General features: G+C 64.6%; 51 protein-coding genes and 1 tRNA gene (1 of these 52 running past the window's edge). 21 read left to right on the top strand and 31 right to left on the bottom strand.

All coding sequences use genetic code 11. The annotated features are described in order from the left end of the window. Positions 1–514, top strand: partial view of a M13 family metallopeptidase gene (locus tag IQ458_RS00260; protein ID WP_203321554.1) — the end only. 1,574 nt of this gene lie to the left of the window's left edge; 514 of the gene's 2,088 nt are visible here — the last part of the coding sequence; its start codon lies beyond the left edge, outside the window; it ends in the stop codon at positions 512–514. A 148-nt stretch (positions 515–662) separates the two neighbouring features. After that, complete coding sequence (locus IQ458_RS00255) at positions 663–2,669, top strand: M13 family metallopeptidase (protein WP_203321553.1); 2,007 nt, start codon at positions 663–665, stop codon at positions 2,667–2,669. Positions 2,670–2,768: 99 nt separating this feature from the next. On the opposite strand, the gene IQ458_RS00250 is transcribed toward IQ458_RS00255, so the two are convergent. After that, positions 2,769–3,431, bottom strand: a complete 663-nt coding sequence (locus tag IQ458_RS00250) for a rhomboid family intramembrane serine protease (RefSeq protein WP_203321552.1) — start codon at positions 3,429–3,431, stop codon at positions 2,769–2,771. A gap of 43 nt (positions 3,432–3,474) precedes the next feature. Beyond that, positions 3,475–3,813: an MGMT family protein gene (locus IQ458_RS00245; protein WP_183643315.1), complete on the bottom strand. Its 339-nt coding sequence runs from the start codon at positions 3,811–3,813 to the stop codon at positions 3,475–3,477. Between the two features lie 118 nt (positions 3,814–3,931). Here IQ458_RS00245 and IQ458_RS00240 point away from each other — a divergent pair, with 118 nt between their 5' ends. Then, a complete protein-coding gene (locus tag IQ458_RS00240; protein ID WP_141453614.1) occupies positions 3,932–4,342 on the top strand; it encodes a hypothetical protein in 411 nt (136 codons plus the stop codon). 173 nt (positions 4,343–4,515) lie between these two features. Here the strand turns inward: IQ458_RS00240 and IQ458_RS00235 are convergent, their stop codons facing one another. Together IQ458_RS00235 and IQ458_RS00230 are read right to left on the bottom strand one after the other, a co-directional pair. Continuing rightward, positions 4,516–5,637 (bottom strand): inorganic phosphate transporter, encoded by a 1,122-nt coding sequence (locus tag IQ458_RS00235; protein WP_183643318.1) that lies wholly within the window; start codon positions 5,635–5,637, stop codon positions 4,516–4,518. 10 nt (positions 5,638–5,647) lie between these two features. After that, a complete protein-coding gene (locus IQ458_RS00230; protein ID WP_183643321.1) occupies positions 5,648–6,274 on the bottom strand; it encodes a DUF47 domain-containing protein in 627 nt (208 codons plus the stop codon). Positions 6,275–6,527: 253 nt separating this feature from the next. On the opposite strand from IQ458_RS00230, the gene IQ458_RS00225 reads away from it, so the two are divergent. Further along, on the top strand, positions 6,528–7,832 hold the full coding sequence (locus tag IQ458_RS00225) for a hemolysin family protein (protein ID WP_203321551.1): 1,305 nt from the start codon (positions 6,528–6,530) through the stop codon (positions 7,830–7,832). Positions 7,833–7,836: 4 nt separating this feature from the next. Further along, a complete protein-coding gene (locus tag IQ458_RS00220) occupies positions 7,837–8,469 on the top strand; it encodes an exopolysaccharide biosynthesis protein (protein WP_183643327.1) in 633 nt (210 codons plus the stop codon). Positions 8,470–8,614: 145 nt separating this feature from the next. Here IQ458_RS00220 and IQ458_RS00215 read toward each other — a convergent pair whose 3' ends face one another. The 3 genes from IQ458_RS00215 to IQ458_RS00205 form a co-directional block, all read right to left on the bottom strand. Next, a complete protein-coding gene (locus IQ458_RS00215) occupies positions 8,615–10,738 on the bottom strand; it encodes a putative bifunctional diguanylate cyclase/phosphodiesterase (protein ID WP_192197502.1) in 2,124 nt (707 codons plus the stop codon). Then, positions 10,735–11,667, bottom strand: a complete 933-nt coding sequence (locus IQ458_RS00210) for a phosphate/phosphite/phosphonate ABC transporter substrate-binding protein (protein WP_425504619.1) — start codon at positions 11,665–11,667, stop codon at positions 10,735–10,737. Before IQ458_RS00210 ends, IQ458_RS00215 begins: the two co-directional genes overlap by 4 nt. Before the next feature lie 63 nt (positions 11,668–11,730). After that, positions 11,731–12,504 (bottom strand): RNA methyltransferase, encoded by a 774-nt coding sequence (locus IQ458_RS00205; RefSeq protein WP_203321550.1) that lies wholly within the window; start codon positions 12,502–12,504, stop codon positions 11,731–11,733. Positions 12,505–12,599: 95 nt separating this feature from the next. On the opposite strand from IQ458_RS00205, the gene IQ458_RS00200 reads away from it, so the two are divergent. Next, positions 12,600–13,430: an inositol monophosphatase family protein gene (locus tag IQ458_RS00200; protein ID WP_183643337.1), complete on the top strand. Its 831-nt coding sequence runs from the start codon at positions 12,600–12,602 to the stop codon at positions 13,428–13,430. 179 nt (positions 13,431–13,609) lie between these two features. Here the strand turns inward: IQ458_RS00200 and secF are convergent, their stop codons facing one another. From secF to IQ458_RS00170, 6 genes are all read right to left on the bottom strand, one after another. Further along, positions 13,610–14,575, bottom strand: a complete 966-nt coding sequence (gene secF, locus IQ458_RS00195; protein WP_183643340.1) for a protein translocase subunit SecF — start codon at positions 14,573–14,575, stop codon at positions 13,610–13,612. A gap of 16 nt (positions 14,576–14,591) precedes the next feature. After that, positions 14,592–16,496 (bottom strand): protein translocase subunit SecD, encoded by a 1,905-nt coding sequence (gene secD, locus IQ458_RS00190; RefSeq protein WP_183643343.1) that lies wholly within the window; start codon positions 16,494–16,496, stop codon positions 14,592–14,594. 59 nt (positions 16,497–16,555) lie between these two features. Beyond that, complete coding sequence (yajC, locus tag IQ458_RS00185; protein WP_183643346.1) at positions 16,556–16,897, bottom strand: preprotein translocase subunit YajC; 342 nt, start codon at positions 16,895–16,897, stop codon at positions 16,556–16,558. Between the two features lie 346 nt (positions 16,898–17,243). Further along, a complete protein-coding gene (tgt, locus tag IQ458_RS00180; protein WP_192197500.1) occupies positions 17,244–18,365 on the bottom strand; it encodes a tRNA guanosine(34) transglycosylase Tgt in 1,122 nt (373 codons plus the stop codon). 123 nt (positions 18,366–18,488) lie between these two features. Then, positions 18,489–19,517 carry a tRNA preQ1(34) S-adenosylmethionine ribosyltransferase-isomerase QueA gene (queA, locus tag IQ458_RS00175; protein WP_183643353.1) on the bottom strand — a complete coding sequence of 343 codons (1,029 nt, stop codon included), beginning with the start codon at positions 19,515–19,517 and terminating at the stop codon, positions 18,489–18,491. Positions 19,518–19,602: 85 nt separating this feature from the next. Next, a complete protein-coding gene (locus tag IQ458_RS00170; protein ID WP_141453627.1) occupies positions 19,603–20,034 on the bottom strand; it encodes an Lrp/AsnC family transcriptional regulator in 432 nt (143 codons plus the stop codon). A gap of 118 nt (positions 20,035–20,152) precedes the next feature. Between IQ458_RS00170 and IQ458_RS00165 the strand changes: the two genes are divergently transcribed. After that, positions 20,153–21,649: an aminotransferase class III-fold pyridoxal phosphate-dependent enzyme gene (locus IQ458_RS00165; RefSeq protein ID WP_203321549.1), complete on the top strand. Its 1,497-nt coding sequence runs from the start codon at positions 20,153–20,155 to the stop codon at positions 21,647–21,649. A 133-nt stretch (positions 21,650–21,782) separates the two neighbouring features. Here IQ458_RS00165 and IQ458_RS00160 read toward each other — a convergent pair whose 3' ends face one another. Continuing rightward, positions 21,783–22,391, bottom strand: coding sequence for an inorganic diphosphatase (locus IQ458_RS00160; RefSeq protein ID WP_203321548.1), 609 nt, complete (start codon positions 22,389–22,391; stop codon positions 21,783–21,785). Next, on the bottom strand, positions 22,388–23,518 hold the full coding sequence (locus IQ458_RS00155; protein ID WP_225562204.1) for an NHL repeat-containing protein: 1,131 nt from the start codon (positions 23,516–23,518) through the stop codon (positions 22,388–22,390). The genes IQ458_RS00160 and IQ458_RS00155 overlap by 4 nt, the downstream gene beginning before the upstream one ends. Before the next feature lie 172 nt (positions 23,519–23,690). Between IQ458_RS00155 and IQ458_RS00150 the strand changes: the two genes are divergently transcribed. Together IQ458_RS00150 and upp are read left to right on the top strand one after the other, a co-directional pair. Then, positions 23,691–26,033, top strand: a complete 2,343-nt coding sequence (locus IQ458_RS00150; RefSeq protein WP_203321547.1) for a TonB-dependent receptor plug domain-containing protein — start codon at positions 23,691–23,693, stop codon at positions 26,031–26,033. A 109-nt stretch (positions 26,034–26,142) separates the two neighbouring features. Further along, positions 26,143–26,775, top strand: a complete 633-nt coding sequence (gene upp, locus IQ458_RS00145) for a uracil phosphoribosyltransferase (RefSeq protein WP_183643367.1) — start codon at positions 26,143–26,145, stop codon at positions 26,773–26,775. 217 nt (positions 26,776–26,992) lie between these two features. Here upp and IQ458_RS00140 read toward each other — a convergent pair whose 3' ends face one another. The 7 genes from IQ458_RS00140 to rsmD form a co-directional block, all read right to left on the bottom strand. Further along, entirely contained in the window at positions 26,993–27,589 is a 597-nt protein-coding gene (locus IQ458_RS00140; RefSeq protein WP_203321546.1) for an REP-associated tyrosine transposase, read from the bottom strand. A gap of 41 nt (positions 27,590–27,630) precedes the next feature. Then, complete coding sequence (locus tag IQ458_RS00135) at positions 27,631–28,521, bottom strand: MBL fold metallo-hydrolase (protein ID WP_203321545.1); 891 nt, start codon at positions 28,519–28,521, stop codon at positions 27,631–27,633. A 107-nt stretch (positions 28,522–28,628) separates the two neighbouring features. Further along, on the bottom strand, positions 28,629–30,338 hold the full coding sequence (gene ggt, locus IQ458_RS00130; protein ID WP_235996561.1) for a gamma-glutamyltransferase: 1,710 nt from the start codon (positions 30,336–30,338) through the stop codon (positions 28,629–28,631). Positions 30,339–30,434: 96 nt separating this feature from the next. Beyond that, entirely contained in the window at positions 30,435–30,683 is a 249-nt protein-coding gene (locus tag IQ458_RS00125) for a YfhL family 4Fe-4S dicluster ferredoxin (RefSeq protein WP_141453636.1), read from the bottom strand. A 95-nt stretch (positions 30,684–30,778) separates the two neighbouring features. Continuing rightward, positions 30,779–31,273: a hypothetical protein gene (locus IQ458_RS00120; protein ID WP_183643375.1), complete on the bottom strand. Its 495-nt coding sequence runs from the start codon at positions 31,271–31,273 to the stop codon at positions 30,779–30,781. Between the two features lie 57 nt (positions 31,274–31,330). After that, positions 31,331–31,828, bottom strand: a complete 498-nt coding sequence (coaD, locus tag IQ458_RS00115) for a pantetheine-phosphate adenylyltransferase (RefSeq protein WP_183643378.1) — start codon at positions 31,826–31,828, stop codon at positions 31,331–31,333. Then, positions 31,825–32,475 (bottom strand): 16S rRNA (guanine(966)-N(2))-methyltransferase RsmD, encoded by a 651-nt coding sequence (gene rsmD, locus IQ458_RS19490; RefSeq protein WP_235996551.1) that lies wholly within the window; start codon positions 32,473–32,475, stop codon positions 31,825–31,827. The genes coaD and rsmD overlap by 4 nt, the downstream gene beginning before the upstream one ends. On the opposite strand from rsmD, the gene ftsY reads away from it, so the two are divergent. The 4 genes from ftsY to IQ458_RS00090 all read left to right on the top strand — a co-directional run bounded on the left by ftsY (position 32,405) and on the right by IQ458_RS00090 (position 36,330). Continuing rightward, on the top strand, positions 32,405–33,685 hold the full coding sequence (ftsY, locus tag IQ458_RS00105; protein ID WP_235996550.1) for a signal recognition particle-docking protein FtsY: 1,281 nt from the start codon (positions 32,405–32,407) through the stop codon (positions 33,683–33,685). The genes rsmD and ftsY overlap by 71 nt on opposite strands. Further along, positions 33,682–34,932: an AsmA family protein gene (locus IQ458_RS00100; RefSeq protein WP_203321541.1), complete on the top strand. Its 1,251-nt coding sequence runs from the start codon at positions 33,682–33,684 to the stop codon at positions 34,930–34,932. Before ftsY ends, IQ458_RS00100 begins: the two co-directional genes overlap by 4 nt. Then, on the top strand, positions 34,929–35,981 hold the full coding sequence (mutY, locus tag IQ458_RS00095) for an A/G-specific adenine glycosylase (protein WP_203321540.1): 1,053 nt from the start codon (positions 34,929–34,931) through the stop codon (positions 35,979–35,981). Before IQ458_RS00100 ends, mutY begins: the two co-directional genes overlap by 4 nt. 79 nt (positions 35,982–36,060) lie before the next feature. Continuing rightward, positions 36,061–36,330 carry an oxidative damage protection protein gene (locus tag IQ458_RS00090; protein WP_192197492.1) on the top strand — a complete coding sequence of 90 codons (270 nt, stop codon included), beginning with the start codon at positions 36,061–36,063 and terminating at the stop codon, positions 36,328–36,330. Between the two features lie 50 nt (positions 36,331–36,380). On the opposite strand, the gene IQ458_RS00085 is transcribed toward IQ458_RS00090, so the two are convergent. After that, a complete protein-coding gene (locus IQ458_RS00085; protein ID WP_203321539.1) occupies positions 36,381–36,830 on the bottom strand; it encodes a DUF6491 family protein in 450 nt (149 codons plus the stop codon). Between the two features lie 182 nt (positions 36,831–37,012). On the opposite strand from IQ458_RS00085, the gene IQ458_RS00080 reads away from it, so the two are divergent. Further along, a tRNA-Phe gene (locus IQ458_RS00080) sits at positions 37,013–37,088 on the top strand. Positions 37,089–37,601: 513 nt separating this feature from the next. Here the strand turns inward: IQ458_RS00080 and IQ458_RS19940 are convergent. Further along, positions 37,602–37,943, bottom strand: coding sequence for a DUF3024 domain-containing protein (locus IQ458_RS19940; RefSeq protein WP_203321538.1), 342 nt, complete (start codon positions 37,941–37,943; stop codon positions 37,602–37,604). 333 nt (positions 37,944–38,276) lie between these two features. Between IQ458_RS19940 and IQ458_RS00070 the strand changes: the two genes are divergently transcribed. Both IQ458_RS00070 and IQ458_RS19935 read left to right on the top strand, forming a co-directional pair. Then, a complete protein-coding gene (locus tag IQ458_RS00070) occupies positions 38,277–39,464 on the top strand; it encodes a serine hydrolase domain-containing protein (protein WP_203321537.1) in 1,188 nt (395 codons plus the stop codon). 189 nt (positions 39,465–39,653) lie between these two features. Then, complete coding sequence (locus tag IQ458_RS19935; protein WP_425504618.1) at positions 39,654–39,878, top strand: helix-turn-helix transcriptional regulator; 225 nt, start codon at positions 39,654–39,656, stop codon at positions 39,876–39,878. A gap of 945 nt (positions 39,879–40,823) precedes the next feature. On the opposite strand, the gene IQ458_RS00060 is transcribed toward IQ458_RS19935, so the two are convergent. The 3 genes from IQ458_RS00060 to IQ458_RS00050 all read right to left on the bottom strand — a co-directional run bounded on the left by IQ458_RS00060 (position 40,824) and on the right by IQ458_RS00050 (position 46,777). Next, positions 40,824–43,946, bottom strand: a complete 3,123-nt coding sequence (locus tag IQ458_RS00060; RefSeq protein ID WP_203321535.1) for an RHS repeat domain-containing protein — start codon at positions 43,944–43,946, stop codon at positions 40,824–40,826. An 82-nt stretch (positions 43,947–44,028) separates the two neighbouring features. Next, on the bottom strand, positions 44,029–45,876 hold the full coding sequence (locus IQ458_RS00055) for a hypothetical protein (RefSeq protein ID WP_203321534.1): 1,848 nt from the start codon (positions 45,874–45,876) through the stop codon (positions 44,029–44,031). A 667-nt stretch (positions 45,877–46,543) separates the two neighbouring features. Continuing rightward, positions 46,544–46,777: a glycine zipper domain-containing protein gene (locus tag IQ458_RS00050; RefSeq protein WP_203321533.1), complete on the bottom strand. Its 234-nt coding sequence runs from the start codon at positions 46,775–46,777 to the stop codon at positions 46,544–46,546. 561 nt (positions 46,778–47,338) lie between these two features. Here IQ458_RS00050 and IQ458_RS19485 point away from each other — a divergent pair. Both IQ458_RS19485 and IQ458_RS00040 read left to right on the top strand, forming a co-directional pair. After that, positions 47,339–47,488: a hypothetical protein gene (locus IQ458_RS19485; protein ID WP_235996549.1), complete on the top strand. Its 150-nt coding sequence runs from the start codon at positions 47,339–47,341 to the stop codon at positions 47,486–47,488. Beyond that, complete coding sequence (locus tag IQ458_RS00040) at positions 47,485–48,354, top strand: IS3 family transposase (RefSeq protein ID WP_203321531.1); 870 nt, start codon at positions 47,485–47,487, stop codon at positions 48,352–48,354. Before IQ458_RS19485 ends, IQ458_RS00040 begins: the two co-directional genes overlap by 4 nt. 70 nt (positions 48,355–48,424) lie before the next feature. Here IQ458_RS00040 and IQ458_RS00035 read toward each other — a convergent pair whose 3' ends face one another. The 3 genes from IQ458_RS00035 to IQ458_RS00025 form a co-directional block, all read right to left on the bottom strand. Beyond that, positions 48,425–48,730, bottom strand: a complete 306-nt coding sequence (locus tag IQ458_RS00035; RefSeq protein ID WP_203321530.1) for a hypothetical protein — start codon at positions 48,728–48,730, stop codon at positions 48,425–48,427. Next, positions 48,720–51,917 (bottom strand): RHS repeat domain-containing protein, encoded by a 3,198-nt coding sequence (locus tag IQ458_RS00030; protein WP_203321529.1) that lies wholly within the window; start codon positions 51,915–51,917, stop codon positions 48,720–48,722. The genes IQ458_RS00035 and IQ458_RS00030 overlap by 11 nt, the downstream gene beginning before the upstream one ends. Before the next feature lie 62 nt (positions 51,918–51,979). Continuing rightward, positions 51,980–53,731 carry an RHS repeat protein gene (locus IQ458_RS00025; protein ID WP_203321528.1) on the bottom strand — a complete coding sequence of 584 codons (1,752 nt, stop codon included), beginning with the start codon at positions 53,729–53,731 and terminating at the stop codon, positions 51,980–51,982. Between the two features lie 259 nt (positions 53,732–53,990). Between IQ458_RS00025 and IQ458_RS00020 the strand changes: the two genes are divergently transcribed. Next, positions 53,991–54,215: a hypothetical protein gene (locus IQ458_RS00020; protein WP_203321527.1), complete on the top strand. Its 225-nt coding sequence runs from the start codon at positions 53,991–53,993 to the stop codon at positions 54,213–54,215. 327 nt (positions 54,216–54,542) lie between these two features. Here the strand turns inward: IQ458_RS00020 and IQ458_RS00015 are convergent, their stop codons facing one another. Beyond that, the gene (locus IQ458_RS00015) at positions 54,543–54,878 is read right to left on the bottom strand and encodes a hypothetical protein (protein WP_203321526.1); all 336 of its coding nucleotides are present in this window, start codon (positions 54,876–54,878) and stop codon (positions 54,543–54,545) included. A 648-nt stretch (positions 54,879–55,526) separates the two neighbouring features. On the opposite strand from IQ458_RS00015, the gene IQ458_RS00010 reads away from it, so the two are divergent. Together IQ458_RS00010 and IQ458_RS00005 are read left to right on the top strand one after the other, a co-directional pair. Beyond that, positions 55,527–55,979: a fasciclin domain-containing protein gene (locus IQ458_RS00010; protein WP_203321525.1), complete on the top strand. Its 453-nt coding sequence runs from the start codon at positions 55,527–55,529 to the stop codon at positions 55,977–55,979. Positions 55,980–56,544: 565 nt separating this feature from the next. Continuing rightward, the gene (locus tag IQ458_RS00005; RefSeq protein WP_203321524.1) at positions 56,545–56,697 is read left to right on the top strand and encodes a hypothetical protein; all 153 of its coding nucleotides are present in this window, start codon (positions 56,545–56,547) and stop codon (positions 56,695–56,697) included. Positions 56,698–56,909 lie beyond the last annotated feature (212 nt).

The following is a 56,909-nucleotide window of genomic DNA, read 5'->3' as shown; positions in this document are numbered from 1 at the left end:
CATCGGCGCGGTGATCGGCCACGAGATGATCCACGGCTACGACGATCAGGGCTCGCGCTTCGGGCCGACCGGCAACATGGAAGTGTGGTGGACCGACGGCGACGCCAAGGCGTTCTCCGGCCTCACCGGCAAGCTGGTCAACCAGTTCAACGGCTACACCACCGAAGGCGGCGGCAAGGTCAACGGCAGCCTGACCCTGGGCGAGAACATCGCCGACCTGGGCGGCCTGGCGACCGCGTACGAAGCGATGAAGAAGGCCACCGAGGCCACCCCGGATCCGAAGACCGACGGGCTGACCCGCGACCAGCGCTTCTTCCTGAACTGGGCCACGGTGTGGCGTCGCAATTTCACCCCGGAAGAACTGACCGTGCGCCTGAAGACCGACCCGCACGCGCCGGCCAACTTCCGCGCCATCGGTGCCCCGTCCAACCTGCCGGCGTTCGCCGCGGCGTTCCAGTGCAAGGCCGGCGACGCCATGGTCCGCGACGGCGACAAGCAGGTGGTGATCTGGTAATCCGGACTACGTCCGGCGGTACCCTCGAAGGCCCGGGAATTCCCGGGCCTTCCTCGTTTCCGGACCTGCCCTGGAAGTGTGCGCCGCGTTCAGGGAGTGCCAGCCCTGCTTGCTAGAATCCGCCAACTCCAACACCCCGGATTCCCTGATGTCGAAGACCCGCGCCGCCCTTGGCCATCCCTCCCTGCTCGCCTTCGCCCTGGTCGCCGCGCTGGGCATCCCGCAGGCCGAAGCCGCCAAGAAGAAGGCGCCGCGCGCTCCCGCCGTCAGCCCCGCCTGCAGCGATTTCTATGCCCATGCCAATGCCGACTGGCTGAAGGCCAACGCCACGCCGGGCACCAGCGCGTTGGGCCAGCTGCGCGAGCGCGCGGAACAGCAGCAGCGCGACCTGCTGCAGGCGGCGATGCAGTCGCCGCAGGGACACGTGCAGAAGCTGCTCGGCGACTTCTGGGCCAGTGGCCTGGACGAAGCCGCGGTGGAAGCCGACGGCGCCAAGCCGATCGCGCCGCTGCTGGATCGCATCAACGCCATCAAGAAGGCCAAGGACGTCGCGCCGGCGATCGCGGCGCTGCACCAGGTCGGCATTCCGGTCGCCTTCAATTTCAGCCCCGACGTGGACCTGCGTGCGCTGGATCGCCACATCGGCTACTTCATGCAGGGTGGCCTGGGCCTGCCGGATCCCGCCTACTACACCCGCAATGACGCCGACACCAAACAGGTGATGGATCGCTATCGCGCCTACGTGAAGCAGATCCTCGCCCTCACCGGCACCGCGCAGAATCGCCTGGACGCCGACACGCAGGCGGTGCTGGATATGGAAACCCGCCTGGCGCAGGTTTCCAAGCCGCTGCTGGACCTGCGCAATCCGCTGTCCAACTTCGCCCCGGTCACCACCAAGGAACTGGGCAAGCAATACCGCAACCTGCAGATCGATGCCTTCCTCAAGGCCCAGGGCGTCAGCGACGACACCGTGTCGATCGCCGATCCGGCGCTGTTCAAGCAGATCGACACGCTGGTCGCCAGCCTCAAGCCGGACCAGTGGAAGGCCTACCTGCGCTGGCGCGTCGGCGATGCCATGGCCCCGTACCTGGCCAAGTCGTTCCGCGACGCCGAATTCGAGTTCCGCGGCAAGGTCCTGCGCGGGGAGACCACGCCGCCGGCCCGCTGGCAGCAGGTGCTGGGCGCAATCAACCTGGCCGCCGGCCCGATGCTGGGCAAGGAGTACGCCGAGCGTTACCTGCCCAGGTCCAGCGACCAGCAGGCCGAGGCGATCGCCGCCCAGGTCCGCGACGCGCTGGGCCGCGCGGTCGAACGCGCCACCTGGCTCAGCGATGGCGCCAAGGCCGAAGCCAAGGCCAAGCTGGGCAAGCTCAAGATCGAAGTCGGCACGCCGCACCGCGACGTCGATTACAGCGTGCAGCCGATGGGCCGCGGCAGCTTCGGCGGCAACATGCTGATCGCCTCGACCTGGCGCCATCGCGAGGAGATGAAGCGGATCGGCAAGGGCAATGCGGATCGCCGCTGGGACGTGCTGCCGCAGCAGCCCGCGCTGGCCTACGACCTGGCCCAGAACCGCCTGATCGTCACCGCCGCGGTGCTGCAGGCACCGGTGTTCGATCCGCAGCGCGATGCCGCCGGCCAGTACGGCGCCTACGGCGCGCTGGTGGGTCACGAGCTCAGCCGCGGCTTCGACAACAAGGGCCGCATGGTCGACGCCAAGGGCGAACTGCGCGACTGGTGGACCGCCTCCGAGCTGACCGCCTGGAACGCCATCGGCGCGAAGATCGCGGCGCAGTACGACGCGTTCGCCTATCCCGAACTGAAGAACGTCAAGGTCAACGGCAAGCTGGTCCAGGACGAGGCATTGGCCGACCTGGCCGGTGTCGAACTGGCGTGGGATGCCTTCATCACCGCCGAGCCGCAGGCCGCCGTCCCCGCCAAGCAGTCGTTCTACACCGCCTGGGCGCAGTTGTGGGCGCAACGCATGGACGCCGCCGAGGCCGCCCAGCGCGCCGCCACCGACGTGCGTGCGCCGGGCGTCTGGCGCACCAACGCGCCGCTGTCCAACCAGGCGACATTCGGCCAGGCCTTCAGCTGCAAGCCGGGCCAGCCGATGCAGCGCAAGGACGCGGATCTGATCGGCAAGTGGCGCTGAAACGGCGGGCCGGAAAAGCCAACAAAAAACGGCGCGGAAACGCGCCGTTTTTCTTTGTGCGGCTTCCTCCCCGGGAGGAGTGCCGTCCGTTCGGATCGATTACTTGACGATCCGCATCCTCGGCCCCGGCGGCCGGCGCTTGCCGAACGGCGGCTGCCCGCGCCAGTAGCGGATCATCAGCCAGCCGAAAATCATGCCGCCGAGATGGGCGAAATGACCTATACCGGCTTTCGTTCCGGTGATTCCAAAGAACAGTGCCAAAGCACCGTAGATGATCACCAGCGTGCGGGCGCGGATCTCCATCGGAATCGGAAACACGATCATGCGCTGGTTGGGGAACAACATGCCGTAACCCAGCAGCACGCCGAACACGGCGCCGGAAGCGCCCATTGAATAGATGTTGGGACCACCGCTGGCCAGCACCCACGAACTCACCAGTAACTGGCACAGGTTGGCGCCAATCAGGCAGACGAAGTAATAGGTGATGAAGCGCTTCTCACCCCAGGTGGCTTCCAGCGGCGAGCCGAACATCCACAGGGCCAGCATGTTGAAGAACAGATGGCCGGGGCTGCCATGCATGAAGCCGCTGGTGAGCAGTTGCCACAGCATGAAACCACCGTCACGGGGACCCACACCCGTGAAGTCGATGGGCCACTGGACAAACAAATCGGTGACCGCCGCCCCCAGAACCTGTTGGAATAGAAACACCACCACATTGGCGATCAGCAGCGCGCGGGTAACCGGCAGCACGGGAGGGAACATGGCTCGCATCCTTCGGGAACGGGCCCATGATAACCGCTGGGTTTCAGCCGCCCGGCGGTCCCCACAACGCCTCGTCCAGCGTGCGTGCAGCTTTCACTCCGCGCACCCGCCCCTGCTCGACCCTCACGCCTTCGGCACGCAGCCGCTGGCTCTGTTCGCGGTAGCCCTTCGAACCCTCGGGAAACGCGATGCGGCCGTCCGAACGCAGGACCCGATGCCAGGGCAGCCGCGCGTCGTCGTTGTTGCTGAGGATGCGCGCCACCAGCCGCGCCCGGCCCGGCAGCCCCGCGCGACGCGCGACCTCGCCATAACCGGCCACCTGGCCGCGCGGAATCGCGCGGATGGCCGCGAGGATCTTCGCTTCAGGCGTGGCTTCCGCCATGCGGGGCGTTCCGGTCGGTGAATGCCGGAAGTGTGGCGCGTGCCCCGCCCGCTGGCTACCCCGGCCACCGCAAACCGGCCTACCATACGGTTCTGGAATTTCCCGAGTCCGTCACGCCATGAAGAATTTCGAACAGATCCGCAGCCACCTGACCACCTCCGGCTACCGGGTGTCGGTGCAGGAACCCTATGTGGCCTGCGTGGAACTGTCGCTGGACAGCGGTAGCCGGCACCAGGCCATCTTCCTGTCCGAACTGAGCAACGACGACGAGCGCAGCTACCTGCGGGTCAGCACGGTCATCGCGCCGATCACCGGCGTCGACGCCCGCCGCGCGCTCGGCTTCAACTGGCACAGCAGCGTCGGCTACCTCGCCATCGGCGAACTCGACGGCGTGCCGTACCTGCAACTATGCGAAAACCGCCCCTACGACGGCCTGACCCCGGCCGAAGTCGACCGCCTGGTGCTGGAAATCGGCGGCCTGGGCGATCGCATGGAACGCGCGCTTTCCGCCGAAGGGGATTTGCTCTGAAGGCGGGGGTTGGGGATTCGGGATTGGGGATTCGTTGAAGCCGATCCCGGCGTTGGAACATCAGGACCGGGATTCACCCAGCGGGACCCGGGATCGGAACGCGATCAGGTCGCAGGCAACACGCCTTCGCTCCTGCCAATCCCGAATCCCCAATCCCTAATCCCGGCCCCTCATCAGGCCCACCCAATCGCCTGCAGCAACTTCAACAGGCCATAGGCGATGCCGCCGGCTGCGGGGATGGTCAGGATCCAGGCCCAGATGATCCGCTCGACCACGCTGAACTTCAGCGCGCGCGGGTTCTTGGCGAAGCCAACGCCCATGATGGCGGTGGAGATGCTGTGGGTGGTGGAGACCGGCATGCCGAAATGCGCGGCCACGGTCAGGATGGTGGCCGAGCTGGTTTCCGCGGCGAAGCCGTTGATCGGATGCAGCTTGACCATCTTGTGGCCGAGGGTCTTGATGATCTTCCAGCCGCCCGAGGCGGTGCCCAGTGCCATCACCACCGCGCAGGTCAGCACGATCCAGGTCGCGATGTCCTGCTCGCCGGCGCTGCCCGGATGCAGGAACGCAAGCCAGTCCGGCAGGTCGTTCAGCGCGCCCGAGGCCTCGGCGCCGAACAGGGTCAGCGCGATGATGCCCATGGTCTTCTGCGCGTCGTTGTGGCCGTGCGCGTAGCCCATGTAGGCCGCGGAAATGATCTGCGCCTTGCCGAAGAACTTGTTGACGAAGTTCGGACGGGCCAGCCGGCGCAGCCAGCCCGTCGCCCGCGAGAGCAGCGCGATCAGGCCCCACAGCAGCAGCATCACGCCGATGCCGAGCAGGAAGCCGGCGATCGGCGAGCTGATCATCGGCACCACCACCTTCCACAGGATGCCCTTGTTCTTGGTCCAGTCGCCGACCGCTTCGGACCAGATCAGCGCGCCCCAGTCGTTGTGGGCCGCGGCCAGCGCGGCGCCGCACAGGCCGCCGATCAGCGCATGCGAGGAGGAGGACGGCAGGCCCTTCCACCAGGTGATGAGGTTCCAGACGATGCCGCCCAGCAGCGCGCACAGGATCACCTGCGAGGTGACCTCGACCACGCCGGTGTCGATCAGGCCGGAGGCAATCGTCTTGGCGACCGCGGTGCCGGTCAACGCGCCCACCAGGTTCATGATCGCCGCCAGCATCACCGCCTGTCCGGGCGAGAGCACCTTGGTGGCGACCACGGTGGCGATGGAATTGGCGGTGTCGTGGAAGCCGTTGATGAACTCGAACACGAGCGCGGCCAGGATCACCACCAGGACCAGGGTCAGCATGGGCCGGTCCTCAGCTGTTCTTCAGCACGATCTGGTAGGCCACCACGCCGGCTTCGCGGCAGCGGTCGATGGCCTTTTCCAGGATCTCGAAGAACTCCTTGAGCAGGAACATCTGCAGGTGGTCCAGGCGACCGGAATAGATGTCGCGGTACAGCTCCAGCATCAGCCGGTCGGCCTCGTTCTCGATCGCGCGCAGCTTCTCGTTGAGCGCGGTCATGCGATCGATGTTCATCTTCTTCAGTTCGTGGACCATCTCCACCACCACCGCGGCGGCCTGCTCCAGCATCGCCGCGCGCGGCGCGAAGTCGATGCCTTCCAGGTGCTGCAGGGCCAGCGAGTAGCGATCGGCGAACTTCTCGATCTGCTTGGGAATCTTGTACAGGGCCGAACCCAGCGCCTCGATGTCCTCGCGCTCGATCGGGGTGATGAAACTGTCCACCAGCGCCTGGCTGATCTTGTCCGAGGTGGCGCGCTCGCGCAGGCGGGCCAGCTTGAAGGCGTCCAGCGCCGGCTGGCGGTCGCTTTCCTTCATCATGGCGTGGAGGGCCTTGGCGCTGTCCAGGGCGGCCTGGGAAGCCTCTTCGAGCAGGGTGTAGAACTGCTGGCCGGAGCCGAAAATGGTCTGCAGCGAGAACATCGGGGAAATCCCGCCGTCACGGGGCGGACGGCTTTAGGGGCGGAATTATGACCGTTTAGTGACCGTCCTGGCGACGGCCAGGCCCCATCCCGACCCTGGAAAGCCCCCTCTGCGGCCCTCCGGTCCGGGTTTGGTACACTCCTCCGGCACCCGAGGGTGCACCCTATGGAAGACGACCCTACCTCCCCCTCGCACTGTCGCCCGCGATACGCATCCCCGGCGGCGCCCTCTCCGGCCATGACGGAGGGCCGCCGTGCTTGAACTGCTGATCGTCATCGCCCTGATCATCCTGAACGCCTTCTTCGCCCTGTCGGAGATGGCGCTGATGACCTCGCGCAAGCTCAAGCTCAAGCAGATGGCCCAGGAAAGCCGCGGGGCACGCGTGGCCCTGCACCTGGCCGAGCACCCGGACAACCTGCTGTCCACGGTCCAGATCGGCATCACCCTGATCGGCATCCTGGCCGGCGTGTTCGGCGGCGACGCCATCGGCGCGATCATCGCCGGCTGGCTGGCCGAGCTGGTGCCGGGCATCCAGCAGTACGCCCGCCCGATCGGCATCGGTACCGCGGTCACCCTGATCACCGCCGGCTCGGTCATCTTCGGCGAACTGATTCCCAAGCGGCTGGCGCTGACCAATGCCGAGGCCATCGCGTCGATGGTGGCCATCCCGCTGGACTGGCTGTCGCGCATCGCCCGCCCGGTGGTGTTCGTGCTGGGCGCGATCAACCGCGCCGTGCTACGCATGCTCGGCATCCGCGACGACAACCGCGGCGCGGTGACCGAGGAGGAAATCCGCCTGCTGGTGACCGAGAGCCACGAGCAGGGCGTGATCGACGTCGACGAGCGCAACATGATGAACCGGGTCATGCGCCTGGGCGATCGCACCGCCGACAGCCTGATGACCCCGCGCAAGAAGATCGTCTGGCTGGATACCGCCGCCGACTACCAGGAAAACCTCGAGGTCATGCGCGAATCCCAGTTCTCGCGCTTCCCGGTCTATCGCGCCGGCGACCAGGACGTGGTCGGCGTGCTGGAGGTCAAGTCGCTGCTGGACCGCTTCGCCGACAAGTCGCCCGAGATTTTCCGCAACCTGCGCGAGCCGCTGTTCGTGTCCGAATCGACCCATGCGATGAAGCTGCTGGAGATTTTCCGCGAGGAACAGCAGTCGCTGGCGCTGGTGGTGGACGAATACGGCGAAATCCAGGGCCTGGTGACCATCAGCGACCTGATGGGCGCGGTGGTGGGACGCCTGCAGTCCGCGGAGAACAACGAGGACGCCGCGCTGGTGGTCGTGCGCGACGACGGTTCGCTGCTGGTGGACGGCTCGCTGCCCAACGATGACCTGCGCGAACTGCTGGGCGTGACCCTGCCCGACGATGACGAGTACAACACCATCGCCGGCCTGGTGATCGAACGCTTCGGCCGCATCCCGCACGTGGGCGAATCCTTCCAGCTGGACGGCTGGCGTTTCGAGGTCGTGGACCTCGACGGCGCGCGCGTCGACAAGCTGCTGCTGCAGCGCTTGCCGGAGGAAACCGGCGAAGACGCGGCGGCCTGACCCCATGGATTCCACCTCATCCCACCCGCCCCACGCGGGGACCCGCGCCCTGCTGGACGATTTCGCGCTCGGCGATCCCAACCAGGTCCTGCAACTGGGCGATCTGCTGTCCGGTTTCGGCCAGAGCGCGTTCGGCCTGCTGCTGTTCATCGGCGTGCTGCCCGCATTCATTCCCATCCCGGGCGTCGGCGGCGCCATCGGCGGTCCGCTGGTGATCCTGGTCGGCGTGCAGTTGCTGGTCGGCCTCTCCCGGCTGTGGCTGCCCGGCTTCATCGCCCGGCGCGGTCCGCACCGCAGTGCGCTGATCACCTTCCGCAGCCTGCTCTCGCCCTGGCTGGCACGGCTGGAAAAACTGATCCGCCCGCGCCTGCACGCGGTGCTCGATCACAAGCTGGCGCTCTCCTTCACCGGCCTGCTGCTGATCCTGCTGGGATTGCTGCTGGCCCTGCCGATTCCGTTCACCAACTACGTGTTCGGCGTGCTGTTGCTGCTGTTCGCGCTGGCCCTGCTGGAACGCGATGGCGCGTTGATGCTGGTGGCCTGGGTGGCGGGCGGGACCGCGGTGATCGTGTTCGGCTTCCTGTCCGGCCACTTGGTCGCCGCCACCACCGAATTCCTCGGCCGCTGGTTTTCCTGATCCGCGTGAGCCTGTTGTAGGAGCGACGTCAGTCGCGACCGTCAACCCGATTCGGCCATGAAAGCCGGATACCGTTCCATACGGACAGGTGCAAGCGCACGGTCGCGACCCACGTCGCTCCTACAGGAGAATCGATCCGGGTTGCTCAAGCAATGAGCTGGGCGAACTCGGCAGCCGTGACCGGGTAGCCCAGCCAATAGCCCTGGGCCAGATCGCAGCCGCGTTCGCGCAGGATGTTGAACTGGCCTTCCTTCTCCACGCCTTCGGCCACCACCGTGATGCCCAGCGAATGGGCCATGGCGATGATCGCGCTGGTCAGGGCCAGATCGTCCGGATCGCGCAGCATGTCGGCGATGAAGCTGCGATCGATCTTCACGCCGTCGACCGGTACCCGGCGCAGGTGGCTCAGTCCGGAGAAGCCGGTGCCGAAATCGTCCAGCCAGACCTTCACCCCGGTGCGGTGCAGGGTCGCCAGCAGCGCACTGGCGTGCGCCTCGTCGGCGATCACCGCGGTCTCGGTCAGTTCCAGGTGCAGCCGCGAGGAAGCCAGCCCGGTTTCGCGCAGGCATTCGGCCACGACCTCCGGCAGATCGCCACTGCGCAACTGGCGCGGCGAGACGTTGACCGACACGAACAGCTGATCCATCGGATCCCGATCCGCGCTCCAGCGCGCGGCCGCCGTGCACGCCGCGCGCAGAACGCGCGGGCCGATGCTCTCGATCAGGCCGCTCTGCTCGGCCACGTCGATGAACACCGAGGGCGCCACCATCCCCAGCTCCGGGTGCTGCCAGCGCAGCAGCGCCTCGGCGCCGACGATGCGGCTGTCGGACAGCCGGAACACCGGCTGGTACAGCAGGCTGAGTTCGCCGCGCTCCCAGGCGCCGCGCAGTTCCTGCTCCATCCGCACCCGCCGCTCCACCGCCTGATCCATCGCCCGGCTGTAGAAGCGGTAGCAGTTCTTGCCGGCCACCTTGGCCTGGTACATGGCGATGTCGCCGTTCTTCATCAGCGCGGTGGCGCCGGAGGCGTCCTCGGGGAACAGGGTGATGCCGATCGACGTGCCCAGGAATACCTGTCGATCCTGGATCACCAGCGGCCGGCCCAGCTCGGTCACCAACTGTTCGGCCAGCCGGGTCGCCACCGAACGCACGTCGCCGTCCTGGATCAGGATGACGAACTCGTCGCCGCCGAAGCGTGCCAGCATCGCGTCGTCGCCGCCCAGTTGCTCGACCGCCTCGCGGATGCGGTTGGCGAACTGCTGCAGCACCTCGTCACCGGCCTCGTGGCCGAGGGTATCGTTGACCCTCTTGAAGTCGTCGATGTCGGCGAACAGCAGCGCCAACTGGCGGCCGGCGCCGCGCAGCATCATCAGCCGGTGATCCAGGCTCTCGCGGAACGCCAGCCGATTGGTCAGGCCGGTCAGCGAATCGGTGTAGGCCATGCGCCGCACGTCGCGATCGTGGCGGGCGATGCTGTCGCTCATGCTGCTGAAGGCGCGCACCAGTTCGCCGACCTCGTCGTTGCGGTGGCTGACCGGGCGTTCGCCGTTGTAGTTGCCCACTTCGATGGCGTGCGCGGCTTCGGCCAGTTGCCGGATCGGACGCACCAGGGTGCGCTGGGCGTAGACCATGATGGCCACGCAGGCCACCACCAGCGCGGCCAACAGCGCCCACACCCAGATCAGGTGGCGGTGTCCCAGTTCCTCCAGCCGTGTACGCGCCGCGGCGACGGCGCGATCCTCGTGTCCGCGCACCGAATCCAGCGAGTAGCCCACCCGCACCCCGCCGATGCGCTGGTTGCCGATCATGATCGGCTCCGAGATATCGACGATCTGCGGCGACCACTGGGTATGCAGTTCCGGCGTGCTGATCGCCTCGTAGGCCAGCGGGTCGCTCATCTGCTGCCCGTAGACCGCGATTTCCTCGGAACCGTCGTGGATGATCCGCCCCTGCGGGTCGTAGACCAGCACATAGCTGACGTCCGGCTCTTTCTGCGCGGAGCGGACCAGCGTGCCGATGGTGTCCAGATCGAAGTAGTACAGCGGATTGGCCAGGGCGTCGGCCAGTTGCTCGACGGTGGCGCCGCCGTGCCGGCGCAGGCTGTCCTCGGCCATGCCGTGCATGGCCTCGCGGGCCACGCCCGCCACTTCCTGCTGCATCGCCTTCTGCCGGTGCAGCAGGGTCGCCAGCAACCCGATGACCACCGCCAGCATGATGGCCATGGCGGTGAGGAAGCGCGCTTCCAGGCCAAAACGTAGGTTGTTCTTCATTCGACCTGCTCGCGCACGCGGCCCACGCCCTGCCGCAGGTGCTCCAGCGCACGCCGCGAGTCGGGATCCACCGGCAGGAAGGCGGTGGTGCGGAAGAACAGCCGCATCGCCTCGCGCGCCTGCGGATCTTCGGCGGCCTGCAGCAGCACCTCGCGCAGGCGCGCCTCGACCGCCGGCTCCAGATCGCCACGCACCATCTCCAGCGCGCGCGGATACTCGGGGGTTTCGTGGATGATGCGGAAGTCGTTGCGGAACGAGGGCGGGATGCGGCGGGCGTCGTTCCAGTCCAGGCTGCTCACCACGCCGGCATCGACCAGGCGCTTGTGGACCCAGGCCGCGATGTTCAGTTCGGTGCGGGCGAACACATAGCCGACCGAATCCGGGGCCGGCCGATCCATCGGCGACAGCAGGATCTCCAGCCGCTGGCCGGCATCCAGCAATTCCACCGCCGGCGCGAAATAGGCGCTGGTGGAAGCGGTGTTCTGGAACGCGATCGCCTTGCCCTTCAGGTCCTGCAGGTTCTCCAGCCCGCTGTCGCGGCGCACGAAGAACACGCCGTGGTAGCGCCCCACCCCGCCACGCTCGGTCAGCACCAGCGGCTTTGCGCCGGCCCGGTCCTGCAACCGCATCGCGGTGCCGGCGGTTTCGGTCACCCAGTCCACCCGGCCCCGGCGCAGGTAGCTGATCATCTGCTGGGTGTCGCGCGCCATCAGGATGCGGCCCTCGGTGATGCCGACATCGCGCATGCGCGGGATCACGTAGTCCAGCAGCGGCTTGAGCTGTTCGTAGTGGGCCTTGGGATCATCGCTGATGCGGCCCAGGACAAGCACGTGATCATCGCCACCGGCGGCATCGGCCGGCGCCACGGCACCCGGCAGGAGGAACGCCCCGATCAGCGTCAGGACGAATGCGAACCGGGACGTAGGCAACGAGGAGAATCCTTCGAAAAGGTGGTGGGAGCCTAGCCGAAATTGTGACTTTGGGACAGTAGATTACGTGCGTCCGTCGGCCAAACGGGCCATCCGCTGGGCGTCCGCCAGCACGCCCCGCAACAGCCTCACCTCCTGTTCGCTCAGGTCCGCGCGCAGGAACAGGCGACGCAGTTTGCGCATCGCCGAATCCGGCGTGCGGCCCTTGTGGAAATCGATCTCGTCCAGGGTCTGCCCCAACTGGGCGAAGAAGCCTTCCAGTTGCGCGTGGCTGGCCGGCGCGTCGTCGGGGTGGCGGCTTTCCGGCGCCGGCGACGAGGCCTGCCCGCGCAATGCCAGGCGCAGCTCATACGCCAGCACCTGCACGGCGGCGGCCAGGTTCAGGGAGCTGTACTCGGGATTGGCCGGAATGTGGACGGCGGCGTGGCACAGCTGCAGTTCCTCGTTGGTCAGGCCGGTGCGTTCGCGGCCGAACACCAGCGCCACCTCGCCTTGCGCGGCCATCGTCACCGCCTGGGCGGCGGCCTGGCGCGGCTCGAATTCCTCCAGTTGCACCCGGCGGCTGCGGGCGGTGCAGCCCAGCACGTAGCGGCAGTCGGCCACCCCTTCGGCCAGGGTGGCGACCACCCGGGCATCGGCCAGCAGATCGTCGGCCCCGGCGGCGCGGCGGCTGGCCTCCTCGGCCGGGAACTGTTCGGGGGCGACCAATACCAGCCGGGCCAGCCCCATGGTCTTGAGGGCGCGCGCGGCGGCGCCGATGTTGCCGGGATGCTGGGTGCCGACCAGCACGATGCGCAGCCGGTCGGACGCGGGGAGCGGGAATTCGGGAGTGTTCATGGGCGCAGATGTTAAACTGTGCGCGCCGGCCCCTGCGCCGCGCCGTTCTTTTCCACCGTCCATACCGCCCCCTGCCTGTTCCGAGGTCCGAAGCCATGCAGAAACCCGCCGTCACCGTCATGGTCAAAGCCGCCCGACTGGCAGGCAACGTCCTGTTGCGCAGCATCAACAAGCTGGACGCGCTGAACGTGGTGCAGAAGGACCGGATGGACTACGCCAGCGAAGTGGACGCCGATGCCGAGAAGGTCATCGTCAAGGAACTCCGCCGCGCCTATCCCGATTACGCCGTGGTCGGCGAGGAAGGCGGCATCCAGGGCCAGAGCCGCTACACCTGGGTCATCGACCCGCTCGACGGCACCAGCAACTACCTGCGCGGCTTCCCGCACTATTGCGTGTCGATCGCGCTGGTCGAAAACGGCGAGCCCACCGACGCGGTGATCTTCGATCCCCTGCGCAACGACCTGTTCACCGCCAGCCGCGGCGCCGGCGCCCAGCTCAACGAGCGCAAGATCCGGGTGGCCGATCGCAAGGATCTGGCCGGCACCGTCATCAGCACCGGCTTCCCGCCGCGCGAGCGCGCCCGTGCCGGCGCCCAGCTCGAATGCGTGCGCGAACTGCTGGTCCAGGCCGAGGACGTCCGCCGCACCGGTTCGGCCGCGCTCGATCTGGCCTACGTGGCCTGTGGCCGCCTGGATGCCTACTTCGAAGCCGGCGTGAAGGACTGGGACATCGCCGCCGGCGTGCTGCTGGTGCGCGAGGCCGGCGGCCGCATCTGCGACTTCCGCGGCGCGGCCACCCCGCGCATGGACGGGCGTGGCCCGGCCTCCCGCCAGATCGTCGCCGGCAACATCAAGGTGGCCGAAGCCCTGCAGAAGACCATCGTCAGCTCCGGCTACGCCGCCAGCTTCGACCCGCCCAAGGGCTGATGCGGTAGAGCCGGGCTTGCTCGGCTTCGCCTTGCCCGGATGAACATCAGCGGAGCAAGCTCCGCTCTACAAAAAAAAAGGCCGCGCGATGCGCGGCCTTTTTCTTGTAGCTGGACAGGGAAACTATCGAATCCCGAATCCCCACTCCCGAATCTCGGCCCTCAGGCGAATCTCGGCCCTCAGGGCCTCCGCGCCAGCGCCGCCTCGTCCTTGGCCTTGGGCATCAGATCCTGCTTGGTGACCTTCATGAAGCCCATCGTCAGCAGCGGGCAAGCGATGAAGATCGAGGAGATGGTGCCGATCACGATGCCGATCATCTGCGAGATCGCCATGCCTTCCAGCGAACCGCCGCCGTAGATGTACAGCGCCAGCACGGTCAGGAACGCCACGAACGAGGTGATGATGGTGCGCGACAGGGTCTGGTTGACCGAACGATTCAGCACCTCGACCGGATCCACGCGCAGCGAGCGGAAATTCTCGCGCACGCGGTCGAACACCACGATGGTGTCGTTGATCGAGAAACCCATCACCGACAGCAGGCCCGCCAGCACGGTCAGGTCGAACTCCCGCCCGGTCAGGGCGAAGAAGCCGGCGCAGATCAGCACGTCGTGCAGGGTGGTGAAGATCGCCGCCAGCGCGAATTTCCATTCGAACCGGAACGCGATGTAGATCAGGAAGCCGACCACCACGAAGATCAGCGCGTACAGGCCGTTCATGGCCAGTTCCTTGCCGACCTGCGGGCTGACGATTTCGCTGCGCAGCTTGGTCGCCGGGTTCTCCGCCGAGGACGCCAGCTTCACCACCTCGGTGGCGGTGCGGTTGGCGGCTTCCGAATCGGTCTGGCCTTCGCGCGGCTGCAGGCGGACCAGCAGATCCCGGCCGCTGCCGAAGGTCTGGACCTGCGCGCCCTGGTAACCGGAGGTTTCCAGGCGCTCGCGCACGCCATCCACGTCCGGCGGGTTGTCGAAGCGCAGTTCCACCATGATGCCGCCGGTGAAATCGAGCGCGTAGTTGAAGCCCTTGAATGCCATGGCGCCGACGGCGACCACCGCGAGGATCAGGGCGACCGCCAGCGACACCCAGCGCAGGCGCATGAAGTCGATGTTGGTGTCGTTGGGAACGAGATGCAGCGGAAAGAGTTTCATGGTTCGGTTGCTCTCGTCAGATGGCCAGCGACTTCAGCTTGCGGCGGCGGCCGTAGATCAGCGTGGCCAGCGCGCGCGACACGGTCACGGCGGTGAACACGGAGGTCAGGATGCCGACGATCATGGTGACGGCGAAGCCCTTCAGCGGGCCGGTGCCAAAGGCGAACAGCGCCACGCCGGCCAGCAGCGCGGTCATGTTCGAGTCGAAGATGGTGCCGGAGGCCTTGTCGTAGCCGGTGGCGATGGACGCCAGCGGTGGCACCCCCGCCCTCAATTCCTCGCGTATGCGTTCGTTGATCAGCACGTTCGCGTCCACCGACATGCCGATCGACAGCGCCAGGCCGGCGAAGCCCGGCAGCGTCATGGTGGCGCCGAACAGCGACATCACCGCCACCACCATCACCAGGTTGAGCAGCAGCGCGATGCAGGTCAGCAGACCGAACACCCGGTAATAGACAAGGAAGAAAGCCAGTGCGAACAGGAACGAGAACATCACCGCCTTGGTGCCGCGCTCGACGTTCTCCTTGCCGAGGCTGGGACCGACCACACGCTCGTTGATGAAGTCCATCGGCGCGGCCAGCGAGCCGGCGCGCAGCAGCTTGGCCAGGCCGTCGGCCTCGGTCTTTTCCAGGCCGGTGGTGATGAAGTTCTTGCCGAACACGCCATTGATGTTGGCCACCGAGATCACTTCTTCCTTGATCCGGGTGCTGCGCACTTCCTCGCCGTTGACGATATCCACCTGCGGGATGCGCTCGATGTAGACCACCGCCATCGGCTTGTTCACGTTGGCGCTGGTGAAGTCGAACATGCGCTGGCCGCCGATGTTGTTCAGCGTGACGTTGACCGCCGGCAGGCCGTTCTGGTCGGTCGAGGTCTGCGCGCCGACCATCTGGTCGCCGGACACGATCACGCGCTTGTTCAGCAGGATCGGGATCGGCTTGCCATCGGGGCCCAGCTCGCGGCGGTAGTACACCCGCGCCTCCGGCGGCACGTTGCCGCTGGCGACCGCGTCGTAGGCGTTGCCGTCGACCGCTGCGCGGTACTCCAGGGTGGCGGTCGCACCGATCATGCGCTTGGCCTCGGCGGTGTCCTGCACGCCCGGCAGCTGCACGACCACGCGATCGTTGCCCTGGCGCTGGATGATCGGCTCGGCCACGCCCAGCTCGTTCACGCGGTTGCGCAGGGTGGTGATGTTCTGCTCGATGGCGCTGCCGGCGATCTGGTTCAGTTCGCTCTCCGGCAGGACGATGGTGATGCGCTCGCCTTCCACGTCATAGGTCAGGGCGCCGCCGCCCGCCAGCCCGGCGCCGCCGGCATTGGACGAGGCGACCAGGGTCTTGGCCAGCAGGTCGCGCGCCTTGTTGGCGTCCTCGCCCGGGGCCAGGGCGATGGCGATGCTGTTGTCCGGACGGCGTTCTACCGACTGGTACTTGATGCGGTTGTCGCGCAGGGTCAGGCGGGCGTCCTCGACGTAGGCGTCGACGCGCTTGTCCAGCGCGGCCTTCTGGTCGACCTGCAACTCGAAGTGCACGCCGCCCTGCAAATCCAGGCCCTGCACCATCGGGCGGGCGCCGAACCGGCTGAGCCAGTCCGGGACCGTCGAGGCCAGGTTCAGCGCCACCACGTAGTTCTCGCCCAACGCGCCGCGAAGGACGTCGTTGGCCTTGGTCTGCGCATCCAGGCCCGGCAGGCGGACCAGCAGGCTCTTGCCATCCTGGTCGTCCAGCGCCTTGGTGGCCACGCCGGCCTCCTTGAGGCTGGCCTCGACCTTCTGCCGCAACGCCGCGTCCACCGCGTATCCGCGGTTCGGGGTGATCTGTACCGAGGGATCCTGCGGGTAGATGTTGGGCAGGGCGTAGAACACGCTCAGCGCAACGACCAGCAGGATGACGACGTATTTCCAGCGAGGGAATTCAAGCATTGCGGCAACCCGCGCACACCCGTCCCGGGTGCGCGCTCAACGATGGTCGGAAGGGAAAATCAGGCGGACTTCAGGGTGCCCTTGGGCAGGACATTGCCCACGGCGGCCTTCTGCACGCGCACCCGCACGTTGTCGGCCACTTCGATGGTGATGAAGTTGTCGCCGATGTCGGTGATGGTGCCGGCGATGCCACCGGTGGTGATGACCTCGTCGCCGCGCGAGAGCTTTTCCAGCATGGCCCGATGTTCCTTCGCACGCTTCATCTGCGGGCGGATCATCAGGAAGTACATGATGGCAATCAGGATGATCGGCATCAGCAGGCCGAAACCACCCAGGCCACCCTGGGGAGCGCCGGCGGCCTGTGCATGCGCCGGGGCGATCAGAAAATCGAGCAGATTCATGGAGTTATCCGTTCTTATGCGAAAGCAGCCGGGAATTATGCCACGCGGCAGGCATCCCCGTCCCGGCGCCGCGCCGGACCCGGCGGGCTTCGCCGGGACGGTGTGAAGACCGTCCCGGCCCGGAAAGGTTCCGCATCACCCTGTAGAGCGGAGCTTGCCCCGCTGCTCTCCCCTCACCCGGGCATCCCGCCCAGCCGAGCAAGCTCGGCTCTACATGCTGGTGGTTACCGCCGGAGCGCACTTGCCGATAGGCAAGCTCGGCGCACCCGCGTAGAGCGGAGCTTGCTCCGCTGCTCTTCCCCCCTCACCCGCCAAGCCGAGCAAGCTCGGCTCTACGCGATCGCGGTTACCGGGGGGCTTCCGCCCCGCGGGCGGCATAGAACGCCTGGCGGAAGTCGCCGAAGCGGCCCTGTTCGATGGCGGCGCGGATGTCGGCCATCAGTTTTTCGTAGTACCAGAGGTTGTGCAGGGTACCGAGCATCGGCGCCAGCATCTCGTTGCAGCGGTCCAGGTGGCGCAGGTACGAGCGGGTGAAGCCGTTGCGGCAGGCATGGCAGCCGCAGCCCGGCTCGATCGGCTGCATGTCCTTCTCGTACTTGGCGTTGCGGATGCGCACGGTGCCGAACGAGGTGAAATAGTGGCCGTTGCGGGCGTTGCGGGTCGGCATCACGCAATCGAACATGTCCACCCCGCGCGCCACGCCCTCCACCAGGTCCTCCGGCCGGCCCACGCCCATCAGGTAGCGCGGGCGGTCCTGCGGCAGGATCGGATGCATGTGTTCGAGGATGCGGTTGCGCTCCTCCTCCGGCTCGCCGACCGCCAGCCCGCCGATGGCGTAACCATCGAAACCAATCGCCTGCAGCCCCGCCGCGGAACGCTCGCGCAACGGCTCGTGCACGCCGCCCTGGACGATGCCGAACAGCGCCGCGTCGTTGCCCTCGTGCGCGCGCTTGCTGCGCTCGGCCCAGCGCAGGCTCAGTTCCATCGACTTGCGCGCGACTTCCTCGGTGGCCGGATACGGCGTGCACTCGTCGAAGATCATCACGATGTCCGAGTCCAGCACCTTCTGGATGCGCATGCTCTCCTCGGGACCGAGGAACACCTTGCTGCCATCCACCGGCGAGGCGAAGGTCACGCCCTGTTCGGTGATCTTGCGGCGGTGCGCCAGCGAGAACACCTGGAAGCCGCCGGAGTCGGTGAGGATGGGCCGGTTCCAGCGCGCGAAGCCGTGCAGGCCGCCGTGCTGGGCGATGACCTCCAGGCCCGGGCGCAGGTAGAGGTGGAAGGTATTGCCGAGGATGATCTCCGCGCCCAGCGCCTCGATCTGGTCCGGCAGGATGCCCTTGACCGAGCCATACGTCCCCACCGGCATGAAGGCCGGTGTCTCCACCGTGCCGCGCGGAAAGGTCAGGCGGCCGCGGCGGGCGTTGCCGTCGGTGGTGTCGAGCTGGAACTGGAGTCGGGACATGGGAGGGCTGGACTGGAAGAAGGAAAGCCGGATTGCAATCTTTGGTGTGGGAGCGACGTCAGTCGCGATGGCTTGAGCACATCGGAAACATCATCGTCGCGACCGACGTCGCTCCTGCAGGAGTCATATGGACGGAAACAGCAGCATCGCGTCGCCGTAGGAAAAGAAGCGATAGCGTTCGCGCACCGCGTGCTCATAGGCGGCGAACACGCGTTCCTTGCCGGCGAACGCCGAAACCAGCATCAGCAGGGTGCTCTCCGGCAGGTGGAAATTGGTGATCATCGCGTCCACGCTGCGGATGCGATAACCGGGGAAGATGAAGATGCGGGTCTCGCCGGCGAACGGTTGCAGTTGACCATCGCGCATCGCCGATTCCAGCGCGCGCACCACGGTGGTGCCCACCGCGATCACCCGCCCGCCGCGGGCGCGGGTGGCCTGGATGCGTTCGATCAGCGCCGCACCGACGTTCAGCCATTCGCTGTGCATCTGGTGCTGGCGGACGTCATCCACCCTCACCGGCTGGAAGGTGCCGGCGCCCACGTGCAGGGTGACGTGGCCGAATTCGACGCCGCGTTCGTGCAGCGCCGCCAGCAGCGGCTCGTCGAAATGCAGGCCGGCGGTCGGTGCGGCGACCGCGCCCGGCTCGCGCGCGAACACGGTCTGGTAGCGCTCGTCGTCGTCCTTCCCCGCTTCGCGCTGGATGTACGGCGGCAGCGGCAGGCGGCCAGCCTGCAGCAGCCAGCTTTCCAGCGCCGCGGGCACGTGGAAGCGCAGGCGGTAGAACTCGCCGTCCCGGCCCAGCACCTCGGCCTCGCCGCCGGCGTCCAGGGCAATCCTGCTACCGGGCTTGGGCGACTTGCTGGCACCCACCTGCGCCCGCGCCTCGTTGTCAGGCAACAGGCGCTCGATCAGGATTTCGACCCGCCCGCCGGTCTCCTTCTGGCCGAACAGCCGGGCCGGAATCACCCGGGTGTCGTTGAACACCAGCAGATCGCCCGGCGCCAGCCATTCCGGCAGATCGCGGACCTGGCGATCGGCGAAGGCGGCGTCGCCCGGCGGCACCACCAGCAGGCGGCTGGCCGAACGCTCCGGCAGCGGCGCCTGGGCGATCAAGGCCTCGGGCAGGTCGAAATGGAAATCGGATTTCTTCACAGGGGGACGGCTCGGGGAAGCCCGCCATTGTAAGGGAGCCGGTCGCCACGGGCGTTTGCGTCCCCTGCCCGGCCCGCGCCGCCGTTCAGCGCTCGAACTTGGTCGACAGCACGATCGACGAGGTGGTGCGCTCGACGCCGTCAATCGCGCCGATCCGATCGGTCAGCAAATCCATGCCGTCCACCGATGGCACCACGCCCACCGCGATCAGATCGTAGGCGCCGCTGACCGACTGCAGCAGGCGCACCTCGGGCATCGCGCGCAGGGAGGCGACCACCGAGGTCATCTGCTTGGGATGCACGGTGATCATGATGTGCGCGCGGATGTGCCCGCGCTCGTAGTCATCGTGCACCCGCACGGTATAGCCGCTGATGACGCCCTCGCGTTCCAGCCGCTCGATCCGGCTCTGCACCGTCGTTCGCGACAGATTGAGCCGGCGCGCGATCTGGGCGGTCGAGGCGCGCGCGTTGTCGCGCAACAGGCTGAGCAGCAACTGGTCGGTCGCGGAGATCTTCATTTCAGGGCACTCGCCTCGTCGATTCGACGAAATCTACAGAAAATTCGTGCAAATCATAACTGTCAAACGACGAATTTATCCACATAATAGAGGTTTGCCATCCTTTCCGGAGAACACCATGGCCCTCCTCGACCTGCTCGCCCCCCTCCGCGCCCATGCGGGCAAGCGCCTGACCACCGGACTGGACGACGCTACCCTCGAGCGTTTCGCCGCCAGCCAGCCGGCCCTGGTCGCGGCCATCGAGGCCGCCGCCGCCGAACACGCCCGCCTGAAGGACGAATTCGCCGAGGTGCTGGATCTGGACGAGGAAGCGCAGCTGCGCGCCGTCCAGGCCGGCTACGTCAATTTCTATCCGGACGACGCGGTCAACCCGTACGTGGCGCTGGCCGCGCGCGGTCCGTGGGTGGTGACCCTCAACGGCGCGGTGCTGTACGACGCCGGCGGCTACGGCATGCTCGGCTTCGGCCATACCCCCGAGCCGATCCTGGCGGCGATGGCGCGGCCGCAGGTGATGGCCAACATCATGACCCCGAGCCTGTCGCAGTTGCGCTTCGACCGCGCCCTGCGCAAGGAAATCGGCCAGACCCGCGGCGGTTGTCCGTACGCGAAGTTCCTGTGCCTGAACTCGGGCTCCGAGTCGGTCGGCCTGGCCGCCCGCATCGCCGACATCAACACCAAGCTGCAGACCGACCCGGGTGCCCGCCACGAAGGTCGCGCGGTCAAGCGCGTGGTCGTGAAGGGCAGCTTCCATGGCCGCACCGAGCGTCCGGCCCTGTATTCGGACTCTTCGCGAAAGACCTACCAGCAGCACCTGGCCAGCTACCGTGGCGAGGATTCGCTGATCGCCATCGAGCCCTACGACGTCGAGGCGCTCAAGCGGGCGTTCGCCGACGCCGAAACCAAGGGCTGGTTCATCGAGGCGGTGTTCCTGGAGCCGGTGATGGGCGAAGGCGATCCGGGCCGCTCGGTGCCGCCGGCGTTCTACGCCGCCGCGCGCGAGCTGACCCGCCAGCACGGCAGCCTGTTCCTGGTCGACTCCATCCAGGCCGGCCTGCGCGCCCACGGCGTACTGTCGATCGTCGACTACCCCGGTTTCGAAGGCCTGGACGCGCCGGACATGGAGACCTACTCCAAGGCGCTCAACGCCGCGCAGTACCCGCTGTCGGTGCTGGCGGTCAGCGAACGCGCCGCCGGCCTGTACCGCAAGGGCGTCTACGGCAACACCATGACCACCAATCCGCGCGCGCTCGACGTGGCCTGCGCCACCCTGGAACAGCTGACCCCGCAGGTCCGCGAGAACATCCGCGCCCGCGGCGTCGACGCGGTCGCCCGCCTCGAGAAACTGAAGGACGAACTGGGCGGCCTGATCACCAAGGTGCAGGGCACCGGCCTGCTGTTCTCCTGCGAACTGGCCACGCAATTCAAGTGCTACGGCGCCAATTCCACCGAGGAATGGCTGCGCCAGCACGGCATCAACGTCATCCACGGCGGCGCCAACTCGCTGCGCTTCACCCCGCATTTCGCGATGGGCGCCGAGGAACTGGAACTGCTGGTGTCGATGGTCGGCCGCGCGCTGCAGGAAGGTCCGCGCAACACCCAGGCCGCGGCGGCCTGATCCTCCCGGATCGCGTTTTTCCTCGTGGGCGGACACCCCTGGCGGTGTCCGCCTTTTTTGCGCGCGGCTCGCGTAGAGCGGAGCTTGCTCCGCTGCCCGGGCTCCCCACCATCCCGCGCCGGCAAGTCCGGCGCTACGGCGTGCGCTTCGCCTCGTTGAACCGCACCATCACCGCCCGGATCAACGCCCTGGCCTCGGCGGCGTCGCCATAGCCGTTCAACCGGACCGGATTGCGCCCCCTGGGCAAATCCTTGTACACACGGAAGAACGCCTCGATGCGATCGCGCTCGATGGCGGGCAGGTCGGCGAGATCACGGATGCCGGCGTAGGTGGGATCCACCTTGTCCGTCGGCACGCCGATGATCTTCTCGTCGGTCTTGCCGTCATCGACCATCCGCAGCACGCCAATCGGCCGGAACCGGATCAGCACGCCGGGATGCAGCGGCTCGCGGGTCAACACCAGCGCATCCAGGGGATCCCCATCCCCTGCCAGGGTGCGCGGCATCGAACCGTAGTTGGCCGGATAGGCCACCGGCATAGACTGGAAACGATCGACGAACAGCAATCCTTCTTCGTTGATCTCGTACTTGGTGAAACTGCCGGCCGGTATTTCCACCGCCAGCACCGCTTCTTCCGGCACCTTCGGCGATTGCGCGGCCAGGAACGGGTGGACCACCGTATCGCCGGCCTGCGCCAGCGATGCGCCCATCAATCCCGCAAGCAGGACGACCGCGCGGCTCATTGTGCCGGCTTGCAGGCGGGCAGCTTCAACGCGCGGGCAATCGCCTGCCAGTCGAACGCGGCGACGGCCTTGTCGTCATCCACCGCGTAGAACACGCCTTCCGGGAAGCGCTTGTCGACGGTCTGATCGAGCCACACGCCGTCGGTGTTGGCGGTGCGCTCGCCGGTGAAGGCACCCAGGTGTTCCAGGCTGAGGCGATCGAACACATGGAACACGCTGCGATCCTTGAACTGATCGGTGGCGATCCAGAAGCCCGTGCCACCCGCGCACTGCGCCAGCGCCATGCCCTCGGCCTGCGCCTTGAACAGGTCGGCGCCGATGTCGCGGCCGCGATAGCGACCGTCCAGCCCGTACTCGCGCAGGCGGGTGCCGGTGGCGACGTCCTCTTCCGCCAGCAGCAGGCGATCGTTGGCGATATCGCCGAACACCGACTCGGCGATCCGGATCGCGCCGGCTTCGGAGGTGTCGCCGAAGGTGCCCGTCAATGTCGCCGCCCAGCCCTGCGGCACGCGCCGCAGCTGGTAGCGCTTGAACCGGCGATCCAGCTCCGCCAGCGGCGGCGGCACGTCCTCGTTCTGCGGCGACATGTAGTTGTCGCTGACGATGACCTCGTAGCTGTCCTTCTGCGGGCGAACCCACAGGCCATAGGGCTGCTTCAGGTCCTCGGCGCCGAAACTGAGCAGCGGCTGGAATCCCGGCAGCTGGAACAGTTGCACGCGATGGTTGTCGCGCTCGACCACCAGCACCAGATCGTCAATCACGGCGATGCCGTTGGGACGCTGGAGCTGGCCGGCACCCGTGCCCGGCCCCCCGACCGTGCGCAGGCGTTCGCCGCTGACACCGTCATAGACGATCAGCTGATCCGTCGCCTTGGCGGTGGCGATCAGCCAACGCTTGCCGTCCGGCGAGCGCCAACTGGCCGGCGAGTCGACGTTGTCGGCCGGCGTGTCGGCGGTCAGGAAAGCCTCGGGCACCACCACGTGCGGGATCTTCGCTTCGCTCAGCAGCGGATCCTTTTCCACGTTCTCGTCCGGCTCGCGGTCGGCCACCGTCGGCGCGACGCCGGCGCAGCCGGCCATGGACAGGATCGCCAGCAGGCTGGCCATTGCGTTCAAGCGGTGCGACATGCGTTATCCCCTGGAGCGGTTGACGGTCAACAAACCGCAATGTTCTACGCATCGATTATGACGTTTTGGTTGCATCTTCGAACGTTCGCCGACGTGCCATCTGATGGTCATATTGCCGCCATCTAAGCCCCGTAGAAATCGCCGTTTATCTTCACACGGGGAAAACACGACGATGAAACGCACCGCCCTGGCCATCGGCCTGTCACAGGCATTGCTCTGCGCCGGCATGATCAGTGCCATCCCGCTGGCGCGAGCGCAGGCCATGCCCGATGGCGGTGGCGGCGCGTCCGCCGTGCCGGCGGAGGACCCCAAGCAACTGGACACCATCGTCGTCCAGGGCGAAATCGCCTACCGCAACCGCACCGACGACATCTCCCCCACCCTGTCCTACGACCTGGAGTACTTCCAGCGTTTCGAGCCGAACACCGTGGGCGACATGCTCAAGCGCGTGCCCGGCGTGACCTTCGTCGGCTCGGACATCATGGAATTCGACGGCGCGATGATGCGTGGCATGGCCGCCGGCTACACCCAGGTGTTGATCAACGGCAAGAAGGTGCCCGGCGCCGGTGACGATCGCTCGTTCTGGGTGGACCGCATCCCGGCGGAAATGGTCGACCACATCGAAATCCTGCGCAGCAACAGCGCCAACCGCAGCGGCGACGCCATCGCCGGCACCATCAACATCGTCCTGCGCGACGCCTACGTGTTCGACGGCAGCTACCTGCGAATCGGCGTCAATCGCTGGTACGACGGCGAGGTGAACCCGACCTTCGGCGCGGTGACCAGCGTCGACGCCTTGGGTGGCCGCCTGCTCGCCGGCATCAACGTGCAGGACCGCTACCGCTCCAAGGTCAAGCGCTCGGACCGCTTCGCCGACCCGTCCCGGCAGGAACTGGTGAGCTGGGAAGACCAGACCGAGGTCAAGGACGGCCGCGACTACTCGGCCAACGTGTCGTACACCGCCGACGTCGGCGAAACCGGTCGCATCAGCATCGACGGCTTCTACGTCAAGACCGACCGCGACGTCACCGAGGTCTCCCATGAAGTGGAGTACGACGACGAAGACGTCATCGACTCCCGCGTGCCCGGCTTGAATCCGATCGACCAGCGCAACTGGGGTATCGGCACCGAGTACAGGTTCGACATGGCCGGCGGCACCACCGAGTTCGACCTCGATTACGCGCGCTTCGAGGACGACAGCGCCGTCAGCGAAGAAAAGCACGAGTACGTGAACGGCGAATGGGACGCTTCCGAAGCCGAATCCCAGGCCGTGGACGCCAAGGACACCGAGACCAGCTTCAAGATCGCGCACAAGCGCCCGGCGGGCGGCGCCGAACTCGAATTCGGCGTGGACTGGCGGCGCAAGAAACGCGACGTCACCTACACCAACTACGCCTGGGAAGCGGAGAATGAAGGCGACCCGGTGGCCTATGAACCGGACGGCGTCATCGGCTCGCTGATCGAGGAAACCCGTGTCGACCCCTACCTGATGCTTTCGGGCAAGGGCCAGGCGTTCTCCTGGGAAGCCGGCCTGCGCTACGAAACCACCCGTTCGGACATCCGCTACCAGGAGGACGGCGACGTCGCCGGATCCGCCAGCAAGGACTACAACGAACTGTTGCCCTCGCTGCACCTGAAGTGGGATCTGGATGAAGCCACCCGCATCAGCCTGTCGCTGGCCAAGAGCGTGAAGCGCCCGAACTTCAACGAGCTGATTCCCGCCCTGCTGGACGGCGAGTACGGCGATAACGACTACATCGGCAATCCGGAACTCGAGCCGGAAACCGCCAACGGCATCGACCTTGGCTTCGAGCGCCGCCTCGGCAAGCATGGCGTGGTGGGCTTGAACTTCTTCTACCGCGATGTGAAGAACCTGATCGAACTGGTCAACACCGGCGAACTGAGCGAGGACGCGCAGGACAAGTACGCCGAGGACCTGGAGGAATTCCTGGCGGAGAATCCCGGCGCGACCGAGGACGATTTCCAGTTCGACGCCGAAAGCTGGCTGTTCACCTCGGCCAACGTCGGCGACGGCAAGGTCTATGGCGTCGAGTTCGATCTGTCGACCCCGTTGACCGCGCTGGGCATGCCGAACACCGGCGTGTTCCTCAACTACTCCTACCTCAACAGCAAGGTCACCGATTTCATCGGCGAGCGCCGCTTCAACGACCAGGCCAAGAGCGTCTACAACGTCGGCTTCATCCAGGACCTGCCGTCGCTCGGTGCCAGCTTCGGCGCCACCTATCGCAAGCAGGGCGACGCCTTCAGCCGCATCCTGGCCGAGGAAGTGACCGTCAAGTACGGCGACGATCTGGAAGTGTTCGTGGAGAAGCGCTTCGGCAAGACCATGTCGATGCGCCTGACCGCCGCCAACCTGCTGGACGCCTCCAAGGACGAGTTCTTCCACAAGTTCGACAACCAGGCCGACCAGATCGATCGCGACTACGACGAATACGAACTGGAAACCGAGGAAGCCGGACCGAGCTATCAGCTGGTCATGCGCTGGGCGTTCTGAGCACGGCCCTCCCCGTGCCCAGTGGAAGCCGGCGCAAGCCGGCTTCCTTTTTTGTGGGACGGGCGGGTTTGATGCAGACTTCCGCCACCCGTCATCGCCGCAGGCCGCCATGAAGACCGTCGAAGTCCGCCACCCCCTCGTCCAGCACAAGATCGGCCTGCTGCGCGACGCCTCGCTCAGTACCAAGGGCTTCCGCGAACTGGTGACCGAGCTGGGCACCCTGCTGGCCTACGAGGCGACGGCGGATCTGGAAACCGAGGAAGCGACCATGCCGGGCTGGGCCGGACCGGTCCAGGTGCGCAAGATCGCCGGCGCCAAGATCACCCTGGTCCCCATCCTGCGCGCCGGCCTGGGCATGCTGCCGGGCGTGCTGGCGCTGATTCCCGCCGCCAAGGTCAGCGTGGTCGGCTTGCAGCGCGACGAGGAGACCCTGCAACCGGTGCCCTACTTCGAACGCCTGACCGGTCGCCTGGACGAGCGTGACGCGCTCATCCTGGATCCGATGCTGGCCACCGGCGGCACCCTCATCGCCACCATCGACATGCTCAAGCGCGCCGGCGCCAAACGCATCAAGGGCATCTTCCTGGTTGCCGCGCCCGAGGGGCTGGCCGCGCTGGAAGCGGCCCACCCCGACGTCGAGGTCTATACCGCCGCCATCGACAACCATCTGAACGACAAGGGTTACATCCTGCCTGGCCTCGGCGATGCAGGTGATCGGATCTTCGGCACCCGCGTGGGCTGAGCCGAAGCCCAGGCTGCGCGGATTCTCCCGGATTTGCATCGTGCCCCGGAGCGGACCAAGCTCCGCTCCACAACCCGCGTAGAGCCGAGCTCGCTCGGCTCCTCTGGATGCTTGGCACGTCCGAAGCGGAGCAAGCTCCGCTCTACAGCCCGCGTAGAGCCGAGCTTGCCCGGCTCCTCCAGACGTCTGGCAAGCCCGAAGCGGAGCAAGCTCCGCTCTACGCGTCGGCTGGCCATTCGCAATACCAGTGCGGATAGTGATCCAGTCGTTCCACCAAACCACGGCGCAAGGGGTTGCGAACGATGTAGCGCGCCTGCGAACGCAAGTCTTCATGACTGCGCACCCGGTGATCATGGAAACCAGCCTGCCAGACAGGTCCCGCGCGCCCGACGATTTCGTTGACCACGCGTGCACTGCGTGATTTGAATGCCTGCAGACATTGGCTGATGGAGCCGTCACCAAGCTCGAACAACCAGTGCACATGATCGGGCATCACCACCCAGGCCAACGACCTGAGCCGCTCTTCGTCCTCGCAACGCTTCAATTCGCCTGCAATGCAATGCGCCGGCCGAGGCTCGCGGAACCAGGGCGTCCGGCTGGCCGTCACCACGGTGACGACGTAGTACGCGCCCTTCTCCGACCATCTTCCCTTGTTCAATGCTGGACTTGCCATGACCGAAGCATGGCGTGGTCGCCTCATCGCCGCCGTCGGAACAAGCTCCATCGACGTGTCGGATTCAAACGTTGCGCGTTGTAGCGGGATCCCTACGGATGACGTCAACCACGTAGAGCCGGGCTTGCCCGGCTCCTTCATGACCTGCTTCTCGCGCGAAGCGGAGCAAGCTCCGCTCTACGTCATGCGGCCAGCGGACGGGCGCGCAGCTCCGGTAACTCGTGCGCCACGCCGAACTTGCCGCGTTCGTCGCGAGTGACCTGGGCCAGCGCGCAATCGGGATCATGGGTGAAGAACAGGTGCACGTTGCGGGCCAGCTTGTCTTCCAGGAATGCGCGCTTCTCGTCGATCAGCAGTTCCGCGTTGCGGTCATAGCCCATCGTGATCGGCACGTGCACCCAGGAACGTCCGGGAATCAGATCGGCACAGAACACCACGCCGCCATGCGGCGCGCCATCCACGCGTTCCGGACCCACCACTTCGGCCAGCATCAGCCCCGGCGTGTGGCCATCGCTGAAACTGAAGCGCACGCTGTCGCCCAGCGCGCGCGAATGTTCGCCGTCCACGAGCTCGAGCCGGCCGCTGGCCTCCAGCAATCCCTGCAACTCGGGAATGAAGCTCGCGCGATCGCGCGGATGCGGCTTCAGCGCCCGCTGCCAGTGCGCCTTGCCGACCACGAAGGTGGCGTTGGGAAACAACAGTTCCGGTGCCTGGCCTTCGCTCCACGGCGCCAACAGTCCACCGGCGTGGTCGAAATGCAGATGGCTCAGCACCACCACGTCGATGTCGTCGTGGCCGAAGCCGGCTTCGCGCAGCGAGTCCAGCAGGACATGCCGCTCCTCCTGCACGCCGAAGCGCTCGCGCATCTTCGGATCGAAGAACGCGCCAATGCCGGTTTCGAACAGCACGGTCTTGCCGTTGAGCGGGCTCGCCAGCAATGCGCGGCAGGCCAGCGGCACCCGGTTCTGTTCGTCGGGCGCCAGCCATTTGGACCACATCGCGCGCGGCGCGTTGCCGAACATCGCGCCGCCGTCGAGCTTCTGGGAATTGCCGAGAATGGACCAGAGTTTCATGGCACCGATTGTACGCCGGTGCGCGTGTAGAGCCGAGCTTGCTCGGCTGGATGGTCTCCAGCCCGCCCAGCAGCGGAGCAAGCTCCGCTCTACGGATGGGATCCTTCTCAGCGCGTGGCGGCTTCGCCCAGTTCGACTTCAGCCTTGCCCACCGGATTGCGCGGATCCGCGCCACCGGTGAGGGTGTTAGCCTTGCGATCCCACAGCACGGTCTGCAGGTTGCCCCAGACGTGGCTGGAACCGCGACCGCCGGCGGCGGTGTCGCCGGGCAGGTCGACCTGGTGGCCCATCGCCCGCAGTGCCTCGGCCACCTGCGGGCTGAACGCGCCGCTTTCGGCGGAAATCACGTCCGGCAGCCATTGGTGATGGAAGCGCGGCAGCGCGGCGACCTGTTGCGCGCCCAACCCCTGGTCGTAGCCGAGCATGCCCAGCAGGACCATGGTGATGATGCGGCTGCCGCCGGGCGTGCCCAGCACGGCGATGCGATCCGGCGACTCCATGAAACTGGGCGTCATCGAACTGAGCATGCGCTTGCCCGGCTTGGGCGCGTTGGCCTCGAAGCCCATCACGCCAAAGGCATTCGGCGTGCCGGGCTTGAGCGCGAAATCGTCCATCTCGTTGTTGAGCAGCACGCCGGTGCCGGGCGGAATCAGGCCCGAGCCGAACAGCAGGTTGACCGTCTGGGTGGCCGCGACCCGGTTGCCCTCGGCGTCGATGATCGAGAAATGGGTGGTTTCCTCGTCTTCCAGCGGCGTGGGTTGGCCCGAAAACAGGTTGCTCGGCGTGGCCTTGTCCGGATTGATGGTCGCGCGCAGACCGGCGGCGTAGTCGCGGCTGGTCAGCGTCTTCAACGGAATCTCGACGAAATCGGGATCGCCCAGGTAGAAGGTGCGATCGCGGAAGGCGCGGCGCATCGCCTCCACCGTCAGGTGGGTGCGGTGCGTTTCATCGAGCTTCGCCAGGTCCCAGCCTTCCAGGATCTGCAGCATCTGCGCCACCGCCACGCCACCGGAGGATGGCGGTGGCGCGGTGGTGATCTGCCAGTCGCGATACTTGAACTTCAGCGGTTCGCGCTCGCGCACCTGGTAGGCGGCCAGTTCGCCGGCGGTCCAGCGACCGCCTTCGGCCTTCACGCCCTTGATCAGCTTGCCCGCGATCTCGCCCTTGTAGAAACCGTCGTGGCCGCGCTCGGCCAGCAATTGCAGCGTGCGGGCCAGGTCGGGCTGCTTGAGGATTTCGCCTTCCTTGGGCGGATCACCATCGGCCAGGAACACCGCGCGGGTACCCGGGAAACGTTCCATCACCTCGCGGCGCGAGGCATAGCCACGCGCCAGCCGGCCATAGACGGGAAAGCCATCGCTGGCGATGCGGATGGCGGGGCCGAGCGAGGTCTCAAGCGGCAGCTTGCCGTAGTTCTTCGCCAGGTGGACCAGCGCGGCGGGCAGGCCGGGAATGCCGGCGGCCCAGGGACCGTTCTCGGCGCGATCGCGATTGAACTCGCCGTTCGCCAGCAGATAGGCCTTCGGCGTGGCGGCGGCCGGCGCGGTCTCGCGCGCATCGACGAACACGTCCTTGCCGGTCCTCGCATCGTGCAGCAGGAAGAAGCCGCCACCGCCGATGCCCGAGCTGATCGGTTCGACCACGGACAGCACCGACGATACCGCGACCGCCGCGTCGAAGGCGTTGCCGCCGGCGTGCAGGATTTCGAAGCCGGCTTCGGTCGCCAGCGCATGCGCGCTGGCAATGGCCGATCCGGGCGGATGGGTCGCCGCGTTGGCGACGCGCTGGCCGGCGTCGCCGGCATCGGTGGCATGCAGCGCGGGAACGAAAAGGGAAAGCGCAAACAGTAGCGCGGTGACTCGACGTGCTTTCACGACATCTCCTGACGGGTACCTGTTGGCGGCCCTCCCGCGTCAGCCGCCTTGCAGCCGGCGCAACTTGGCCAGCAGCTGCTCCTGGGTCTCAGGATACGCCGGATCGGGGTCGATGCACTCCACCGGGCAGACGACGACACATTGCGGTTCGTCATGATGGCCGACGCACTCGGTGCAGCGCGCCGGATCGATCACGTAGATCGTCTCGCCCATCGAGATGGCCTGGTTGGGACAGGCGGGCTCGCAGACATCGCAGTTGACGCAGAGTTCGTTGATCTTGAGTGACATTGCGGGGGACTTCTCGATTCCGGGAGCCCCGCTTTCGCGGGGGCGCGATGCCCCCGCAAAGGCGTGGCCGCGAAGGCGGCCACGCGCGGAGCCTGTTACTTGGCTTCGACGAAGACGTAGTCCACGCCGGCCGGGGCCACGGCCGCCTTGACGCGCTCGCCGTCGGCGGCTTCGCCGATGAAGACCACGCGCACGCCCTTCATGGTGTCGGGTTCGACGCCCTGGAACGAGGCGACCACCAGATCCGCCATGCGGGTGGAAGCGGAGGAACCGAACGCCAGCAGGTTGCCGCCGACGATGCCGCGCGCGATCGCGTTCTTGGCCTGTTCCAGCGAACGATCGTACTTGGCCTGGAACTCCGGATCCGATTCCGGCGGGAGGTAGTAGAGGAACGGGGTGTTGGTGATGGTGCCCATGTTGCGGGTCACCACCTCGGACAGATAGGTGCGCCAGCCGGCGTCATCGTCCTTGGCGGGAACGACCAGCGGTGCCTCGGCGGCCTCGACCGGCTTGGCCTCTTCCTTCTTGCACGCGGCGAACGGCACGACCAGGCAGGCGATCAGCAGCAGTCGTGTGGCGATGTTGGTCATGGTTCTGTCCCCTCAATGAGTCGATGTAGGAAGGATCGTGCCACAAAAGCACGCGGTTCAGGTGCGCCGCCACTGGGCCTTCATGGCGGCGGCCACGTCGGCGGTGACGAAACCGGACACATCCCCGCCCAGACGCGAGATTTCGCGCACCAGCGAGGACGAGATGAAGCCGTACTGCTCGGCGGGGGTGAGGAACAGGGTTTCCACCTCGGGAATCAGATGGCGGTTCATGCTGGCCAACTGGAATTCGTACTCGAAGTCCGAAACCGCACGCAGGCCGCGCAGGAGCACGCCGCCGCCGATTTCCTTGACGAAGTGGGCAAGCAATCCATCGAATCCGCGCACTTCCACATGCGGATGGTGGGCCACCGCCTTGCGGGCCAGTTCCACCCTCAGCTCCAGCGGCAACGCCGGTCCCTTCCCGGGGCTTTCCGCCACGCCGATGATCAGGCGCTCGAACAGCGGCGCGGCGCGATCGATCAGGTCGATGTGCCCGTTGGTGATCGGGTCGAACGTGCCGGGATAAACCGCGGTACGGGTACGGGACACGCTCATTCGGAATCGGGTCGATGGGAGTCGCCGCGCAGTGTAGCAGCGCCCTGCCCGCCGGGAACCCGATAGAGCGCGTAGCGGACGTCGCGGGTCTGGCCATCGCGGTGCGGTCGCCAGTCCGGCGGTACCGCGAGTGCCTGTTCCCGCGGGGATTCCACGTATACCCAGGCGTCACCGGAAAGATGCCGCGGCAGTGCCCGCAACGCAGCGTCCCACAGGCCATCGGCGAAGGGCGGATCCAGGAACACGATGTCGAACGGCTCTCCGGGCGCGTTCGCCAGCCACGCCAGGGCGTCGGCGCCCTCCACCCGCACCTGCGACGCGGCCCCCAGCCGCTCCACCGCCTGCCGCAACGCCTCGGCCAGGCCGGCGTCACGCTCGACCAGCACCGCCTGCGCCGCACCTCGCGAAATCGCTTCCAGACCGAGCGCGCCGCTGCCGGCGAAGGCATCCAGCACGCGGGCGCCGGCGAGTTTCGGCATCAGCCAGTTGAACAGGGTCTCGCGGACGCGATCGGAAGACGGACGCAGCCCGGGCCGATCCGGCACCGCCAGGCGGGTATTGCGCCAGCGGCCGCCGATGATGCGGACGCTGCCGGCCGGGAGCGCGGCGCGTGGACCGCGCGCGGGCGGCGTGCGGCCGGGTTTCATCGGGGCGGAAAGGGGGCGGGTGATACCATGGCGCCCATTCTCCGCGATTGCCCGTGTCATGGTCAGCTGGTTCCGACGCAAGAAGCCTGACGCGCCCGCGAGCCTGCCCGAGACGCAGCGCCCGGCGCCCCAAAATCCCGTTTCCGACACTTCCCACCCCGTTTCGCAGGACGATGCCGCCGCATCGCCCACACCGGCCGTATTCGAGGCACCCGTGCCGGCTGCCGCCCCGACGGTCGTCGCCCCCACCGCTACCGTCGCATCCGGAACCGAGCCGCCCGCCGCCCCCGCCGGCAAGCCGGGCTGGCGCGAGCGCCTGCGCAACACCAGCTTTGCCCGTGGCCTGGGCGGCCTGTTCTCGCGCAACCCGCGCCTGGACGACGACCTGCTGGATGAAATCGAGACCGCGCTGCTGACCGCCGACGTCGGCGTGCCCGCCACCACCGCGCTGGTCGAGGGCCTGCGCAAGCGCATGAAGGCGCGCGAGTTCGCCGACGCCCGCGCACTGCTGGCCGCGCTGCGGACGGACCTGATCGCGATGCTGGCGCCGGTGGCCAAACCGCTGGAGATCCCGCGGAACATTCGCCCCTTCGTGCTGCTCACGGTCGGCGTCAACGGCGTCGGCAAGACCACCACCATCGGCAAGCTGGCGCGCCGCTTCAAGGACGAAGGCCGCAACCTCATGCTGGCCGCCGGCGATACCTTCCGCGCCGCCGCGGTGGCGCAGTTGCAGACCTGGGGCGAACGCAACGGCGTGCCGGTGGTGGCGCAGGGACAGAACGCGGACGCGGCCTCGGTCGCGTTCGACGCCCTGCAGGCCGCGCAGGCGCGCGGTACCGAAGTGCTGATCGCCGATACCGCCGGACGCCTGCACACCCAGCAGGGCCTGATGGCGGAACTGGGCAAGATCAAGCGCGTGCTGCAGAAACTGGATCCGGCCGCGCCGCACGAAGTGCTGCTGGTCATCGACGGCACCACCGGCCAGAACGCGCTGTCGCAGCTGCGCCAGTTCCACGCCGCGGTGAACATCACCGGGCTGGTGGTGACCAAGCTGGACGGCACCGCCAAGGGAGGCGTGGTGTTCGCGCTCGCACGCGAGTTCGGCATCCCGATCCGGTTCGCTGGCATCGGCGAACGTTCCGAGGATCTGCGGGTGTTCGACGCCGAAGCCTTCGTTGACGCGCTGCTGCCGGAAACGCTGGGCGCGTGAGCCGGCGCCGCAGGCTGGCGCTGCTGTCGCTGGCGGTCCTGCTGCTCGCAGGCATCGGCCTGCTGCACTGGCTATTGCAACCTCAGCGGCTGGCGCCGGCGCTGCTGGGCATGGCCGGCAATGCGCTGGGCCTGGAAATCTCCGCATCCGGCGTTGGCGAATACCGCCTGCGTGGCACGCCGCAGTTGATCGTCCGCGGCGTGACCGCGCGGGAACCGGGCGCCGCGACGCCCCTGCTGACCGCCGACCGCGTCTTCATTTCGGTACCCTGGTCGACGCTGCGCGCGCGTGGCCGCGACCTGACCGCGGTGCGGCTGGAACTGGACGCACCGGTCCTCGATCTGGCGGCGCTCCGGCGCTGGCTGGCGCGGCGACCGGCGGGTGAAGCCCGCATCCCCACGCTCACCGATGGCATACGCGTCGACGGCGGTCGGATCCGCGGCGATGACTGGTCGCTCGAACGCATCGACCTGCGCATTCCCCGCCTGGAAGCCGGACAGCCCCTGCGCGGCCAGGTGCAGGCGCACTATCGGGGCGGCGAGCTGCAAGCACCGCTGGATCTGGCCTTCCATCTGCGCCGGCTGGGCGAGGATGGCGGACTGGGCGTCGCCGGGCAGGCCACGCCGGCGGGCAAGGATTGGCGGCTGCCGACGAGGCTGCGCCTGTCCGCCTACCTGCGCCAGGCCGAATCGCGCCTGGAACGCGCCGTGCTCGGCGCCAGCGCGCACTACCTCGCGGGCGCGACCCGGCAGCCGTTCGCGCTTGGCGTGGCCGGACCACTGGAATTCGCCGGTGGTCTGCGCCTGCGCCCGGCCGCGTTCGCCCTGCGCGGGCAAGGGGCCATGCCCTCGCTGGACGCCGCCGGTGAACTCGGCCTGGAAGACGGCCTGCTGCTCGACTGGCGCGGACGATTGGCGGGCTGGCCGGACGCATGGCCGGCGTTGCCGCCGCCGCTGGGACGCTCGACCTCCTCACTTCCCTTCGCACTGGCCTATCGCGGCACCACCGACCTGGCGGACATCGCGCACCTGCGCCTGCAACGCGAAGACGCCCGCTTCGACGCCCGCTTCCGGCTGTTCGAAGTCATGGACTGGCTGCATGCGCTGCAGGCCGGTGGTGGCTCGCCGCTGCCGCCGCTGAGCGGCCGCTTCACCGCCCCCCGCCTGGAAGTGTCCGGCGCCACCCTGGAAGGCGTGGATCTGCAGTTGGACGATCCGGCCCTGCCCGCCCCCGAATCCGCGCCATGACCAGCACCACCGAAGACCGTTTCGCCGACCACCTGCTGGCCTGGTTCGACCAGTCCGGCCGCCACGACCTGCCCTGGTTGCATCCACGGACGCCCTACCGCGTATGGCTGTCGGAAATCATGCTCCAGCAAACTCAGGTGAAGACGGTGATTCCCTACTTCGCCCGCTTCCTGGAAGCCTTTCCGACCCTGAAGGATCTGGGCACCGCCACGCTCGATGAAGTGCTGGCGCAGTGGTCCGGCCTGGGCTACTACGCCCGCGCCCGCAACCTGCACGCGGCCGCGCGCATCTGTGTGGAGCAGCACGGCGGCGACCTGCCGCGCGATTTCGACGCCCTGCTCGCGCTGCCCGGCATCGGCCGCAGCACCGCCGGCGCGATCCTCTCGCAGGCCTGGGGCGACCGCTTCCCGATCCTGGACGGCAACGTCAAACGCGTGCTCTCGCGCTACCACGGCGTCACCGGCTGGCCGGGGACCCCCGCGGTGGAAAAGCAGCTGTGGCAATTCGCCGCCGCCCATCTGCCGGCAGGCCGCATGGCCGACTACACCCAGGCACAAATGGATCTGGGCGCCACCCTGTGCACGCGCCACGATCCCGCCTGCATGCTCTGCCCGGTGCACGTGGACTGCGTGGCACTGCGCGACGGACAGGTCGACGAACTGCCGACCTCCAAACCCGGCAAGCCGCTGCCCGAACGCATCGCGATCATGCTGCTGGCCGAAAACGACGACGGCCAGGTATTGCTGCAACGGCGCCCCCCGACGGGCATCTGGGCTTCGCTGTGGTCACTGCCCGAGGCGGACGATCACGATGCAGCGCGGCACTGGTTCGATGCCCATCTGCAGGGCGACTACGACCGCGCCGAGGCTCTGCCGGAACTGCCGCATGTGTTCAGCCACTATCGCCTGCGCATGCATCCGCTGCGCTGGCGCGGACTCGCACCACGGGCGGCGGTACGCGACGGTGCCGATCTGCGCTGGGTGGCACGTGACGAATTGGCCCGGATCGGCCTGCCGGCACCGATCCGCAAGCTGCTGACCACGGTCTGAACCCGCGTTCCGACCGTCATTACGGCGGGAACCGGCTATCCTGTCGCCCACGACGACGAAGATACATCCACACACCTACATGGCACGCACCGTTTACTGCGAATACGAAAAGCGCGAAACCGAGGGCCTGGATTTCGTGCCCTACCCCGGCGAACTCGGCAAGCGCGTGTTCGCCCACATCGGCAAGGTGGCCTGGGCGGCCTGGCTCGCCCACCAGACCATGCTGATCAACGAGAACCGGCTGTCGCCGCGCGACCCGAAACACCGCGCCTTCCTGGAAGCGGAACTGGAGAAGTTCCTGTTCGGCGGCGGCGCCGACAAACCGGCCGGCTACGTGCCGGAAGCATGAAAAAAGGCGGGGATATCCCCGCCTTTTTCGTGGACCGGACCAATGGCCGACTAGTTGGCCGGCTCGCCTTCCTGGCGCGCCTCGATCTTGGCCTCGCGCATTTCCTTCTCTGCCGCCTTCAGCGACTTCAGGTCCAGCGGGCTGATGGTCTTGATCCGGCAGGACATCCGCATCATCCCTCTACCGCCTCCCAGCGGGCGCACGCGGTCGAAGTTGGTCACCCGCCCCATCATGCTGCTGATGCTGATGGCCGGCGCAAACTCCAGATCCGGACAGGGACCGGCCAGATCCAGCAGGTAGGCTTCATTGGGTTTGGTCCAGACGGCCAGCGCGGAATCACCCAGCGGCTGCCAGCCGTTGAGGCTGCCGAAATAGCTGAAATCCTTGACCGGCGCGGCGGCATGCTCGCGATACAGGGCAAGGCGTTCGGTGGAACTCATCTTGGTGGTGGCGCACGCGCTGAGCGCGGCCAGGGCACACAGCAGGAACAGACGTTTCATGGCGTAACTCCCGGTCGGGTCGACGTTTTTTCTCTTCCCGGCAGCATCATGCACCAGCCGCCGACCGCCGGCGCGGGCGCGTCCCTGGCACGTTCAGCCATCGTCCGGCTTGCCAGTCCGCCCGCCCTTCCCGTATCATGCGCGGCTCGCACCGGCCACGTAGCCGCAAAGCGATAAAACCTGGCCGGGTAGCTCAGTTGGTAGAGCAAGGGATTGAAAATCCCTGTGTCGGGGGTTCGATTCCCTCCCCGGCCACCATATTTTTCAAGGGCTTGCAGAAATGCAGGCCCTTTTTCTTTGGTCGCGACCAAGATTTGGTGCCCGTTTGGTGCCCGTTCGTAATTTGCTTGCCGCAGACTAGCCCGGCCCTGGGAATAAGCCTGACGTACGGCTTGCCTGCACGTGGCGACAGCGCCCAACCATGGGGGCACAAACCGAAGCCCGCATTCTTCGGCATGGCGACCTACCAGAATGCTGTCGAGCCGCAGGCCCCGGGGACGGCTGGGCACTGGGCGCCATCTTCGAGCCGGCCGGCGATTACTCGCTGTCACTCGCCGATTACGCCAAGTCCCTGCAGTTCCATCTTGCAGGGCTCACCGGTCGTGACGGGCTGCTCATGGCATCTTCCATACAGCGTCTGCATGCCGGTTCCGATGAGTATGCGATGGGGTGGTCCCTGCGCGAGCTCGATAGAACGGTGGCGCTCTGGAACACGGGTGCCTACATGAGAACAGCTAGGCACTCTCTGGCCACCTGAGCCATCTCATCTGGCTAACCCCAGAAGCAGCAATGCGGATCTGCCAATACCTCGTCCACCAACGTCTCCAAACGCTCGGCCGTGGGCAGCGGTTGGTAAGCCCGCCACTTACCGCTCTGGCGATTCCAGAACAGACTCCACTCCTCTCTAACCCGGATGTATCGGAACTTCGCGATCGGCAACTCGATAAGTTCGCTCGGGTCATCCCATGCCGGCCTAACCGAAAACAACTCGATCCAGTGGTCAGAGAAGCGATATGCAATCCTGCCCCCATCTTTGACGTGCGAACTCAGCCTAGGCCTTAGAAGAGGCACCAGAGTCCGTTCAGCGCGTTTGCGTTCGAGGTCGTTGAGCATTCGTCCAGCACATCCAGGCTAGCCTGCTGCATTCTAAGCACGGGCCTGATTTTTTCCTTCCCCCACCTATCTACTTTACGTGGGGCTGGACCCAATCCCACTAAAGGAAGGCTACGAGGGGTGGCGCGACAGGCTCCGCTTCAAGGCCAGTCCCACTCCCAGTGTGGCGAGAGGCCAAATCCCACCCTATAGTGGGATTTGGGCCCCGGCCCCACTCCCGCACTCGTGAGGACTGCGTTCGAACAAAGCGCAACCGCGAGAACAGACGCAGGTATGTGCCCCGGCAATCGGCTATCTTGGGACCCTTTCACATTCCCCTTCCAAACCTGACGCATGCAAGCGATTTCGACGATGTTTCGAAACCGGTGGTGGCTTAACCATGTCGTATTGTCCACCGCGCTCTTGGCCGCGGGCTGCACGGACAAGCCTGCGCCAGCGAAAGATCTGGGGACCGACATCAATGAGGTCGCCGCAACGCTGATCGAGCAGCCACTGCTCCACTCGACCTCGATCGGCGTCACGTATCGGGGCACGGAATTCATCCGTCATCGCGGCGACATGGAAACCGGGAAGTCAAACCCTCCGACCGATGAGACCCTCTACGAAATCGGTTCGTTGAGCAAGACCCTGGCGGGGACCCTGATGGCGAGTGCAGTCCTGGAGCGCAAGGTGAGCCTGGACGATGACGTCCGGATGTATCTGCAGGGGGACTATCCGAACCTGGAGTACCGAGGCGCTCCCATTCGCATCCGTCACCTGCTGTCGCATACGAGCGGCCTGCCGAACATGTTGCCGGAGCGCGCGAACACGGTGCTCGCGGATTTCACCGACCTGCGCACGCCCGGCGAACTCAATGCCATCTACGCGCACTACGGCCAAGCCGATTTCTTCAGGGATCTGCACGCTGTCGAGATTCGCCAGGCGCCAGGGAAGGACTACGCCTACTCCAGTACAGGAACCGAACTGACGGCGCATATTCTGGAGACGGTTTACAAGAGCGACTACGAGTCGCTGCTACGCGGATTCTTTCGCGATTCCGCGGCGATGACCGGCCTCAGAATTAGGCTGGGCGACACCGAGGCGACCCGGCTTGCGGTTGGCTATCATAGCGACAACGCCGTACCGACCACGCCGATGCCGCAATTGCCTTGGGGCGCATCCGGAAACGTAAAGGCGACGGTTCCGGAAATGATGAAATACCTCAAGTTCCAGTTGGCCGGTGGGCCCGTCGTAACGGAGTCGCATCGAACCCTCGTCAAGTTCGATTCCGAGTTCAGCATCGGCTACTTCTGGAACATCGTCAGCGGTGACCGCTTGAAGGGTGTTTACTACGCTCATCATGGTGGCGTGCCCCGATCGCAGTGCTACATCTACATCGTGCCGAAGTACGACCTCGGCATATTCGTCATCACCAACCAGAGCGGCGACCATACTGCGCGCGCCATGGAGACGGCGATAAATACGCTGGTCGAAAGAATTGCCGCGAGAGAGAAGCTCGCTGGTCAGAGCCCATCCCGGTAGCGTCAGCAGACCCTGGCCTCTTTCATGGGGACACCTCCACGCCTCCAATCGGCATGTGGCTCGTTTGGGGAGTGAAGCTCAAACAAATCTGGGAAGAAACGAAACACCCCTCAACCCCACTTATGGGCGCCGCGGTGGGGTTGCAGACTGACCACAGCACAAAGACCGTGCTGTCACGAAGCGGAACCAATGGAAAAGCCTGCCCCCTCGCTTACCCTCGAGAATGTCCTCTCAGTGGCCCGTCGCCTCGGGGTTTGCAGGTCGACCATCCACGCCTGGGTACAGACGGGTCGATTCCCGGCGCCGATCAAGGTCGGCCGGAGCAGTCGCTGGCTAACCTCGGAGGTCAATGATTGGGTCACGCTACAGGCACGAACCAGGAAGTCATCGTGTACTACGCTTTTCGGCTCGTGAATCGCTGCTTCGCCAGCCTCACCCACGAAGCCAGCCACATCCTCAACCAGCTCCGCTGGCACTCCGGCAAACCGAACGCCGACTCGGCCAACGACACGCAACAAAAACGCGGACTGCTAGCGCCCGCGTTATGCAATCACCACTCCACTGCATTCACGCACCGGCACCCGGAAGGCGCGTCTGTCATGACCCTACACGGCAATCAGACGTATGCGCAACGCTCTCCATTCGCGTACTCGCGAATTCACCTCACGGCGACGCCTAGTCTGCCCTTGCGAATGGCTTTATTCGAGAATAATGCAGTTCACCACCAAAGGTCCAAGAGAACTCCTCAGCAAGTGCTTTTGCATCGGGCAACTCATCTACAAAGCGCTTTATTTTATCCTATCTGCGCCAGCAGGAACTCACCGTACTTGCGAGCGGAGAATTTCAAAGAAACACGAACAGCGGCTAAAGAACGCTACAGCAATCTTCTCTCTGGGCCACTAGGCCGTTACTCCGGTTGCAGGACTGAAGGAACTGCTGAGACACACACCGATCCTGGCCACTGCCCAAGATGGCCCTTTTCCTTGCTATTAAAGATCCCCGATACAGCGATGTGCCGTCCATCAAGGTCTAGAAATGGCGACAACCCGTATATCCATAGGCCATCATCTGTCTCCGAATTCTCCGGATTACGCCTACTTGGATATAGCGCACTAAGCTCGAATCCAGAATAGTAGTATCCTGTTACGACAATGGACCTGCCGTCAAATTTATCTGGACTTGCAATCAGTTCGGCAATAGACACTGTTTCATAAGTCGGAGCCGATGGAAGGCATGCCTCCGAGCTAAAACTACCCGTAACAGCAGCCCTCCCCTCCGCAGACGCGTCCGATTCACTTTCACGCGAGCAACTCACAATAAAGATTAGTAAACAGCCGGACAAGATTGCTCTCATGGTTTCTAACACCCAGTAGTCGCCTTCGGATTGCACTTCACCATATCTCCGGCATCCTTATAATCTTTCCGCGTAGGTTCACCGAGTTCTTCGCCAATCTTTCTCTCTACGTTGGTCGCGCGCTTCTCCTCTGGACTAACCCCCTTCGTGCCATCAGAGTTTGTCGGTCTCTTTAGCGCCGCCCCAAATGCTTTATCTCCTACACGATCGTGCTCAGCAGCATGAGTAATTTCATGCCCACTATTCACTTTTGGTGATTGCACTTGACCCGTCGATTTAATACGAAATCCATAAGAAGGATTTAGCCTCACTGTACGTGTATTCGGATCGTAACCAGGCTGTACATTGTTATCGATGAGAACGGTGTACATCTTCCCTGACTCCTCAAGCTGCCTCATTTCACTATGTGCAGTTTCAGAGAAACCCGCCACAGATATCATGAATCTCCTTCCGTCTGAAGCCGATATACCTTCTCCATACGCGTAAACCACTTCCCGTCCATCCGGGTCCGTAAACTTGTACGGGTTATTGTTCGCGTACTTATATCGGTTAAAAAAATCTGTTCCCTTGGAATACGCCGTCACCGGGTCCACCGACAGGAACCGACCGATGACCGGGTCGTAATACCGCTGCTGCATGTAGGTCAGCCCGGTGGCCGCATCCTGCACATGCCCGGTGAAGCCGGGCCCGTCCGTCAACGCCCGGTTGACCAGGGGCCCATAAGGCTCGTACTCGCTGGTCTCAACGATGGCCTTGGCTGCATCCGTCACCGCGATGGGCGTGCCCAGCGCATCGGTGTGCTGGAACCGGCTCACCACGGCACCGGTGGCGGTGTTCTTCTCGCGGGTGGCCAACAGGCTTCCGTTCAGCGAAATGTAATAGGTCTGCCTGCTCTGCCGTACGTCGCTGGCATACATCAACTGTCCGGCCTGGTTGTACAAGCTGTACTTGCTGCCGGCCGCCGTGACATCCCTTACGCGCCGACCGTGGCCGTCATAGACATAACTGACCAGGTTGTCAGCCGTGCGCAGGCGGTTGCCGAGGTCGAAGGTATAGCCCTGCCCGTTCTTGTTGCTCAGGTTGCCCTGCGGGTCGTAGTCCATGCCCACCACCGTGGCGCCGCCCACCGTGTTGGTCACACTGGTCAGCAGATTTCTGGCGTCGTAATGGTAGGTGTGGTCGCGGGCGTGGCTGCCACCGGTCACCTTCAGCGAGGTCAGGTTGTCCAGCACGTTGTAACTGTAGTTGGCCGTACCGAAACTGACGCCAGTGGTCTGGACCAGTTGGTCCAGACCGTTGTAAATCATGGAACGGCTCTGGCGGGCCCCGGTCGTGTAGTCGGTGATGCCGGTGACGTTGGCGTGCTTGTCGTAGGCATAGCCCAGGTCCAGCACCCCGTTGCTGTCGGTGCTGCGCGCCGGCAGCTGCCGGGCGTTCTGGGTCATCGTGTGGACGATGCCATTGCCGTAGCTGAACTGCTTCATTCCGCCATTGGGATGGTATTGAATGCCGCTGGCGTAGACGTTGCCGGCCTGGTCAATGACCGAAGTCGGTTGGCCCAGCGCATTGGGTGCGTAGTTCACCAAGGACACCGCATCGGGATAGCTTTGCCAGCTCACGTGCCCCAGCGCGTTGTAGCCGTAGCCCAGCGGCCAGTTCACGCTCCCCCAGGTCATCCGTTCCAGCGTCAACAGGCGGCGGCGGTTGTAGGTGTAGCCGGTGGTCACGACGTTGGTGCCGTCGTTGTCCACCACCGTAGTGGCCAGCAGGCCGTCCGGCGTGTAGGTATTGGTCGTGTTGCCCCGCCCGTCCGGGAAGACCAGCGTCTTGACCCGGTTGCGGGCGTCATAGGTGCGTGACGCCTTGCGCAGCACCACGGGGCCACTGGTGCCGTTGGCCTCGCAGGCCGTGGTCGCGGGCAGCCCCGCCGCGCTCCAGGCCAGGTTGCCCGCCCCGTCGTAGCCCATCAAGGTGGCCCCGGTCTCCGGTTCCACCGAACGGCACAACTCCTGGTTGGCGTTATAGGCATAGCTGCGGGTCACTGCCAGCGTGCCGGCCGGGTTGCGCTTGCGGATGGACAGTACCTTGCCGAACACGTCGCGGGTGATGTCGATGCCCACCCGCTCGGCCAGGTTCTGGCCCTGGTCGATGAGTACCGGGGTGTCGTAGCTGGGCTGGTCAAAGGCCTGGTGCCGGGTCACCGTCACCACGCCGCGCGGGCTGACCGTGCGCACGTAAGCGCTGGTCGCATCGCCGAGGTACTGGGTGGTGGTGGTCAGCAGTCCCTGCTCGCTGTCCTGGCTCACCGACGTCACCCGGCCCAGGGCGTCGTAGTCGGTCCAAGTGCCGGTGGTCAGTGCATCGGTCGTGCCCGGGTAGGAGGCGAACGTCACCCGACCCTCGGCGTCGTAGGCGAACCGGTTGAAACGCTGGGAGCCCGTCACGTTGGCTGCGTCGTACTCGCGTACCACCAAGGGCCGCCATAGGGCATCGAAGTAGGAAATCTTCTGCCCGGTCCCGGTGCTCACCGTCTGCCGCCAGTGCCCGGCCGGAATGCCGTACTCGGCCGCCGCCACCGGCTGGAAGCTCAGCAGGGTCTTCTTCCAGTTGGCCTCACCGGTGTCGCAGGCATTGGCCGCGGTTTCCGACGGTGGGGTAACGCTCGCCAACCGCCCCATCGTGTCGTAGGTGTAGCAGGTCTTGTAGCCGTTCTCGTCGGTGACCGAGTCAATCCAGCCGTTATTGTTCACCACCGCCGACTGGGTGCTGCCATCGGCGTAGCCGATGCTCTGGGGAATGCCCCGCTTCCAGCTCCCGAACGTGGTGACGTTGTTGTTGCCGTCCGTCACCGTCTTCAGCGTGCCCAATTGGCCCGTATTCACTGCCGAAGTGTTGTCGTAGGCATAGGTCTGCTGCAGCTTGCCGAACGCATACGTCTTCCACGGCAGCGCTTTCCAGCCATAATCGGTCCGGCTCGTCTCCACGCCGTTGGTCGTGGTCCGCTTGACCTGGCCCAGCACCCACAACGTGGTGTCATCGTGGTACTCGATGGTCTCGGTCTTGCTGTAGCTCTGCGCCTGGGCCGCCAGGGGCAAGGCCACCAGCACGCTCAATACCGTCCGCTTCATCCCCTGCTTCCCTGTCCGCTTCATGCGTGTTCCCCGTCTGGACCGGTCAGTGCCGATCATTGATTCCTGGATGCCTGTCCCGTCACGGTGACGGCGCGCTGCTCCTGGTCACCCTGGTGGGACGCGCGAACGTGTCGAAGCACAAGGTCGTCCCGTTGCCGCCACAGGTGGCATCCACCTGCCAGGTGAATACCGTGCCCTGTTGCGTGGTCACGACCTTGCGCTGCGGTGCGTGGTACTGGGACATGCCGTCGCCGCGCCCGTTGGGGCTGCGCCCCAGCAAAGGGGGGTACGCCATGCCCGTGGCATTGAGCTGGTAGGTCGTCTCGTCCGTGCGCAGGAGGGCGGATGCACTTCCGCCGCGCTCGGTCTTCAGCAGCTTGCCCTCGTCCTCGAACATCTTGGTACCGAAGGTGTAGCGCAACCATTCCCCGGGACCATTGACCGTCACGGTCTTGGTGCGCACGCAACTGGTGGGCGCGGGACAGTTCTGCAACCAGCTGCCGGTCGGGGCACTGTAGGCATACGTCCAGTTGGCGGTGGCGATGCCGGGGCCGCTGATTTGCTTGCTGGTCAGGCTGGGCGTGTCGAAGGTCTGCGGAATGATGGCGTAGCGCACCCGGCCGCCACCGCCCATGACGCAGCCATTGGGCACGTAGGAACGTCCGTGCCGCACCCAGTTGACGGTGAAGCTGCCACTGGCCCCCGAGGGGTGTGTCAGGGTGCCGGTACCGCCGGAACCGCCCATATCGCCGGCGGACTCGCAAGTGGTCGTGTCCGGGAGGTAGGTCACGTAGATGGTCCGCAGCCCCGCCAGGCTGTAACTCCAGCGGCCATTGTCCGGCAGCGTCACCGTGGTGAGCGCCGTGCCGGTGGTATCGGTGGCGTAGGCGTACGTCCAGGTCCGCGTGCCGGCCGTGACCGTCGCAATCTGGCCGTTCGCGTTGTAGGTCAGGTCAATCTGGCGGCCATCGCTGGAGCTGATGCGGTTCAAGCGTCCCGCCACCGTGGCGTCATAGGTGTAGTCGACCCAGTTGCCGAAGCGGTCGGTCACCCGGGTGGGCAGGATGCGGACTTCCTGCCGATTCAGAATCAGTTCGTTGGCGGCCATCGGCTGGACGATGATTCCGTCGGCCGGGGGCGCGGCCGCGCTTGCGGAGAATCCCTCCGTCGCGCTGTAGATGCGTCTCATGAGACTGGGCGCGGTGCGCTTTACCGGGTAGTCGAACCGGTATGTCGTGCCGTCCGGACCGCGCGCCAGGAAGGCTTCGCCGCTGATGCCATTGGCCGTATTGGCCAGACAGGAGAAAAACCAGTGGCCGGAAGTCGTCCAGTAATAGGTCATCCCGTCGGCCGGCTTATTGGGGTTTTCCGACGCCACCAGCAGCATTTCCTGGTCGCCGCCATCCGGGAGATGCAGGGAGTTGCCGGCCCAGAACTCCTCGGCCTCGAAGTAGTTACCCGAACCAGATCCGGAGGCTTCGGCATCCGGTGGCATGGCGGTATTGACGTTGACCGAGCAACGCGCGTTGGGCGTGAGTGTGCGTACCTGCCAGCCCACCTCGCTGGACAGCGTCTTGCGGGCGAACGTGCCGTACAAGTAGGGAATGTCGAGTTCCCAGTCGCCGAAGGCGCCCAGCGAATACAGGCTGTCGCGCGACTCGACCTTGAAGCTGCGGCGGACTTCCACCGGCAGCGCGTTGTTCCCGCGCAGGCTGACGTCGGTGACGGTGAAGGACAGGCTGCCGGTATAAAGATTGACCTGTTCGCCGAACAAATCACTGCCCAGCGCGCCGATGGCTTCGGCGGTCTTGATCTGCTTGGCGTATTCCTCGTGTGTTTCCTTCGGCGCCTGGGCAGCCGCCATCTGCGGAAGCACCATCAGGAAAAAGACGCCGAACACCCCCACGCTGCCACTACGACACTTCAAAATCCCCATCCCTACCCCTGCGTCGGAATGCTGCGCACTCAGGAAAACATGCGGCCTACGGGCGGCCGATTACGCCCCAAGACCGTCCCCCATCATTAAAATGCATCCTATTCCAGCGCATGCGACTCGACAAGTCGCCCCCTATCATTGTCAGGAGTAGACGCCGCCCCCTTGAATCATGAAAGCCGATAACGGCGGATGGATGCACCTGTTTCTTGTTTGGCACCATGCACCAGCATCCAGGCTGGAGGCCTCGGCTCGGACATATGTTCAGGCTACGGCGTTTTAGCTGGCGCCCGCCAATGAAAGCCTTAGCAGACCCTCGCAGTATTCGAGACTGATAGCGTTGTAGTCCCACCATGACTATTTGTGACCCGAAAGCTTGGCAGGACTTCCTGGCCGAGATTCCCCTCATCAAGGATGACGGTCTGACTGGAGATGCGCTCTGGCAGCGCATTGAGAGGGCTTGGCGTCCATTGCTCGTGGGGGCCTGTCCCGACGATAAGACGCTCATCTATCACCACGCCATGTTCCGGCTGGCATGCGAGGGCATCATTCCTCGCGAATGGGGCGTGAGGCATTGAGAGTAATGTGGCGCCTCCATCATTCCACTCAGTAGCTTATATCCGACGCTCCGAACCAAAGGAGCGAGAACATCGTGGACCTGCTAGCGCGGAACGTCATCCTCACTGGGACTCTGGGACGCGGCGTCGCCCTCCGCCGTCGAAGCAGGCCTCTTCGACTTGAAGTACCCGGCGTCGTACAGATAACCGATGGCCGCGCCAAGCGCGATTCCGATTACGGGGCGGTCAAAGAAGGCGCCCACCGCCGTACCAAAGACCATGCCCAGCAACAGACCCTTGTGGGCCGCGAGCGAGTTCATGTCTTTCTCGGTGTCCATTTATCCTCACTAGCCAAATAGCTTGGGACGTCGAAATGAAAACGACGCTAGGATGACAGGACCCGAATCGCCTGCCGGAAGGGGCCAACTATAGACTTGGCATCCGGGGTTGTGTCGGGCTCCGACTCAAGATTCCGGAGAATTCCCGATAGAAGCTTGGCGCCGTCTACTCCAGGCTGCTCCTGAACCGCACGAACGATAGAAATCAGGCAAGCAAGCACTTCAACAGCATGTTCGTCGCCTATATCTTCCCTTCCATTATTCTGTTCGCTCTTGGAAGGCGTGGGGTGCTGCATCTCGTAGTACTCCCATTTTAGATCTTGGGGTTCTTGAGTAGGCCTCAGTTCTAGTGCTTTTGGAGTGAAGACAGCAGTAGCGGCGCGACGGGCGTGCTATTCAGTCCATGGCCCGGAACTATATAGGGCGCCCTCGGGGTGTTCCGGGTTTTACCCCGCTAACACGGACACTTCAAAGAAGCCTCATCATGGGGCAGGAAACGTCAGTCAGATTGCCCAGGACCTGGGCGTAGGTGCCAACCTGTTATTCCGCTGGCGCCGGGAGTTGGACGTCCGCGGCAAGAAGTCCTTTGTCGGCGCAGGAGTGGCTCGGGACCAGGAAATCCTGGCGCTCAAGCGACAGTTGGCCCGGGTGACGAAGGAGCGCGATTTTTTGCGCGATGCGGCGGCGTTCTTCGCCAAGGAATCGTCTTGAGGTACGAGGCGATCCGGCGCCACCGCGGCCAGTACCCAGTCCGGCTGATGTGCCGGTGCCTGAAGGTGTCGTCCAGCGGGTTCCACGACTGGTGCCTGCGCCAGCCCAGCACGCGTGCACGTGACAACGCGCGATTGCTGGGGAAGATCCGCGACCACCATGCTGCCAGCGATGGCGTCATGGGTGCGCCGCGCATGCACGAGGTGTTGGGTTACGAGGGCGAGACCGACAGCCTCAACCGGGTTGCTCGGTTGATGACAGCTGACGGACTGGCAGGCGTGCCGCAGCGCCGACGCTGGCGGCACAAGCCTTCGGGCGTGCGTCCGTCCTTCGTGCGCAATCATCTGGCCCGTGACTTCACCGCCAACGAACCCAACACCAAGTGGGTGGTGGACATCACCTACCTGCGCACCGCCGAAGGCTGGCTGTATCTGGCCGTGGTGATCGATCTCTATTCGCGTGCCGTCATTGGCTGGTCGATGAAATCCAGCTTGGCACGTGAACTGGCGATGGATGCTTTGCTGATGGCTATCTGGCGTCGTCGACCCACATCGGAGGTCGTCATCCACTCCGGCCAGGGCGTGCAATACGGCAGTGACGACTGGCGTCGCTTTTGCCGCGAGCACGGCTTGGAAGTCAGCATGAGTCGTCGTGGCAACTGCTGGGACAACTCAGTCGCTGAGTCGTTCTTCAGCAGCTTGAAGAAGGAGCGCGTACGCGGCAGGGTCTATAGCAGTCGCGAAGAAGCGCGTAGCGACGTGTTCGATTACATCGAGGTTTTTTACAATCGACAGCGCCGCCATGGACATCTGGGAGGCCTTGCCCCAATGATGTTTGAGGCGGTTAACTCAAAACAAAGCCCCTAACCGTCTACGAAAGCGGGGGCGTACCACAGAAAGGTAGGTCAGCCCTGTCAACTGAACAAGTCACTCGACACTACTTTCTACCAAGCGCTCCTTCATACTCACCGCTCTCAACAAGGTCCCACACCACCTTTCGGATGACTTCAAAATCGAGACTCTCAACTATAATCAGATCCTTCGCCCAAAAATACTTACCAAACAAGCATTCGCCAGACTCCTTATAGCGACTAAGCACTTGCTCTATGTTCCTGAGAGTAAAGAACGTAACCGTTCTACTTTCACCATTTGAAAGCACTACCTCCGCATCTACGTTGTCATTCAAAACATCGTCTACTTCGTGATGGATTCGAATCTCAATTGGATAGACACTACTTTTCATACATATCCTTGAGGCGTCCGATAACTTGCTCTTGGTTCTGCTTTGAGCTCTTCGCCACAACTTCAATCCCACCGCCCTCGGTTTGGCGAAAGTAGACCCGGGCACCATCGCGGGCTCTGGCCTCGAAGATCCCAGAAAATAAGTGTTTGGTGCCGATGCCTGGGTTCATGTTCCCCTTGGACAATTGAGAAACCAGTCCATCCAAAGATTTCTGAACCGATTTTCCAGCAGACTCAGCAGCTTTCACTAAGAACGAATCTGCCTTGATTAGCGATTTTACGGGTGTGGCGACTGCCCGTGCAGCCTTAACAACTGGAAGCACTGAGGCCAGTTCTACGGCAGCACCTGCCTTGCTCCCGTTTCCAGTCCCAGATAGTCCCTTGTCGGTAATCTGGCTAACACCTTCCGCCCCTAGAATGTTCCACGCTGCTGCCGTAAACGCCCATCCGTACGTGGCCAAGTTGTCTCCCCGTTGCGCAGCAGCAGAGGCTTCTTGGTCAATCATTTCGCCAACGGTATCTCTACCATCCGGATCGGTAAATCTATATGGGTTGTTTCTGGCATAGCAGTAACGGCAGAAGTTAGTTACAGGCTTCTCATACGCCGTCACCGGGTCGACCGACAGGAACCGCCCGATGAGCGGATCGTAATACCGCTGCTGCATGTAGGTCAGCCCGGTGGCCGCATCCTGCACATGCCCGGTGAAGCCCGGCCCGTCCGTCAGCGGCCGGTTGACCAGTTGTCCATAGGGTTCGTACTCGCTGGTCTGAACAATGGCCTTGGCTGCATCCGTGACTGCGACGGGCGTACCCAGCGCATCGGTGTGCTGGTACTTCACCGTCGTCACACTGCCGGCCACCTCCCGCACCGCCACCAGACTGGTGCCCAGATATACATACTGGCTGGACTTTCCGGCACGGCCATCATTGTCGAACACCAGTTGCCCGCTCTGGCTGTACAGGCTGTACTTGCTGGCCGTGGTGTAGTCCCGCACCCGTCGGCCATGGCCATCGTAGACATAGCTGGCCACACCGTTCACGCCGCGCAGTCGATTGCCATAGTCGAAGTTGAATACCCGGCCGTTCTGGTTTGCCAGGTTGCCTTGGGCGTCATAGCTCAGACCAACCACCGTGGCACCGCCGACGGTATTGGTAACGCTGATTAGCCGGTTGCCTGTGTCGTAGTTATAGGTATGGTCCCGAATATTGCTACCAGCGGTGACCTTTAGCGTGGTCATGTTGTCCAGAGCGTTGTACCCGTATGTGGCGGTACCAAAGCTCGGGCCGGTGGCCTGGGTCAGCCGGTCCAGGCCGTCGTAGGTCATTGCCCGGGTCTGGCGGCCGTTGACATGGTCGGTGATGGTCGCCACGTTGCCATTGCCGTCGTAGGTATACGCCAGGTACTTGCGCCGATTGGACAAGGTGCAGTCTCCGGCAATCAGGCAGTCCACGCTCCATGTCGGCAGGCCGCGGGCATTCTGGGCCATGGTGTAGACCATGCCATTGCCGTAGGTGAAGTTCTTCACCGCCCCGTTAGGGTGGTAGGTCACTCCCGTCGCATAAGTGCCGGCTTGCGTCGGCTGTCCCAGACCATTCGGCGCATAAGTGACTGTCCCGGTATTCGGGTAGGTCTGACTGGCCAAGTGCCCCAATGCGTTATAGGTATAGCCGATGGACCAATCGATACTTCCCCATTGCATCCGTTCGCTGGTGGGCAGGCGACGGCGGTTGTAGCTGTACGTGGTGGTGACCACGTTGGTGCCGTCATTGTCCACGGCTGTGCTGGCCAATTGACCATCCGGGGCATAGGTGTTGGTGGTGTTGCCGCGTCCATCCGGGAACACTAGTGTCTTGACCCGATTGCGTGCGTCATAGGTGCGGTCCACCCGGCGCGCCACCACGCCTTCCTTGGTGTGCTCGCACGGCCCCGGCGGCGACCAGCTCAGACCCGCCGCACTCCAGCTCAGGTTGCCTGCACCGTCGTAGCCATACGCCGTGGTGCCGGTCTCGGTCTCGGTGCTTTTGCACAGCTCCTGGGCGGCGTTGTAGACGTAGTAGCGGCGCTGCCAGGCGGTGTTGCCGGCATTGCGCCGGGTGATGGTCAGCACCTTGCCGTACACGTCCCGGCTGATGTCGGTGTAGGTGCCTTCCGGGTGGGTGATGGCCACCGGCCAGTCGTAACTGGGTTGGTCGTAGGTCTGGTAGCTGGTGGTGGTGACCTGACCCTTGGGGCTGGTGACCAGGGTCTTGAAACCGGTGAGGTATTGCGTGGTCGTGGTCAGCAGGTTGCTCGGCGCCGCCAGTTCGCTGTCCTGGCTCACCGAGGTCACTCGGCCCAGCGCGTCGTACTCGGTCCAGGTGCCCTTGGTCAGCGCATCGGTGGTGCCGGGGTAGGAGGCAAAGGTGGTGCGTCCCTCGGCGTCGTAGGCAAAGCGCTGGAACCGCTTGGTCAACGTCTCGGCCGTGCCATTGGTGGCATCCAGCTCCTTGGTCACCAGCGGCCGCCACAAGGCGTCGTAGTACGTAATCTTCTGCCCCGCCCCGGTGCTCACCGTCTGCCGCCAGTGGCCGACCGGAATGCCATACTCGACCACCGCCACCGGCTGGAACGTCAGCAGGGTCTTCTTCCAGCTCGCCTCGGTCGTGTCGCAGGCATTGGCCGCGCTCTCCGAGGGGTACGTAATGCTCGCCAGCCGCCCCATGGTGTCGTAGGTGTAGCAGGTCTTGTAGCCGTTCTCGTCGGTGACCGAGTCAATCCAGCCCCGGTCATCCACCACCGCCGACTGGCTCGTACTGTCGGCATGGGTGATGGCCTGCGGAATGCCCCGCTTCCAGTTGCCGAAGGTGGTGACGTTGTTGTTGCCGTCTTTGACCGTCTTCAGCGTCCCCAGCTGACCGCTGGCCACCGTGGAGGTGGTGTCGTAGGTCAGGGTCTGCGTCAGCTTGCCGAAGGACTTCACCGTCACCGGCCGGGCCAGGGTGTCGTAGGTCGTCTCCGACATCACGATTCCCGTAGGCGCCCAGGACGGCGTGCACTCGGCCGGCGCCACGCAGATCACCTTGGCCGTCTGCCCCAATACCCACACCGTCGGGTTGTCGTGGTACGTGATGGTCTCGGTCCGACTCCAGCTCTGCGCCTGCGCCACTAACGGCAACGCCAGCACCATTCCCAATACCGTCCGCTTCATGCGTGATTCCCTCTCGAAACCGGCCAAGGCCGGTCGTTCAGCCCTGTCTTCGCCACAGCTCGTCATGGCGCCGGCGCACTGCTTTTGGTGACGCTGACCGGGCGCGCGTACTGGTCATAGCTGTTAGCCGTATAGGTAAAGCCGGTGCCCTGGCGCTTGATGGTTCGGGTCTTTACCGGCGTCAACTTGCCCGCCATGTAGTCGCCGCGTGTGTAGAGGCTAGCACCGAGATATCCCGGATAGAGCTGTCCCGTCGGGTCGGTCTGATAGACGGTTTCTTCCACTTCCAGGATGTTGGTCGGGCTGGTACCCGACTCGGTCTTCAACAAGCGGCCTTCATTCTGGCGGTAGCGGTTACCGAAGGTGTAGCGTTTCCATTCGTCGGGACCGGTCACTTCCACGGTTTTCGTCGCCACGCAGCCACTGGCGCAGTTTTCCTCCCAACTGTTGTTGGGCGCACCGTAGCTGTAGGTCCAGATATAAGGGGATGCAACGCCGGGGCCTTCTATCTTCTTCTGGATGATGCCCACTGTGTTGAAGAGAAAGGGCGTCTGCGCGTAGTCGTCCAGTATCGCGATGCCGCCTGGTCTTACACATACCTTGGGTACGTAGGACCGGCCATGGGTGCGGGACTGGAAACTGAAGGTACCAATGGCACCAGAGGGATGGGTGATGGTGCCCGTATACACGGATTGGACAGTGCTGGCTCCGGACTCGGAGCACATCAATCCGCCGGGCGAATAGGGCATTGTGAAGGCATCGCGCAGACCTGCAAAATCAATCTGCCAGCGACTCTGGTCGGGCAGCGTGACTTCCGTCAGTCCATTGCCATAGGTGTAAGTCCAGGTCCGGGTGCCATCGGTGACCGTGCTGATGTGACCCGCGGCATCGTAGGTCATGGTCAGGGAACGCCCGTCATTGGCGGCCATGCTCAGCAACCGCCACGGCTTGGCGGGGTCATAGGTATAGGTGATGTAGTTGCCCGCCTTGTCTTCTACACGGGTGGGAAGGAAGCGGACCTCTTCGCGCATCAGGCCGGACCCTGTTCCTCCCGGCGCGGCCATGACGCTGGCATCCTGCGCGGCGAGGGCATCGATGGGGCCGCCGACCGTCTTGGTGATGACCGCGACCTCCCGCTTGGCGACCCAGTTGAACCAATAGCGGGTGCCGTCCGGAGCCACCGCCAAGAAGGCATCCCCGGCTACGCCATTGGCAGTACCGGTAAGACAGGAGAAGGCCCAGAGATTTTCGGTAATCCAGACATAGGTCTTGCCGTCGTTGGGGCGGGGTGATGTCGGATTCTCGATGAGCAGCATTTCCTGGTCGCCGCCCGCTGGCAGGTGCAGGTGGTTGCCTTGCCAGTATTCGGCGGCGGCCCAGAATCCGCTGGGAGAGCCATCGGCGATGGGCGGTTCGGGCGGAAACGAGTTTCCGCCGGCGCAGCGCTGGTTCCTGGCCGCAGTCGTGGTGCCGTTCACCTGCCATCCCTTGCCGTACGCGAAGACCCCGCGCAGGTGCGGCAGATCCAATTCCCAATCGGCGAACCCGCCGTCCCGCGTCAACAGCCGGTTGCGATCCAGCGAGTCCCGGCTTTCCACAACGAATTGCCGACGGATTTCCATCGGCAGTCCGCTGTTGCCCGGCAGGCTGACATCCAGCGCGCTGAAACTGGTGGCGCCCGTATAGAAACTGGTGCTCTCGCCGAACAAATCCATCCCCAAGGCCCCAATGACCTGCTTGGCCTGGACGGTCTTCTCGTATTCCTGTGGAATGGTGACCTGCGCGAGGGCAGGCAGCGGCGCGGCGAACGTCATCGTCAGGAGCAGAATCCTGATGGAGCCTCTCATTTCCTCTTCCCTTTCAACCGTAGCCGGTCGAATTCCCTGAATGCGCAGCGGTGCGCCGCGTCCCCTGAAACACATCAAATGTGGCGTATCAATACCGCTCCGGAGATGCTCGCGTCAACTCCGCGCAACAATAAGGCAATTGTCATAACCGCCATCCCTGATCGGTGCAATTTCATTGGGTAGAATGCCGAATTAGCCATCGGTTGATGCCGGCACGGACCACCCAATGACCACCTGCGACCCAAAAGCTTGGCAGGACTTCCTGGCCGAGATTCCTCTCATCAAGGACGATGGTCTGACTGGGGACGCGCTCTGGCAGCGCATTGAGATAGCCTGGGGTCCGTTGCTGGTGGGTGCCGGTCCCGACGATAAGACGCTCATCTATTACCACGCCATGTTCCGACTGGCGTGTGAAGGCATCATTCCTCGTGAGTTGGGCGCGAGGCATTAGCGAAATCCGGCCGTCACGCACGATGTGAGGAATGCGTGCAAAACGTCAATGCGCCCAGAACTACCTACAGTCCGACGTCCCTGAGCGTGAACAGATACCCCCGCAGCGCAAGGAGCTTTCTCATTCGGATCCCGGCGCTACGCCGATTGAGATTCAGCCCACCCCAAAGACCATAAGTCTGGCGTTCAATGTTCTCACCAACAGCCATGCACGTGACTTTGACATCTATTGATGAACATGCAGTCGCCCACAGGGTTCGCAACTCACTGGATCCAATCGACTGGCCTTTTCCGATACGCAAGGCCAGTACCTGACGTTGTGTCGTATTCACTGCACTACCTCTACTTGCTGGAATTCCACACAGCTATCGCCACCAAGGCGCAGCCATACGGCCTGCACCACCCGTTCGGCATAGAACCAATCAAGCCTCATTCGGGGATCGACTTGCCGGTCATAGGAACACTTCAGAACACTCTCCAGTTCAATCAGAACCTGCCCTCTCCAAGCCAAGTAGGCATCGTAGGAGAATTTCAGAGTAGGACGTAGCTGCCGAAAATTGTGGTCAAGGCCGGTGAGGCCCCCTCTCTGGATGACCTGCTCCCAATGCAACAACTCGGCCTCAATGTCGATGACGACTCTCTCCGCCGCTTTCGACACATCCAAGGCGCAGCCGGCGCAATCGCCGACAAGAACGTCACGACCTGACCTGTCTTTACGACCCCAAATGTTGCCCTAGTGTGCCACCCGACGTACGGACTCAGGCCGTCCAGACCAGAACCTGTATTCGTTGCAGAAGTGGTTTATCACATGCTTCGCAGCACACCGCACCGCCCCGGAGCGGGCAACGGAAGATGGCCCTTCCGTTGCGATAGGAATGATGGGCCAGCCTTCGTTCTCGGCCCTTTCCACAGCCACTGATGTCTGGCGGGCTGCAATAGTCTCGCCGAAGTTGGTACTCACGACACGGTGCCCTTTATCTCTTTTCATGACGTTCTCGCCGTCGTACGGGCCGGTACGAAACGGACGTTGGAGATAGACGAGTAACTCGTATTCCAGCAGCAAATCACCATAGCACCTGCGCAGCACCCATGCCGCCATATGGCCTGCGCTCAGACCAACGGTAGCATTCACTCACGGCACGGTAACTCCAATGGGCCTATATTCGGTTCGTTGCCGCGCAATGCCGCAACGGCTCCTCAAGCCGCGCCGCACTTCCACCCACTCTCCGCATTGAGTTCTCGCCCCGGCAATCGGGGCCTTGGCTTCGGCCATCTTCGATTTGCAATTCGCAAATCACACCCAGGCTCACACATGAACACGACTCAAGAAAACAAGCCCCAGGAGAAGAACCTCCTGGATACCGCTGCTGCCAACGGTTCCTTCAAGACCTTCGCCCGTGCTGTGAATCAGTCAGGATTGAAGGATACCCTTGCCGGGCCTGGCCCCTTCACGGTCTTTGCCCCCACGGATGAAGCGTTCGCCAAACTGCCTCCTGGCAAGCTGGAAGAATGGTTCAAGCCTGAGAACAAGGCGGAGCTCACTTCCGTACTTAACTATCACCTCGTCAATGGTCGCCGCAGCAAGGCGGACGTTGGCAAGTGGGAGGCCGCACGGACCGTGAACGGCCAGCCAGCGCCCATCCAACTGGCAGGTGACCGACTCAGCATCGATGGCGCTGAAGTTACCCAAGCCGATATCACCTCGACCAACGGCGTCCTCCATGGCATCGACAAGGTCAACATCCCGGCTCCAATCAAACACTGACGAGAATCCACAAGGGACTGTGGACGGCAGGAAGGGACGCCTGCCGCGTTGTTGGGTCGAATCACTGGAATGACGCCCCGCACGAATAGCGACCGCGCAAGCGGAAGTTGAGACCCCCTATGAAAGCTGCACTGAAGTCTGTCCGGGACTATCTCCGGCGAAAACTTGGCCTCATCGCCCCCGCCTTCCTGGCGCATGTCGCATCCGACCCGAAGCGAACGGGATGGCCACCAACACCACAGCAGGGCATTCAAGACAAAGAGGGAGGGTCGCCTCGCTGGCATCCGCATGGACCACCTGACAAATGGCGCAAGAGCTGGAAATCAAAGTGAGGAAATAGAAATGGACAAGTCCAATAAACGCGGCAAAGCCAAGCACGCCCCTCGCGTGTCTCGCCCCTTGGTCAACGCCGCCCTGCCCCGAACGGAAGTTCGTCTCCCCATCAAACCGCCGGGCAAGGGGCAGTTGCGAAATCCCGGCAAGTACCAATAGCTTTTTCTATCCCTACAAACCAGGCGCGACATCGTAAATATGACGATTGATACAAGCCAAGCAGGAGAACGTAATGCAGAACCATCAGCCACAAGACAAAGACCAGAAGAAATCCGCGCCGTCAGCGCCTCAGTCCCAACCGGACAAAAAGGAGGCCAAGCAGGGCGACCAACAGGCGAAGGAACGTCAAGCCAATGAAGGCGGCCCGCAACATAGCAAGAAGTAGTTCCTGAATAGATTTCATCAAGGGCTGCGCACTTGTGCAGCCCTTCTCACTATCCCGCATCAGAGAACTGAAATGAGTGTATCCGACCAAGCGACCGCGTTGATGGTCAAGATTGTCTACCAACTAAGGCCGCCTGCAACCACGACTATGGCTCCATGCTTTCGGTGCAGTTCCCCTAGTCCCGGTGGACCGGCCAGAGTTCTGTAGACACT

Source organism: Pseudoxanthomonas beigongshangi, from assembly GCF_016820515.1.
Classification (GTDB): Bacteria; Pseudomonadota; Gammaproteobacteria; order Xanthomonadales; family Xanthomonadaceae; genus Pseudoxanthomonas_A; species Pseudoxanthomonas_A beigongshangi.
This window is presented reverse-complemented; position numbering and strand designations above follow the sequence as displayed.

What these genes read in the sequence shown, in the direction of transcription:
- IQ458_RS00050 (WP_203321533.1), bottom strand. Translation starts at nt 46,777, where the DNA reads ATGGACACCGAGAAAGACATGAACTCGCTCGCGGCCCACAAGGGTCTG.
- IQ458_RS00220 (WP_183643327.1), top strand. Translation starts at nt 7,837, where the DNA reads ATGGATTCCACCTCATCCCACCCGCCCCACGCGGGGACCCGCGCCCTG.
- rsmD (WP_235996551.1), bottom strand. Translation starts at nt 32,475, where the DNA reads ATGAAACCCGGCCGCACGCCGCCCGCGCGCGGTCCACGCGCCGCGCTC.
- IQ458_RS00135 (WP_203321545.1), bottom strand. Translation starts at nt 28,521, where the DNA reads ATGAAACTCTGGTCCATTCTCGGCAATTCCCAGAAGCTCGACGGCGGC.
- coaD (WP_183643378.1), bottom strand. Translation starts at nt 31,828, where the DNA reads ATGAGCGTGTCCCGTACCCGTACCGCGGTTTATCCCGGCACGTTCGAC.
- IQ458_RS00160 (WP_203321548.1), bottom strand. Translation starts at nt 22,391, where the DNA reads ATGAGCCGCGCGGTCGTCCTGCTTGCGGGATTGATGGGCGCATCGCTG.
- IQ458_RS00085 (WP_203321539.1), bottom strand. Translation starts at nt 36,830, where the DNA reads ATGAAACGTCTGTTCCTGCTGTGTGCCCTGGCCGCGCTCAGCGCGTGC.
- IQ458_RS00155 (WP_225562204.1), bottom strand. Translation starts at nt 23,518, where the DNA reads ATGTCGCACCGCTTGAACGCAATGGCCAGCCTGCTGGCGATCCTGTCC.
- IQ458_RS00010 (WP_203321525.1), top strand. Translation starts at nt 55,527, where the DNA reads ATGAACACGACTCAAGAAAACAAGCCCCAGGAGAAGAACCTCCTGGAT.
- IQ458_RS00170 (WP_141453627.1), bottom strand. Translation starts at nt 20,034, where the DNA reads ATGAAGATCTCCGCGACCGACCAGTTGCTGCTCAGCCTGTTGCGCGAC.
- IQ458_RS19935 (WP_425504618.1), top strand. Translation starts at nt 39,654, where the DNA reads ATGGAAAAGCCTGCCCCCTCGCTTACCCTCGAGAATGTCCTCTCAGTG.
- IQ458_RS00030 (WP_203321529.1), bottom strand. Translation starts at nt 51,917, where the DNA reads ATGAAGCGGACGGTATTGGGAATGGTGCTGGCGTTGCCGTTAGTGGCG.
- IQ458_RS00060 (WP_203321535.1), bottom strand. Translation starts at nt 43,946, where the DNA reads ATGAAGCGGACGGTATTGAGCGTGCTGGTGGCCTTGCCCCTGGCGGCC.
- IQ458_RS00230 (WP_183643321.1), bottom strand. Translation starts at nt 6,274, where the DNA reads ATGTTCTCGCTGCAGACCATTTTCGGCTCCGGCCAGCAGTTCTACACC.
- upp (WP_183643367.1), top strand. Translation starts at nt 26,143, where the DNA reads ATGAAGACCGTCGAAGTCCGCCACCCCCTCGTCCAGCACAAGATCGGC.
- IQ458_RS00205 (WP_203321550.1), bottom strand. Translation starts at nt 12,504, where the DNA reads ATGAACACTCCCGAATTCCCGCTCCCCGCGTCCGACCGGCTGCGCATC.
- IQ458_RS00125 (WP_141453636.1), bottom strand. Translation starts at nt 30,683, where the DNA reads ATGTCACTCAAGATCAACGAACTCTGCGTCAACTGCGATGTCTGCGAG.
- IQ458_RS00245 (WP_183643315.1), bottom strand. Translation starts at nt 3,813, where the DNA reads ATGGCGGAAGCCACGCCTGAAGCGAAGATCCTCGCGGCCATCCGCGCG.
- IQ458_RS00035 (WP_203321530.1), bottom strand. Translation starts at nt 48,730, where the DNA reads ATGAAAAGTAGTGTCTATCCAATTGAGATTCGAATCCATCACGAAGTA.
- IQ458_RS00120 (WP_183643375.1), bottom strand. Translation starts at nt 31,273, where the DNA reads ATGACCAACATCGCCACACGACTGCTGCTGATCGCCTGCCTGGTCGTG.
- IQ458_RS00090 (WP_192197492.1), top strand. Translation starts at nt 36,061, where the DNA reads ATGGCACGCACCGTTTACTGCGAATACGAAAAGCGCGAAACCGAGGGC.
- IQ458_RS00140 (WP_203321546.1), bottom strand. Translation starts at nt 27,589, where the DNA reads ATGAAGGAGCCGGGCAAGCCCGGCTCTACGTGGTTGACGTCATCCGTA.
- secF (WP_183643340.1), bottom strand. Translation starts at nt 14,575, where the DNA reads ATGAAACTCTTTCCGCTGCATCTCGTTCCCAACGACACCAACATCGAC.
- mutY (WP_203321540.1), top strand. Translation starts at nt 34,929, where the DNA reads ATGACCAGCACCACCGAAGACCGTTTCGCCGACCACCTGCTGGCCTGG.
- IQ458_RS00150 (WP_203321547.1), top strand. Translation starts at nt 23,691, where the DNA reads ATGAAACGCACCGCCCTGGCCATCGGCCTGTCACAGGCATTGCTCTGC.
- IQ458_RS00025 (WP_203321528.1), bottom strand. Translation starts at nt 53,731, where the DNA reads ATGACGTTCGCCGCGCCGCTGCCTGCCCTCGCGCAGGTCACCATTCCA.
- IQ458_RS00200 (WP_183643337.1), top strand. Translation starts at nt 12,600, where the DNA reads ATGCAGAAACCCGCCGTCACCGTCATGGTCAAAGCCGCCCGACTGGCA.
- IQ458_RS00235 (WP_183643318.1), bottom strand. Translation starts at nt 5,637, where the DNA reads ATGCTGACCCTGGTCCTGGTGGTGATCCTGGCCGCGCTCGTGTTCGAG.
- IQ458_RS00020 (WP_203321527.1), top strand. Translation starts at nt 53,991, where the DNA reads ATGACCACCTGCGACCCAAAAGCTTGGCAGGACTTCCTGGCCGAGATT.
- IQ458_RS00255 (WP_203321553.1), top strand. Translation starts at nt 663, where the DNA reads ATGTCGAAGACCCGCGCCGCCCTTGGCCATCCCTCCCTGCTCGCCTTC.
- IQ458_RS19940 (WP_203321538.1), bottom strand. Translation starts at nt 37,943, where the DNA reads ATGCTCAACGACCTCGAACGCAAACGCGCTGAACGGACTCTGGTGCCT.
- IQ458_RS00165 (WP_203321549.1), top strand. Translation starts at nt 20,153, where the DNA reads ATGGCCCTCCTCGACCTGCTCGCCCCCCTCCGCGCCCATGCGGGCAAG.
- IQ458_RS00215 (WP_192197502.1), bottom strand. Translation starts at nt 10,738, where the DNA reads ATGAAGAACAACCTACGTTTTGGCCTGGAAGCGCGCTTCCTCACCGCC.
- yajC (WP_183643346.1), bottom strand. Translation starts at nt 16,897, where the DNA reads ATGAATCTGCTCGATTTTCTGATCGCCCCGGCGCATGCACAGGCCGCC.
- IQ458_RS00240 (WP_141453614.1), top strand. Translation starts at nt 3,932, where the DNA reads ATGAAGAATTTCGAACAGATCCGCAGCCACCTGACCACCTCCGGCTAC.
- secD (WP_183643343.1), bottom strand. Translation starts at nt 16,496, where the DNA reads ATGCTTGAATTCCCTCGCTGGAAATACGTCGTCATCCTGCTGGTCGTT.
- IQ458_RS00070 (WP_203321537.1), top strand. Translation starts at nt 38,277, where the DNA reads ATGCAAGCGATTTCGACGATGTTTCGAAACCGGTGGTGGCTTAACCAT.
- IQ458_RS00005 (WP_203321524.1), top strand. Translation starts at nt 56,545, where the DNA reads ATGCAGAACCATCAGCCACAAGACAAAGACCAGAAGAAATCCGCGCCG.
- IQ458_RS00250 (WP_203321552.1), bottom strand. Translation starts at nt 3,431, where the DNA reads ATGTTCCCTCCCGTGCTGCCGGTTACCCGCGCGCTGCTGATCGCCAAT.
- tgt (WP_192197500.1), bottom strand. Translation starts at nt 18,365, where the DNA reads ATGTCCCGACTCCAGTTCCAGCTCGACACCACCGACGGCAACGCCCGC.
- ftsY (WP_235996550.1), top strand. Translation starts at nt 32,405, where the DNA reads ATGATGCGGACGCTGCCGGCCGGGAGCGCGGCGCGTGGACCGCGCGCG.